The 54890-nt window shown below is 64.8% G+C and carries 60 protein-coding genes and 2 pseudogenes (1 of these 62 running past the window's edge); 38 read left to right on the top strand and 24 right to left on the bottom strand.

All coding sequences use genetic code 11. The features are described 5' to 3' along the window. From A9K71_RS17860 to A9K71_RS17850, 3 genes are all read left to right on the top strand, one after another. Positions 1-575, top strand: the 3' portion of a protein-coding gene (locus tag A9K71_RS17860; protein WP_066998531.1) for a glutathione S-transferase family protein. The gene continues 55 nt to the left of window position 1, outside the view; only the last 575 of its 630 coding nucleotides appear in the window; its start codon lies beyond the left edge, outside the window; the stop codon is at positions 573-575. 143 nt (positions 576-718) lie between these two features. After that, positions 719-1762, top strand: coding sequence for a hypothetical protein (locus tag A9K71_RS17855; RefSeq protein WP_156752703.1), 1044 nt, complete (start codon positions 719-721; stop codon positions 1760-1762). After that, entirely contained in the window at positions 1753-3309 is a 1557-nt protein-coding gene (locus tag A9K71_RS17850; RefSeq protein ID WP_066998527.1) for a hypothetical protein, read from the top strand. Before A9K71_RS17855 ends, A9K71_RS17850 begins: the two co-directional genes overlap by 10 nt. A gap of 130 nt (positions 3310-3439) precedes the next feature. Here A9K71_RS17850 and A9K71_RS17845 read toward each other — a convergent pair whose 3' ends face one another. Beyond that, positions 3440-4396: an arginine deiminase family protein gene (locus A9K71_RS17845; RefSeq protein WP_066998524.1), complete on the bottom strand. Its 957-nt coding sequence runs from the start codon at positions 4394-4396 to the stop codon at positions 3440-3442. A 219-nt stretch (positions 4397-4615) separates the two neighbouring features. On the opposite strand from A9K71_RS17845, the gene A9K71_RS17840 reads away from it, so the two are divergent. Continuing rightward, the gene (locus tag A9K71_RS17840) at positions 4616-4864 is read left to right on the top strand and encodes a hypothetical protein (protein ID WP_066998514.1); all 249 of its coding nucleotides are present in this window, start codon (positions 4616-4618) and stop codon (positions 4862-4864) included. Between the two features lie 140 nt (positions 4865-5004). Here the strand turns inward: A9K71_RS17840 and A9K71_RS17835 are convergent, their stop codons facing one another. Beyond that, positions 5005-6012 (bottom strand): aldo/keto reductase, encoded by a 1008-nt coding sequence (locus tag A9K71_RS17835; RefSeq protein WP_066998511.1) that lies wholly within the window; start codon positions 6010-6012, stop codon positions 5005-5007. A gap of 71 nt (positions 6013-6083) precedes the next feature. Further along, a complete protein-coding gene (locus A9K71_RS17830) occupies positions 6084-6581 on the bottom strand; it encodes an N-acetyltransferase (protein WP_066998508.1) in 498 nt (165 codons plus the stop codon). Between the two features lie 328 nt (positions 6582-6909). Here A9K71_RS17830 and A9K71_RS17825 point away from each other — a divergent pair, with 328 nt between their 5' ends. The 7 genes from A9K71_RS17825 to A9K71_RS17795 all read left to right on the top strand — a co-directional run bounded on the left by A9K71_RS17825 (position 6910) and on the right by A9K71_RS17795 (position 15184). Next, on the top strand, positions 6910-7134 hold the full coding sequence (locus A9K71_RS17825) for a hypothetical protein (RefSeq protein WP_066998505.1): 225 nt from the start codon (positions 6910-6912) through the stop codon (positions 7132-7134). A gap of 239 nt (positions 7135-7373) precedes the next feature. Further along, entirely contained in the window at positions 7374-9854 is a 2481-nt protein-coding gene (ligD, locus tag A9K71_RS17820; protein WP_066998502.1) for a DNA ligase D, read from the top strand. 290 nt (positions 9855-10144) lie between these two features. Then, positions 10145-11056, top strand: coding sequence for a Ku protein (locus A9K71_RS17815; protein ID WP_066998501.1), 912 nt, complete (start codon positions 10145-10147; stop codon positions 11054-11056). A gap of 11 nt (positions 11057-11067) precedes the next feature. After that, positions 11068-12180 (top strand): tetratricopeptide repeat protein, encoded by a 1113-nt coding sequence (locus A9K71_RS17810; RefSeq protein ID WP_156752702.1) that lies wholly within the window; start codon positions 11068-11070, stop codon positions 12178-12180. A gap of 33 nt (positions 12181-12213) precedes the next feature. Beyond that, entirely contained in the window at positions 12214-12864 is a 651-nt protein-coding gene (locus A9K71_RS17805; protein WP_066998499.1) for an alpha/beta family hydrolase, read from the top strand. 168 nt (positions 12865-13032) lie between these two features. After that, a complete protein-coding gene (gene xth, locus A9K71_RS17800; RefSeq protein WP_066998497.1) occupies positions 13033-13809 on the top strand; it encodes an exodeoxyribonuclease III in 777 nt (258 codons plus the stop codon). Between the two features lie 184 nt (positions 13810-13993). Further along, entirely contained in the window at positions 13994-15184 is a 1191-nt protein-coding gene (locus A9K71_RS17795) for a hypothetical protein (RefSeq protein WP_066998495.1), read from the top strand. 158 nt (positions 15185-15342) lie between these two features. On the opposite strand, the gene A9K71_RS31600 is transcribed toward A9K71_RS17795, so the two are convergent. Both A9K71_RS31600 and A9K71_RS32250 read right to left on the bottom strand, forming a co-directional pair. Continuing rightward, the gene (locus A9K71_RS31600) at positions 15343-15432 is read right to left on the bottom strand and encodes a lasso RiPP family leader peptide-containing protein (protein WP_143749041.1); all 90 of its coding nucleotides are present in this window, start codon (positions 15430-15432) and stop codon (positions 15343-15345) included. Between the two features lie 76 nt (positions 15433-15508). Further along, positions 15509-15613 carry a hypothetical protein gene (locus A9K71_RS32250; RefSeq protein WP_082980573.1) on the bottom strand — a complete coding sequence of 35 codons (105 nt, stop codon included), beginning with the start codon at positions 15611-15613 and terminating at the stop codon, positions 15509-15511. A gap of 552 nt (positions 15614-16165) precedes the next feature. Here A9K71_RS32250 and A9K71_RS17785 point away from each other — a divergent pair. From A9K71_RS17785 to A9K71_RS30545, 7 genes are all read left to right on the top strand, one after another. Continuing rightward, positions 16166-17656, top strand: a complete 1491-nt coding sequence (locus A9K71_RS17785) for a WD40 repeat domain-containing protein (RefSeq protein WP_066998543.1) — start codon at positions 16166-16168, stop codon at positions 17654-17656. A 58-nt stretch (positions 17657-17714) separates the two neighbouring features. Further along, positions 17715-18479 (top strand): hypothetical protein, encoded by a 765-nt coding sequence (locus A9K71_RS17780; protein WP_245299663.1) that lies wholly within the window; start codon positions 17715-17717, stop codon positions 18477-18479. Between the two features lie 248 nt (positions 18480-18727). Beyond that, on the top strand, positions 18728-20746 hold the full coding sequence (locus A9K71_RS17775) for an amidase (RefSeq protein ID WP_066998487.1): 2019 nt from the start codon (positions 18728-18730) through the stop codon (positions 20744-20746). A gap of 90 nt (positions 20747-20836) precedes the next feature. Continuing rightward, complete coding sequence (locus tag A9K71_RS17770; protein WP_066998484.1) at positions 20837-21388, top strand: isochorismatase family protein; 552 nt, start codon at positions 20837-20839, stop codon at positions 21386-21388. An 85-nt stretch (positions 21389-21473) separates the two neighbouring features. After that, on the top strand, positions 21474-21929 hold the full coding sequence (locus A9K71_RS17765; protein ID WP_066998481.1) for a GFA family protein: 456 nt from the start codon (positions 21474-21476) through the stop codon (positions 21927-21929). Positions 21930-22295: 366 nt separating this feature from the next. Then, a complete protein-coding gene (locus A9K71_RS17760) occupies positions 22296-23516 on the top strand; it encodes an amidohydrolase family protein (protein ID WP_245299662.1) in 1221 nt (406 codons plus the stop codon). Between the two features lie 397 nt (positions 23517-23913). Then, a complete protein-coding gene (locus A9K71_RS30545) occupies positions 23914-24069 on the top strand; it encodes a DUF1127 domain-containing protein (RefSeq protein ID WP_082980572.1) in 156 nt (51 codons plus the stop codon). A gap of 128 nt (positions 24070-24197) precedes the next feature. On the opposite strand, the gene A9K71_RS17755 is transcribed toward A9K71_RS30545, so the two are convergent. Beyond that, the gene (locus A9K71_RS17755) at positions 24198-24512 is read right to left on the bottom strand and encodes a GYD domain-containing protein (RefSeq protein WP_066998476.1); all 315 of its coding nucleotides are present in this window, start codon (positions 24510-24512) and stop codon (positions 24198-24200) included. A gap of 414 nt (positions 24513-24926) precedes the next feature. Here A9K71_RS17755 and A9K71_RS17750 point away from each other — a divergent pair, with 414 nt between their 5' ends. Beyond that, positions 24927-26093: a PLP-dependent aminotransferase family protein gene (locus A9K71_RS17750; RefSeq protein WP_197504246.1), complete on the top strand. Its 1167-nt coding sequence runs from the start codon at positions 24927-24929 to the stop codon at positions 26091-26093. Positions 26094-26318: 225 nt separating this feature from the next. On the opposite strand, the gene A9K71_RS17745 is transcribed toward A9K71_RS17750, so the two are convergent. Then, the gene (locus A9K71_RS17745) at positions 26319-26672 is read right to left on the bottom strand and encodes a hypothetical protein (protein ID WP_066998540.1); all 354 of its coding nucleotides are present in this window, start codon (positions 26670-26672) and stop codon (positions 26319-26321) included. 363 nt (positions 26673-27035) lie between these two features. Between A9K71_RS17745 and A9K71_RS17740 the strand changes: the two genes are divergently transcribed. Beyond that, complete coding sequence (locus A9K71_RS17740; protein ID WP_066998470.1) at positions 27036-27581, top strand: YbhB/YbcL family Raf kinase inhibitor-like protein; 546 nt, start codon at positions 27036-27038, stop codon at positions 27579-27581. 175 nt (positions 27582-27756) lie between these two features. On the opposite strand, the gene yghU is transcribed toward A9K71_RS17740, so the two are convergent. Next, positions 27757-28626: a glutathione-dependent disulfide-bond oxidoreductase gene (yghU, locus tag A9K71_RS17735; RefSeq protein WP_066998468.1), complete on the bottom strand. Its 870-nt coding sequence runs from the start codon at positions 28624-28626 to the stop codon at positions 27757-27759. A 210-nt stretch (positions 28627-28836) separates the two neighbouring features. Here yghU and A9K71_RS17730 point away from each other — a divergent pair, with 210 nt between their 5' ends. Together A9K71_RS17730 and A9K71_RS17725 are read left to right on the top strand one after the other, a co-directional pair. Further along, the gene (locus tag A9K71_RS17730; RefSeq protein ID WP_066998466.1) at positions 28837-29739 is read left to right on the top strand and encodes a S1C family serine protease; all 903 of its coding nucleotides are present in this window, start codon (positions 28837-28839) and stop codon (positions 29737-29739) included. A gap of 1 nt (position 29740) precedes the next feature. Next, positions 29741-30682, top strand: a complete 942-nt coding sequence (locus A9K71_RS17725) for a LysR family transcriptional regulator (RefSeq protein ID WP_066998464.1) — start codon at positions 29741-29743, stop codon at positions 30680-30682. Here the strand turns inward: A9K71_RS17725 and A9K71_RS30540 are convergent. After that, positions 30633-31362 (bottom strand): annotated as a pseudogene (locus A9K71_RS30540) (SDR family oxidoreductase). The gene A9K71_RS17725 and the pseudogene A9K71_RS30540 sit on opposite strands and share 50 nt — an antisense overlap. A 290-nt stretch (positions 31363-31652) precedes the next feature. Between A9K71_RS30540 and A9K71_RS17715 the strand changes: the two are divergent. After that, positions 31653-32249: a YdeI/OmpD-associated family protein gene (locus A9K71_RS17715; RefSeq protein ID WP_066998458.1), complete on the top strand. Its 597-nt coding sequence runs from the start codon at positions 31653-31655 to the stop codon at positions 32247-32249. Positions 32250-32559: 310 nt separating this feature from the next. Here the strand turns inward: A9K71_RS17715 and A9K71_RS17710 are convergent, their stop codons facing one another. Then, positions 32560-32742, bottom strand: coding sequence for a hypothetical protein (locus A9K71_RS17710; RefSeq protein WP_066998455.1), 183 nt, complete (start codon positions 32740-32742; stop codon positions 32560-32562). 554 nt (positions 32743-33296) lie between these two features. On the opposite strand from A9K71_RS17710, the gene A9K71_RS17705 reads away from it, so the two are divergent. Genes A9K71_RS17705 through A9K71_RS17685 form a run of 5 tightly spaced genes read left to right on the top strand, consistent with a single transcriptional unit; the run spans position 33297 to position 37873 of the window. Beyond that, positions 33297-34505 carry an ABC transporter substrate-binding protein gene (locus A9K71_RS17705; RefSeq protein WP_066998453.1) on the top strand — a complete coding sequence of 403 codons (1209 nt, stop codon included), beginning with the start codon at positions 33297-33299 and terminating at the stop codon, positions 34503-34505. Beyond that, positions 34502-35302, top strand: coding sequence for an ABC transporter ATP-binding protein (locus tag A9K71_RS17700; RefSeq protein ID WP_245299661.1), 801 nt, complete (start codon positions 34502-34504; stop codon positions 35300-35302). Before A9K71_RS17705 ends, A9K71_RS17700 begins: the two co-directional genes overlap by 4 nt. Continuing rightward, entirely contained in the window at positions 35295-35999 is a 705-nt protein-coding gene (locus tag A9K71_RS17695) for an ABC transporter ATP-binding protein (protein WP_066998451.1), read from the top strand. The genes A9K71_RS17700 and A9K71_RS17695 overlap by 8 nt, the downstream gene beginning before the upstream one ends. 7 nt (positions 36000-36006) lie before the next feature. Next, positions 36007-36894 carry a branched-chain amino acid ABC transporter permease gene (locus A9K71_RS17690; protein WP_066998448.1) on the top strand — a complete coding sequence of 296 codons (888 nt, stop codon included), beginning with the start codon at positions 36007-36009 and terminating at the stop codon, positions 36892-36894. A gap of 1 nt (position 36895) precedes the next feature. Continuing rightward, on the top strand, positions 36896-37873 hold the full coding sequence (locus A9K71_RS17685) for a branched-chain amino acid ABC transporter permease (protein ID WP_066998446.1): 978 nt from the start codon (positions 36896-36898) through the stop codon (positions 37871-37873). Here the strand turns inward: A9K71_RS17685 and A9K71_RS17680 are convergent. From A9K71_RS17680 to A9K71_RS17670, 3 genes and pseudogenes are all read right to left on the bottom strand, one after another. Then, positions 37870-38169 carry a HigA family addiction module antitoxin gene (locus A9K71_RS17680; RefSeq protein ID WP_066998444.1) on the bottom strand — a complete coding sequence of 100 codons (300 nt, stop codon included), beginning with the start codon at positions 38167-38169 and terminating at the stop codon, positions 37870-37872. The two genes, A9K71_RS17685 and A9K71_RS17680, sit on opposite strands and share 4 nt — an antisense overlap. 37 nt (positions 38170-38206) lie before the next feature. Beyond that, a pseudogene (locus A9K71_RS17675) lies at positions 38207-38487 on the bottom strand (type II toxin-antitoxin system RelE/ParE family toxin). 88 nt (positions 38488-38575) lie between these two features. Next, positions 38576-39064, bottom strand: coding sequence for an Lrp/AsnC family transcriptional regulator (locus A9K71_RS17670; RefSeq protein WP_066998440.1), 489 nt, complete (start codon positions 39062-39064; stop codon positions 38576-38578). A 106-nt stretch (positions 39065-39170) separates the two neighbouring features. Between A9K71_RS17670 and A9K71_RS17665 the strand changes: the two genes are divergently transcribed. The 6 genes from A9K71_RS17665 to A9K71_RS32635 all read left to right on the top strand — a co-directional run bounded on the left by A9K71_RS17665 (position 39171) and on the right by A9K71_RS32635 (position 46623). After that, on the top strand, positions 39171-40373 hold the full coding sequence (locus A9K71_RS17665; protein WP_066998438.1) for a diaminopropionate ammonia-lyase: 1203 nt from the start codon (positions 39171-39173) through the stop codon (positions 40371-40373). Then, complete coding sequence (locus tag A9K71_RS17660; protein ID WP_066998437.1) at positions 40370-41605, top strand: Zn-dependent hydrolase; 1236 nt, start codon at positions 40370-40372, stop codon at positions 41603-41605. The genes A9K71_RS17665 and A9K71_RS17660 overlap by 4 nt, the downstream gene beginning before the upstream one ends. A 202-nt stretch (positions 41606-41807) precedes the next feature. After that, positions 41808-43004, top strand: a complete 1197-nt coding sequence (locus A9K71_RS17655; protein ID WP_066998433.1) for a diaminopropionate ammonia-lyase — start codon at positions 41808-41810, stop codon at positions 43002-43004. Between the two features lie 95 nt (positions 43005-43099). Then, entirely contained in the window at positions 43100-44260 is a 1161-nt protein-coding gene (locus A9K71_RS17650) for a M20 aminoacylase family protein (protein ID WP_066998429.1), read from the top strand. 261 nt (positions 44261-44521) lie between these two features. Beyond that, positions 44522-45880 carry a diguanylate cyclase gene (locus tag A9K71_RS32640; RefSeq protein ID WP_245299660.1) on the top strand — a complete coding sequence of 453 codons (1359 nt, stop codon included), beginning with the start codon at positions 44522-44524 and terminating at the stop codon, positions 45878-45880. Continuing rightward, on the top strand, positions 45787-46623 hold the full coding sequence (locus tag A9K71_RS32635) for an EAL domain-containing protein (RefSeq protein ID WP_245299659.1): 837 nt from the start codon (positions 45787-45789) through the stop codon (positions 46621-46623). The genes A9K71_RS32640 and A9K71_RS32635 overlap by 94 nt, the downstream gene beginning before the upstream one ends. Positions 46624-46910: 287 nt before the next feature. Here the strand turns inward: A9K71_RS32635 and A9K71_RS17640 are convergent, their stop codons facing one another. Both A9K71_RS17640 and A9K71_RS17635 read right to left on the bottom strand, forming a co-directional pair. Continuing rightward, positions 46911-47210 carry an AzlD family protein gene (locus A9K71_RS17640; RefSeq protein ID WP_066998426.1) on the bottom strand — a complete coding sequence of 100 codons (300 nt, stop codon included), beginning with the start codon at positions 47208-47210 and terminating at the stop codon, positions 46911-46913. Then, the gene (locus A9K71_RS17635) at positions 47207-47947 is read right to left on the bottom strand and encodes an AzlC family ABC transporter permease (RefSeq protein ID WP_066998419.1); all 741 of its coding nucleotides are present in this window, start codon (positions 47945-47947) and stop codon (positions 47207-47209) included. Before A9K71_RS17635 ends, A9K71_RS17640 begins: the two co-directional genes overlap by 4 nt. Before the next feature lie 170 nt (positions 47948-48117). Between A9K71_RS17635 and A9K71_RS17630 the strand changes: the two genes are divergently transcribed. Then, a complete protein-coding gene (locus tag A9K71_RS17630) occupies positions 48118-48576 on the top strand; it encodes an Lrp/AsnC family transcriptional regulator (protein ID WP_066998416.1) in 459 nt (152 codons plus the stop codon). 172 nt (positions 48577-48748) lie between these two features. Here A9K71_RS17630 and A9K71_RS17625 read toward each other — a convergent pair whose 3' ends face one another. The 5 genes from A9K71_RS17625 to A9K71_RS33030 all read right to left on the bottom strand — a co-directional run bounded on the left by A9K71_RS17625 (position 48749) and on the right by A9K71_RS33030 (position 50495). After that, entirely contained in the window at positions 48749-49069 is a 321-nt protein-coding gene (locus tag A9K71_RS17625; protein WP_066998413.1) for a plasmid stabilization protein, read from the bottom strand. A 31-nt stretch (positions 49070-49100) separates the two neighbouring features. Next, positions 49101-49304, bottom strand: a complete 204-nt coding sequence (locus tag A9K71_RS17620) for a hypothetical protein (RefSeq protein ID WP_066998411.1) — start codon at positions 49302-49304, stop codon at positions 49101-49103. 22 nt (positions 49305-49326) lie between these two features. Continuing rightward, complete coding sequence (locus A9K71_RS17615) at positions 49327-49539, bottom strand: hypothetical protein (protein WP_066998409.1); 213 nt, start codon at positions 49537-49539, stop codon at positions 49327-49329. Positions 49540-49652: 113 nt separating this feature from the next. After that, positions 49653-50150 (bottom strand): hypothetical protein, encoded by a 498-nt coding sequence (locus A9K71_RS17610; protein ID WP_066998406.1) that lies wholly within the window; start codon positions 50148-50150, stop codon positions 49653-49655. Between the two features lie 135 nt (positions 50151-50285). Next, positions 50286-50495, bottom strand: a complete 210-nt coding sequence (locus A9K71_RS33030; protein ID WP_066998404.1) for a KGG domain-containing protein — start codon at positions 50493-50495, stop codon at positions 50286-50288. A 274-nt stretch (positions 50496-50769) separates the two neighbouring features. Here A9K71_RS33030 and A9K71_RS31595 point away from each other — a divergent pair, with 274 nt between their 5' ends. After that, positions 50770-51147 carry a hypothetical protein gene (locus A9K71_RS31595; protein ID WP_156752701.1) on the top strand — a complete coding sequence of 126 codons (378 nt, stop codon included), beginning with the start codon at positions 50770-50772 and terminating at the stop codon, positions 51145-51147. On the opposite strand, the gene A9K71_RS17595 is transcribed toward A9K71_RS31595, so the two are convergent. Next, positions 51135-52046: an alpha/beta hydrolase gene (locus A9K71_RS17595; RefSeq protein WP_066998398.1), complete on the bottom strand. Its 912-nt coding sequence runs from the start codon at positions 52044-52046 to the stop codon at positions 51135-51137. The genes A9K71_RS31595 and A9K71_RS17595 overlap by 13 nt on opposite strands. A gap of 81 nt (positions 52047-52127) precedes the next feature. After that, positions 52128-52361, bottom strand: a complete 234-nt coding sequence (locus tag A9K71_RS17590) for a hypothetical protein (protein WP_066998532.1) — start codon at positions 52359-52361, stop codon at positions 52128-52130. Positions 52362-52535: 174 nt separating this feature from the next. Between A9K71_RS17590 and A9K71_RS17585 the strand changes: the two genes are divergently transcribed. Next, positions 52536-53255: a Crp/Fnr family transcriptional regulator gene (locus A9K71_RS17585; RefSeq protein ID WP_066998395.1), complete on the top strand. Its 720-nt coding sequence runs from the start codon at positions 52536-52538 to the stop codon at positions 53253-53255. Positions 53256-53262: 7 nt separating this feature from the next. Here A9K71_RS17585 and A9K71_RS17580 read toward each other — a convergent pair whose 3' ends face one another. Then, entirely contained in the window at positions 53263-53565 is a 303-nt protein-coding gene (locus A9K71_RS17580; RefSeq protein ID WP_066998392.1) for a DUF982 domain-containing protein, read from the bottom strand. 6 nt (positions 53566-53571) lie between these two features. After that, positions 53572-53763, bottom strand: coding sequence for a hypothetical protein (locus tag A9K71_RS31590; RefSeq protein WP_095784242.1), 192 nt, complete (start codon positions 53761-53763; stop codon positions 53572-53574). A gap of 468 nt (positions 53764-54231) precedes the next feature. On the opposite strand from A9K71_RS31590, the gene A9K71_RS17575 reads away from it, so the two are divergent. Continuing rightward, positions 54232-54576: a hypothetical protein gene (locus A9K71_RS17575; RefSeq protein ID WP_066998389.1), complete on the top strand. Its 345-nt coding sequence runs from the start codon at positions 54232-54234 to the stop codon at positions 54574-54576. Positions 54577-54890 lie beyond the last annotated feature (314 nt).

Genomic DNA, 54890 nt, shown 5'->3' with positions numbered 1-54890 from the left:
TGCTCGGCCTGCTCGGCATCGCTTATGAAACCCGCATTGTCTCGATCTTCGAGGGCGAGAGCCGCACGGAAGCCTTCCTGAAACTCAATCCGGCCGGCGCCGTTCCCGTGCTCGCCGTGGAGAATGGTGCGGCGATCGCCGAATCCAACGCCATCCTCGCCTGCGTCGCGGAGGGGACGCCCTACCTGCCGGCGGACAGGCTCGCGCGCGCCAAGGCCATGCAGTGGCTGTTCTTCGAGCAGTACTATGTCGAGCCGGTCATCGGCTCGCTGCGCTTCTGGTCGCTGACCGGGCGGCTGGACCGCAATCAGCCGATGGTGGCCGGCAAGCGTGAGGCGGGCGCCCGCGCGCTTGGCGCTCTCGAGCGCAGCCTGCAGGACACGCCGTTCCTTGTCGGCGGCTCGCTCACCATCGCCGACATCGCCGTCTATGCCTACGGCCATCGCGCCGAGGATTGCGGCTTTTCGCTTGCCGACTATCCGGCGGTCAGCGCCTGGATCGATCGGGTGAGTGGGACGATCGGCTCAGGCTACCCCGTCCATCCCTACAGCATCGACCCGCATTCGGGCGGTTGATGGGCACGAAACGGGGTGCCGCTTGTCAGGCGCTGCCCCGGAATGATGTAGGGTGTTTCAAAAATATTCATTAGCCATTTGAACTTACCCTCTCGTATTGTTTGTTTGCTATTGCCTGGTCGAAATTGGCGGAGCGCAATAGCGTGCAGGAAGACGACGCGAAGTCATCGGAACAATGGCGGAAGATTGCCCGCTATGCGGTGAGCTGCCCCAGCCCGCACAACACGCAGCCTTTCCGGCTCCGTATCCTAAACGATCGCGAGGCGGAGATCGTGTTCCTGCCGCGGCGTGGACTTTATGTGGCCGACCCGGAGGGCCGCTTCACTTGGCTCACCGCTGGCATCTTTGCCGAGATATGTTCAATCGCAGCGCATGGCCTGGGCTTCGAGCTCGACTGCGCAACCGACTTCTCTCCGATGTACAAGGGTGGCGACACCCAGACGCCCCAGGTCATATCGAGGCTGACGCTGCGCCCGGCGATCGCGCCGATTGCGGATTTCGATCCCCGGCTGATCCTCGACCGCCACACCTCCCGGCTTCCCTATGACGGTCGCGCGATCCCGCAGACGCTGCTTGGCGAGATGCAGGCCGAAGCCCTTCGAACCGGCCATCGCTTCGAGGCGCGCAACGACGCCGAGGCGATCGGCTGGGTGATCGAGCTCAATCGCCAGGCGCTTTTCCACGACATGGAGAACGTGCCCATCCGCAAGGAGCTGGTGCGGTGGCTGCGTTTCGGCACGCGCGAGGAAGACATCACCGGCGACGGCCTCTCGGCGCGCTGCCTCGGCTTCTCGGCGTTTCTGCTCAAAAGCTTCTTCACCAGGCCTGGCTTCTGGACCCTGCCCGGCATCAAGAGCCTCGTGGGCCTCATCTACGGCCGCAGCATGAAGGGCGTCGGCACCATCGGCTGGCTGCGCGGTCCTTACGTCACCATGGAGGACTGGTTTCGTGCCGGCACGACCATGTTCCGGCTGTGGCTCATCGTTACTCGCCATGGCTATTACTGGCAGCCTTATGGCTCGGTCATCACCTCAGACGAGGCGCGCACCAACATGATCGGCTATTTCAAGATGCCGGACGAAAAAGGAGGCGCCGACATGGTCTGGCTGCTGCTCCGGCTGGGCAAGAGCCAGCCGCCGCCGCTGAGCTATCGGCTCCCCTACGAGGACATCATCCTATGCGGCTGATCAAGTGGGCGGTACGGCCCTTTTTCCTTGCGCTTGTCGCGCTGGTCAACGTCGTCGAGCGGGCATTCGCGTCTTCGCGGCATGCTTACAAGATATTGCTCGTTCCCGGCTTCGAGCGGCTGCGCTGGGGCATCGGCGCGTGGCGCGCCTGGGCGAATTTCTATCATGCCTACAGGCGGGTTCCGGCCTATCGCGACTATATCGACCGGCTCGGCGGCAAGCCCGAGATCATGCTCGATCATGTGACGAAGCCCGACCTCACTTCCATTCCGGAGATGGACAAGGAATCGTACGTCAAGAAGTATTCGCAGGAGGAACGTCTGCTGGATGGCAAGCTGCCGTCGATGGGCGTGATGGTCGACGAGTCCTCCGGTAGCAGTGGCATGCCGACCAGCTGGGTGCGCGGCAAGACCGAGCGGATGATCACCAAGCAGATGATGCAGATGACGTTCCTGCGCATCACCGGCGAGGACGAGACCCTGTTCATCCTCAATGCGTTCGCGCTCGGCGCGTGGGCGACAGGCATGAATGTGGCGATCTCGCTGACCGACACGACAATCCTGAAATCGACGGGGCCGAACCTCGATAAGATCGTCAACACCATAAACGAGTTCGGGCCGCGCTTCCGCTATGTTGTGATGGGCTATCCGCCGTTCCTGAAGACGCTGGTCGACGACCCGCGTTTGGACTGGTCGAAATATACCATCGATGCGGCCTTCGGCGGCGAAGGCGTCTCGGAGAGCCTCCGTGGCTATCTCTTGAAGAAATTCCGGCGTGTGATCGGCAGCTACGGCGCCTCCGATCTTGAGGTCAACCTGGCGCTCGAAAGCGAACTCACCATCAACCTGCGCCGCGCGCTGCTCGGCGACGAGAGGCTGCGCAAGGCCATCGTGCGGACGGAATACGGCGTCACGCCGATGATCTTCCAGTACAATCCGCTGGCCTACTACCTAGAGGAGAACGCCAAGGGCGAATTGGTGGCAACCATTTCTCGGCCTTACAACATCTCGCCCAAGATCCGCTATAACATCCACGATCGCGGCCACGTGCTGCGCTTCAGCGAGTTGAAGCGCATCCTGCGCGAAGCCGGGCATAGCAGCATTTTGAAGAACAGCGGCCGTATCCTCGACCTGCCGCTTTTGTTCATCTACGGCCGCTCCGATATGTCGATCGAGTATTACGGAGCCAAGGTCACGCCGGACAGCCTGCGAGAGATCCTGTTCGGCCTCGACGTGCTGGCGCCGGTACTGTCGACCTTTCGCCTCATTTCCTACGAAGACGCCGCGCACAACAAGCGCATGGAGGTGGCGGTCGAACTGGTGGAGGGCGCGACGCTGCCGTTTCCCGTCGAGATGTTGCAGGAGACGGTGTTCGAGAAGCTGGCCGTCATGAACGGCGATTTTCTCAACGCCTGGAAGCGGACGGCCACTGCCGACAACATGCCCGAGCTCAGGGTGTTCGCCTTCAACACCGGACCGTTCGAAGGCGGCCAACGCCGACTCAAGAACGAGTATGTCGCCTCGAACATCAAATACGACAAGCTTTGAGAGCCTGGCAGGCGTCGCCGGGCAGCGGTCTCGGATGCCGGGTTCGGCGAAGCCGCTCAACGGTTTGATCGGAAAAGGACAAACGACGTTGCGAGCGGCGCGATGATTCAAGGTCCGAGCCGCACCGGCGTCAGCAGTAAAGCGGCCTCGTCAGGCAGTGCACACCGCCGGTGGCCTTGGCGATCTCGATCCCCTTGACTCGCTCGATGGTCACGCCTGCCGCCTGCTCCAGCGTTGCCTTGAGTTCTGCCGGCATGTCGAACGCGAGGTAGCGGCGGTTGCCCAGCGGCAGGAGGTTGCAGCGTTCATGGGCGATGGCGTCCGCCTTGTCGCAGCGCACGATTGAGCAACCGAGCGCTTCGGCATAGGCGAGCGGATTGACGGGGTTGAGCCGCCGGTTCTCATCGATCAGGAAGCCGGCGCCGAACATGCCCGCGGCGGCCAGGATCACCTTGTTGGGCAGCACGGTGAAGCCGGTGTCGAGATGCAGCAACGCCGGATCGTGCGAGAGGCCGATGATGTAGTCGACATGGTCGGGGATGAGATCGAGCGCAAGTTTGATAGCTGCCGCCTTGGTCGTCCTGACGCCGAAGCCGACGAGCAGCACGCGGCGCCCATCGAACGTCACCGGAAGGACGTCGCCGCCTTCAAGATATTCGTCGTTCTCCAGATGCGTGAGCGGGGCCATGCCGAGCCGCTTCAGCGCATGGCTGACGATCCCGGCCTCGGCAGCCCGGCTGGGCAGAGCAGGGCGTGTGGGTATGAATTTCGTCGGCGCCCAAGGCAGGGTCACTGAACTGTCGCGCATGAAGATCAGGTTGGGGTTGACGGATGACTCGGATCGGTACGGCACGTGATCGCCGAGCACGTCCTCGAGGTAGAGGGTCTCGACATGGTTTCCGACCAGCGCGGCGAAGGCATCGTACTCGGCATAGAATTCCTCGACATGCGGCAGGTCAAGGAAGTTCAATTCGACCAGCCGCTCCTGCGACAGCATCTTCAGCGATGAACCATGCCGCGGATGGTGCATCAGGATGCGTCGCGGCGGGACATGGTACTCGGAAAAATCGTCGACGAGGGCGTGCACGTGAAACCTCTGGTTGCCTCGCGCGGAGGTTAGCGCCGATATCCTCACAAAAAGTTAGATTAGACGCCAGCATGCGGGCGTGTGACTCCCGCGATCACGGCCGACCGCCGGAACAGAAGGCCCGGGAGGGCGTTTGCCCAAGGCAGTGTGCTGTTCCGTCGACGAACGGCGCCGGCAGCTCCGGCCTGCTTTCCAGCAAACCGACAATGGAGGCCAGGAATGGTTCGCACCGTCGCTATCGCTATCATCGCTACCGGCATTGCCAGCCTGCCTGCTATCGCGGCCGAGGAATGGTGGGTCGCCAGGGACGCCGTTTCGAAACAATGCGAGATCGTGCCGAAGAAGCCCGACGGAACGCTTGTCGTCGATCTGGGCAAGAAGAGATACGCCAGCGAGGCCGAGGCCAAGAAGGCGATGGCGGCGCTTGCAATAAGCGGTAGGATCGACCGAGTTGATGTCCCCGGATGAGGGGGGATGGTCGGCAGACCAGAGGGGGCGATCCGGCTGGGCTCGGCCTATTGCGACAGATGGAGGTTGGCGCTCCATGCGAGACGACCCGTCTGTCGCCTTCGGCGACATCCCCCTCGAGGAGGGAGATTAGCTCACGCTTACCGATCCACCATCGACATCGTCCGCTCGTTATATCGCGGCCCCGATACCTTCTCAGGCGTCAGCGCCATGTCGAGCCCCAGCATCTCGGTGGCGTCGAGCTTGATGTCGGCGGCGGCGACATTCTCCTCCAGATAGGTCCGTCGCTTGGTGCCGGGGATCGGCACGATGTCGATGCCGAATTCCGGCCCCTTGGCCAGCAGCCAGGCGATCGCCACCTGGCCGGGCTTGACCCCCTTGGCGACGGCGATCTCGCGGACCGTGGCGGCCGCGGCGACATTGGCGTCGAAATTCTCACCCTGGTAGCGCGGGTCGCCGCGCCGGAAATCGCCTTCGGGATAGTCTTCCGCCCGCTTCACGTCGCCGGCGAGGAAACCGCGGCCGAGCGGTGCGAACGGCACCAGCCCGATGCCCAGTTCCGCAAGCGCCGGGATGATCTCGGGCTCGAGGTTGCGCTCCCACAGCGAATATTCGCTTTGTAGCGCCGAGACCGGGTGCACGGCATGGGCGCGGCGGATGTTGGAAATCCCCGCCTCCGACAGGCCGAAGAAGCGCACCTTGCCCTCCGCCACCAACTCGCCGACCGCGCCCGCGACATCCTCCATCGGCACATCAGGATCGACGCGGTGCTGGTAGAGCAGGTCGATGCGGTCGGTCGCGAGCCGCGTGAGCGAAGCCTCGACCACCTCGCGGATATGTTCCGGCCGGCTGTCGCGCCCGGTGCCATCCTGCTTGCCGTCGACGATGCGGAAGCCGAATTTCGTCGCGATCGTCACCTCGTCGCGCCGGCCCTTCAGCGCGCGTCCAAGCAGCTCCTCGTTGATGAAAGGCCCGTAGACCTCAGCCGTGTCGAGGAAGGTGCAGCCAAGCCCGATCGCCCGGCGGATCGTCGCGATCGACTCCGCTTCGTCGGCCGGGCCGTAGGATTGGCTCATGCCCATGCAGCCGAGGCCGATGGCCGACACGACGAGCCCCTGGCTGCCGAGTTTCTGCTTGCCGAGGCTCATTCATCTGTCTCCGGTAAGAAATTAGCACCCGCGAAATTATAATGCCGGGACGCGATGCGTCCAGCGCGGCCTCAAGCCATCGGCAGCATTCGGCGCATGATCAGCGAGGCATGGCCGCCGACGCCATGTGCGGCCGGCCGGCGCTCGACCACCTCGAAGCCGTGCTTGCGGTAGAAGGCGATCGCCCGCTCATTGCCCTCGATCACCTCCAGGGCGATGCTTGGAATGCCGGCATGGGCCGCAAGCACCGCGTGCAAGAGGTCGACGGCGAGGCCGCTGCCGAACTCTTCCGGCTCGATATGCAGCCGGTCGAGCATGACATCGCCCCTCTCGTCCATCGCTGCCATCGCATAGCCGGCGATCGAGCCGTCGGTCCGCTCGGCCACGAACGACATCTTGTTGTCGTCGGCGAGCTCTTCGGCGAGCTTGTCGGGCGCATGTTTTTCGTCGGAGAGCCGGGCCACGGTTTCCTCACCCATGATCGGCGAATAGGTCCGCCGCCAGGATCCTCCCAGCAGCCGCGAGACGGCTGGCAGATCGTTCTTCGTCATCGCCCGGATGTGGGACATGTTGCTTCCCTCGTTGCACTCCAAGATAGGGCGCGGCGCTCGCGACAGCCAATCTCCCCCTCGTTGTGGGGGAGATGCCGGCAGGGCAGAGGTTGGCGCTGTCCCGCCGGCGCATCGTAGTTTTTTGTTCGGAAATCCATAGCAGCAAAGCGGCGGCCCTTATTGGCTCAAACGCCTCGTTCCCTTGCGTGCCTCTCTGGTCTTAGCCTGCCGCCGTCTCCCCCGCTTGACGGGAGATTGGCGCTCCGGTCGCCCCGCCAAATTGACTCGCCCCCCGCTCTCATTCATCCTTAGAGACTGTTCAGCGCCAGCGTGTACAGAGTGAGCCATGGCCAGTCCCGTCGCCAGAGAAAATTCCCGCCGCGCCGCGGTGAAGAAGGCGCTCGACCGCCACAAGGTCTATGTCACCGCGCAGAGCTTTTCCGGCGGCACTTACAGCGCCCGCGTGCTGGTCGACGGCGAGGCCTATTGGGTCGACGAGTTCCGGCTCTCGCAGCTGCGGCAGGGTCTGACGCCGGCCGAGCTGGAATTGACGCCGGCGACCGACGATTGAGTGGAGTGCCTTCGTCATCCAAGGGCGGAGCAGGAGCGAAGCGACGTCGCGGAGACCCTGGGATCCATGCCGTGACCTGGACGCGTCACGACGGTCCAAGTTCTGCTCGGCTGCACTCGGCGGTAAAGGTCACGGCATGGATCCTCGGGTCAACCCCGAGGATGACGATCGCGCGGGCTCGGGGGCGCGAAGGATCGCGGCCCTTGCCACTGTCGGCTACGCGCTTCGGCACTTAACCCATGCCAGCTCCCCAACTCAAAACCTACCGCGCCAAGCGCGAATTCTCCCGCACCCCTGAACCCGCGGGCGGGCCGGAGGTCGGCGGCGGCAATCGCTTCGTCATCCACAAGCACCACGCCACCGCCGATCACTACGATCTGCGCCTCGAAGTCGGCGGCGTGCTGAAGAGCTGGGCGGTGCCGCGCGGGCCCTCGCTCAATCCGGCCGACAAGCGCCTCGCGGTCGAGACCGAGGATCATCCGATCGAATATATCGACTTCGAGGGCGTCATCCCCGAGGGCGAGTATGGCGGCGGGCCGATGATCGTCTGGGACACCGGCACCTGGGCGCCGATGGAGGACGTCGAAAAGAGCCTGCGCACCGGCGCCTTCAAGTTCCGCCTCGCCGGCCAGAAGCTCAATGGCGGCTGGATGCTGACCCGGCTGAAGCCCAAGCCCGGCGAGGACGAGAACAAGAAGAACTGGCTGCTTTTCAAGGAGCGCGATCTCGCCTCCGACTCCGAGCTCGACATTCTCGAAGCGCGGCCGGAAAGCGTCAAGTCGGGCCGGCGCATCGAGGAACTGGCGGCGCCGAGAAAGCCGCAGCGCCTGCCGCCGAAACCTGGCTCGCTGAAACCCGGCGCGCTGCCCGGCGCCGTCAAGGCAGACCCGCCAAGCCGCATCGAGCCTCAGCTCGCCGCGCAGGTGAGCGAGCCGCCCGGCGGCGAGGACACCGGCACGCTCTGGCTGCATGAGATCAAGTTCGACGGCTACCGCACCATGGCGCATGTCGTGGACGGGAATGTGCGGCTGATCACCCGCGGCGGCCTCGACTGGACCAAGCGCTATGGCGATCTCCCGCAAGCCTTTTCGCGCCTGCCGGTCAGCCGGGCGATCATCGACGGCGAGATCATGGTGCTGGACGACAAGGGCATCTCGCGCTTCGCGCTGCTGCAGGACGCGCTGGCCCAGGGCGCCGGCTCGAAGCTGCATTTCTACGCCTTTGATCTCCTGCATCTCGATGGCTGGGACCTGCGCAGGGCGCCGCTGCAGAAGCGTAAGGCGCTGCTTGCCGAACTGCTCGCCGGCCAGGCGGCCAACTCCGCCATCCAGTACAGCGACCACGTCGAGGGCGATGGCCGCGGGCTTTACGACCAGGCCTCGGACCTTGGGCTGGAAGGCGTCGTCTCCAAGCGCGCCGATGCCATCTACATGAGCGGCCGCACCAAGAGCTGGACCAAGGTCAAGGCGCAAAAGACGGATGATTTCGTCATCGCCGGCTACACCGTCTCCGACCGGGCGGAAGGGCTTGCGGCGCTCGGCATGGCCGAGTTCGTCGACGGCGAATTGCACTATCGCGGCAAGGTCGGCACCGGCTTCGACCGCGACATGGCGACCGACCTGCTGACCCGGCTGGAGCGGCTGACCGCCGGCGCCACGCCGCCCGAAGGCGTGCCGCGCGAGATCATGCGCGAGATGCATTGGGTGAAGCCGCTGCTGTCGGCACGCGTCCGCTATTCGAACCGCACCGCCGACAATGCGATCCGCCACGGCGTCTTCCGCGGCCTGCGCGATGTCGGCGGCCTGACGACGCCGGTTGCGGTCAAGCGCAAGCGGCTGATCGCCGAGTCCGACCTCGCCACCATCTGGGTCACCAATCCGGAGCGGCGGCTGTTCGGTAAGACCGGGCCGACCAAGCTCGACATTGCCGTCTATTACGCGCTGGTCGGCGATTTCATGCTGCCGCACATCATCGGCCGCCCGGTGTCGCTGGTGCGCTGCCCGACGGGACGGCCGCAGGACTGCTTCTTCCAGCGCCACGCCTTCACCGGCATGCCGCCCTCGGTGGCGGTGTTCGAGAGCATCAGTTCGGAAGGCGAGACCAAGACCTACCTCTCGGTCGAGGACGCCAAGGGCTATCTGGCGCTGGCGCAGTTCGGCGTCGTCGAGTTCCACACCTGGGGCACGCACCGCACCAAGCTCGACAGGCCCGACCAGATCGTCTTCGACCTCGACCCGGGCGAGGGGATTTCCTGGCGCGAGGTGGTCGAGGCGGCCGTCCACATCAAGGGCGGGCTGGAGAGCCTCGGCCTGGTGCCGTTTGCAAAGACGTCCGGCGGCAAGGGCATCCACATCACAGTGCCGGTGACGCGCAAGCAGAACTGGAAGAAACTGCACCAGGCCTCGAGCACCATTTCCACTTTGCTCGCGGCAAGCGCGCCCGACACCTTCGTCACCGTCATGGGCAAGGAAAACCGCAAGAAGCGCATTTTCATCGACTTCCACCGCAACGCCCGCGGCCACACCTCCGCCGCTCCCTATTCGCTGCGCGCCCGCACCAACCTGCCGGCATCGACCCCGATGAGTTGGACCGATCTGGAGGCGATCGACGCGCCCGAGGATCTGAACTACGCCTCGCTGCCGGGACTGTTGGAGACCTCGGGCGACCCGTGGGCGGAGATCGACGAGGCCGCCAGGGATTTGCCGTCCCATTTTTCGTGATCCTAGGGTGCGTCGCTTCGCTCCTTGCTAGACTTTCGCCCAGTCGCAAGCCCCAATCCATCTCCATCGACGCTTCCTACAATTTGAATTATCCTCCGCGCCAGCCGGTCCAAGAACACTTCGTCAGCAATTTGCATGTACCATCAAGGGTCGGTGTAGGATTTCCGGAGCGCCAACCGTCCTTCGGACGAAGCGCCGGAGCATGATCCCGAAAAGTGGGAACCGGTTTTCGGCTAAAATCATGCTTCCAAAAAAGTAACTGTCAGTGCATGGCCGCGTAGGAGTTCATCATGGCGCCCAGGGCAAGTTGGAAAGGTTACCTCAAGCTCAGCCTCGTCAGCTGTCCGGTCCGGCTTTATCCGGCCACCAGCGCGAGCGAGCGCATCTCGTTCAACCAGTTGCACAAGAAGACCCACAACCGCATCAACATGAAGCCGGTCGACCCCGAACTCGGCCTGGTCGAACGCTCGGACCTGGTCCGGGGCTACGAATATGAGGATAAGCAGTACATCATCATCGATGATGCCGATCTCGACGCGGTCCGGATCGAATCCAACCACACGATGAACATCGAGGCCTTCGTCGACGAGAATGAGGTCGACGTCATCTACCAGGACTCGCCCTATTACCTTGCCCCGGACGGCGCCATGGCCGAGGAGACCTTCGCGGTGCTGCGCGAAGCGATGCGCAAATCCGGCAAGCTGGCGATCGCCCGCCTGGTCCTTTCCAGCCGCGAGCGCGTGGTGACGATCGGCCCGCGCGAGAACGGCATGTTCGTCTGCACCTTGAGGAACCCCAACGAAGTGCGCGGCACGGCTGAATATTTCGGCAACATCCCGCCCGGCAAGCCGGATCCGGAAATGCTCGATCTCGCCCAGGCGCTGATCAAGCAGAAGGAAACTCATTTCGATCCGAAGAATTACGAGGATCGCTACGAAGTGGCGCTGATGGGGATGATCCGCGAGAAGCTCAAAGGCCACAAGCCGATCATCGCGGCGGCGCCCGAACGCGGCAATGTCATCAACCTGATGGATGCGCTGAAAGCGAGCCTGTCGCAGTCGGCCAAGCCGCCGGCCAAGTCGAAGAGCAAGGCCGAGGAGGCGCCGGCCAAGCCCGCCAAGAAGGCGGCCGCCGGCGGCGGCGCGCCTGAGAACCCGCTGAAAGCGAACCTGTTGAAAGCCGTCGGCAAGAGCAAGAAGTGACGGGAGGGACGGTGATCCTCCCCGGCGCCGTGTTCGGCGCCGTCGGCCCGCTGGCCGCGTTTCCGCTCAGGCTCGCCGCGCGCGAGGTCGAGCGCCGCCATGCCGAGTTGAGGCGCGGCGTCACCCGTCGCACCACCCATGTCGTGTTCGGCCGCACGCTGCTGGCCAAGGCGGCCACGGCAAGAACGGGCGATGGCGACATCGAGCGCCGCGTGCAGGCCGAGCGCGAAGCCGGGCGCGAATTGGTCAGCGAAAACGGCTTCCTGCGCTTGCTCGGCTTGTTGAAGGCGCCTCAGGCGTCGTCGCTGTCCCGGCAGTCGCTGATCGACCAGTCGCGGCTTGCCGCCAGCGATCTCGACATGCTGTCGCTGTTCGACGCCTTCGAACATGACGGCGAACCCTATTCCTTCCGCGACCTGATCCTGGCCAGAAAATATGCCGGGTTGATCGCCAGCGGCGCGACATGGGGCGCGATCGCGCGCTCGGTGCATCGCTCCGGTCCGGTCGCCTCGCTCACCGCCAAGTCGCTCAATCTCGGTTCGCAGCATGGCCGGCCGGACGCGATCTATCTCGACGAGGGCCGCAGCGAGCTCGACGGCCAGCTTCTCTTCGACCTCGGCTCACCGGAAGACGACACGCTCGAGGAGCTGTTCGCCGAGGCGGAAGCCGCGGAAGAGGAGGGGCGGCACGACGAGGCCGCAGCGCTCTACCAGCGCTGCATGGCGATCGATCCGAAAGATGCCATCGCCGCCTTCAATCGCGCCAATTGCCTGCGCGGCGCCGGCCGCGCAGCGGAAGCCGCGCATGATTATGCCCGCGCGATAAAGCTCGATCCCGGCTTCGTCGAAGCCTGGTTCAACCTCGCCGGCTTGGTGGGCGACGAAGGCAAGGTCGCCTCGGCGCGGCGGCACCTGCAGAAGGCGATCGCGCTCGACAAGGCCTATGCCGACCCGGTTTTCAATCTGGCCCGGCTGGAGTTCGACGCCGGCAATCTGGCCGAAGCCCGCCGGCTGTGGGCGCGCTATCTGGAGCTCGACGCGGAGTCCGAATGGGCAAGACTGGCGCAGAAGGGGATCCAGTTCGTGGATTTGCACATGGCCGGTGAGCGAGATGTTCGCGCCTGAGACGGAGTGCGGCCTTGCCAGGAAGCCCGCCCGATGACCTACTTCCTCTTCGACGGCCCCGACTCTGCCCCTGTCACCGTCCTGCTCGCGCATGGCGCCGGTGCGCCGATGGACTCGGCCTCAATGGCCGTGACAGCGAAGGCTCTCGCCACCGCCGGTTTCCGCGTCGCGCGCTTCGAGTTCCACTACATGGCTGCGCGCCGTTTTGGCCATCGCAAGCCGCCGCCGCGCGCCGAGACGGTGAACCCGGAATATGTCAAGGCGATCGCCGATCTGCGCGCCAAAGGCTTGACCGGCAAGCTCATCATCGGCGGCAAGTCGATGGGCGGGCGCGTTGCCTCGATGGTCGCCGACGAGATGTTTGCCAATGGCGACATCGCTGGCTTGGTTTGTCTGGGCTACCCCTTCCATCCGCCCGGAAAGCCGGAGCAACTGCGGACAAAACATCTCGCCGACCTGAAGACGCCGACGCTGATCTTCCAGGGCACGCGCGACGAGTTCGGCACCAAGGACGAGGTCGCGACTTACGGCCTTTCCGCGGCAATAGAGATGATCTGGCTGGAGGACGGCGACCACGATCTCAAGCCCCGCAAGGCGGTGTCGGGTTTTTCCGTGGCGGATCACCTGAAGACGGTGGCGGAGACGATAAAAGCTCGGATGGCGCCTCTCGCTTCGTCATCTTAGGGCGAAGCAAGGAGCGAAGCGACGCGGCGCAGGCCCTAGGATCCATGCCGTGACGCTAGAGCATTGGAACGGCTCAGAATTTTGCCCCGCAAGGTTCCACGGCGATGGTCACGGCATGGATCCTAGGGTCAAGCCCGAGGATGACGAATGAAGAGGCGTCTTCGGCAAATGAAACTCGCCACCTTCAACATCAACAACATCAACAGCCGGCTGGAAAACTTTTTGGCTTGGCTCGTCAAAGCCAAGCCCGACGTCGTCTGCCTGCAGGAACTGAAATCCCGCGACACGCAGTTTCCGCTGACCCGGCTGGCGAAGGCCGGCTATGGCGCGGTGTGGAAGGGCGAGCCGACCTGGAACGGCGTCGCGATCCTGGCTCGCGGCGCCGAGCCGGTGCTGACACGCGACGCGCTGCCCGGCGACGATGCCGACCGCCAGGCGCGCTACATCGAGGCGGCGGTCAATGGCATCGTGATTGCCTGCCTCTACGCGCCGAACGGCAACCCGCAGCCCGGGCCTAAGTTCACCTACAAGCTCGCCTGGCACCAGCGCTTCGCGGCGCATGCAAGCGAATTGTTCGACACCGGCCTGCCGGTGGTGCTTGCCGGCGACTTCAACGTTGTGCCCGAGCCGCGCGACATCTACGCCACCCGCTCCTATGACGACAACGCGCTGGTGCAGCCTGAAAGTCGCGCCGCCTTTGCGGCGCTGATCGATCAGGGCTGGACGGATGCGCTGCGCAAGGTCTTCCCGAAGGAGGAGAAGCTCTACACGTTCTGGGACTACCGCCGGAACCGCTGGCCGCGCGACGCCGGCCTACGGCTCGACCACATTCTGTTGTCGAAGAAGCTGGCGCGGAAGCTGAAAGGAGCGGGCATCGATCGGGAGGTGCGGGGCGAGGAAAACGCCAGCGACCACGCGCCGGTGTGGGTGGAACTGGCGACCTGACCTTCTCCACGGAAAAAAGGAAAGGCGGCGCTGTCCGCCGGCGTCTCTACGTTTGATGCCAGTCTCTCGCAAATAATGTCTGTGCAGCAACGACGGCTCGCGTTAGCTTTTGCAGGACTACGAGGGGGTGCGGACCTTATGCTTTTCAGCTTGAGTATTTTTCTCCAGCCAACGCTTCCCCGCCGTGGCTGACAACGCCCTCGTCCTCTTTATCTCCGTCCTTGTCATCGCCGGCGCCATTGCCCTCATCGCGCTCGCTTTGCGCTGGCGGCGCAAGCGCCGCAGGGCGCGCGGCAGTGCCAATCCGGCCGGCGACTATGCACCCCGCACCGCCTGGGGTCCGACATCCGGCAAGCTGAACTTTTCATCCTTCGTCTTCATGGATGTCGACGGCGACGGAACCTATGGTCAGGCCGACCGCCCGATGGCCGGCATCGTGGTGCGGCTGTTCGACCAGTCCGGCCGCTTCATCGTCGCGGCGCGAAGCAACGCTGCCGGTTTTGCCAATTTCCCGATGTCGTCGACGCGGCGCAGCGCCGTGATCCGCTCGCCTGGAACGTTTCGCTTTTCGGTCTCCGTGCCGCCCGGCTGGCGCGCCAGCGGCGCCAACGAGAACCAGTCTGTGCGCGTGACGGATGCGCCCGGCTCGCTTGTCGGTTTGGCTGGGGAGGGTCTGCCAAGGCCCGTCGGCCTTAGCCCTGCGCGCATAGTGAGCGGCAGGACGCCGGCCGCGGCCACGGCAACCCTATCCGTGATGGGCAACGGCCAGCTGCTCGAAAGCTACCCGCTCTGCGCGGCCACCACCTTCGGCTTCCCGCTCGCCGCCGAGGCCGATCAGGTCGTGATCGCCGGCGGCGGGCTCGACCGGCGCCTCGCGCTGTCGGCCTATCCGGTCGATCTCGGCTTGCTAGCGCCCGGGGCGCTTCAGCCCGATGCGGCGCTCAGCACCATCGGCTTCGACGACCTCACCACGCGCGGCCTGAGCAAGATCCCTTCCGGGTACGCCGGGCTCGACTGGCACAATCTCAACGCCATGTCGCGTGACCACACCAGGAACAGCGAAGGCTACGTAAACGGCAACGTCTCGGGCGCCTATATTGCCTATACCAGCAGCGGCCATCCGGCAGAGTTCGGCCGTGCGGCGCCTTTCGGCTTCCATTCGGTGATGCTGAGCGCCGCATGGCTGCGCTCGGAAGGGGAGAGCGCGTGGGTCGAAAGCTGGCTGGGGGACGAGTTGATCGCGCGCGACGAGGTCGCGCTATCGGCGCTGGCACCGGTTCAATACGCGCCGATGCTGAAGGCGGTGACGCGCGTGCGTCTGTCGACCAAGCATCACTGGCAGATGGTGCTGGACGATCTGGTGCTGGCGCTCTGATCCCTGTCGGCCAAAGGGCGACGGCTTATGGGCGAGATATGTGTCAAGCAAAGACGAACTATGTCGCCCAAAGGATGCCGCAGCTTCGGCAGAAAGACCTGCATCAAACGAAGAATTAGAGCGCGTTGCCTGAATTTCGGTGCAACGCGCTGTAATGCTTAGAACGTGAACGAAGTGGCGCCGTTGGCGGTGACTGCCGAAAGCCTGCCCTTCTTGACCAGCCTTGGTCTCTCATATGCTTTCTTCATGGCCGGTTCCCCGAATTTCCTGGATCGCAAGAAGGAGCCAGGATCGGCAGGCATCAACAGCAGATTGTCCGGCAGATCAGCTCGGCGCGCCGCCATTGGCAACAGTGGAAGGACCGCCGGCGACAATTGTCGAAAGCTTGCCTTTGCGGACCAACACAGGCTTCTCGTAAGTCTTCTTCATGATTGAACCCCCGTTAACCATTCGAATTGACAAGACGTTAATCAGCCGCCTTGTCACGCAACAAGCCAGGATGACCGCTGGTCTCAAACATCAATGAAGCTGATCGGGCTGTTCCCGAATCAACCCGGGACCGGTGTCGAACCCGCGACGACCATCGAAAGCTTGCCTTTGCGGACCAACACAGGCTTCTCGTAAATCTTCTTCATGCTGTGGCTCTCCTGAAAATCCCGGGCGGATAATGTCATAAGAGCGTTTGCTGTCAACCAGCGCGGGTAGTCGAGCTCGTTATTCTTGGGGAGTGTGGATTTCTGCTCACGCGCCGCTTGTTTATGGAGCGAAAGACATCACGCTTCGGTTCGGAGCATCCAGATATTGGCCGGCCGGCTGAGTAAAGCCGAAATTCGGCCGGCGCGGGATTGAAGAAGTCACGCCGCGCCAAAGCACGTTTTTCTTTCTTCGTGTGATGTCTTGCACTTAGCCCCGGCGAAAAGCTCGGCTAGAATGGCCGATGCGCCTTCCGCCAGTTGGAGTGAAGGCGCCTGGGGGATGCCGATGAAAAGATCGACCGACAGGCTGTTGGCGCTGGCGATGCTCGTCGTCGGCTTCGCCTGCTTCGCCAAGCTTTATCTGGCGCTGGGGGGCAAGCCCCCGGCCGCGGCGAGCGCCGGGATCTTCGGCGCGGCGGGCATGCTTTCGATTCTCGCCGGGCTTTCGCTCCTTGCCGGCCTGCTGCCGGGCGCGCCAAGGCATCAGCCTTCGGCGCCGCTGTTCGGCCGCGACGCTGCGACCGTGCCGGCCGGGCGCCCGCGGCTGCGCCGCATCGCGCTTGCCGTGCCGCTCATTGCCCTTGTCGTCATCCTTGCCGACCAGTTCGGCCGGTGGCGGGAAACAGAGGGCGATGCGGCCGCGCCGGCCAGGGAAGTCGCCGTCGCTCCGGCGGAGCCTGAGACCGAGCCGGCCTCCGCGCCTGTCGCGCCGGCGCCCACGGCCGCACCGTCCGAGCCGGCGGTCGCTCCGCCGCAGCCCGCCGCACCGGCGCAGCCTGCAACAACGCCGGCCCAGCAGACCGCGCTGGCGCCGGCCACGCCGCCGCAGACGCTGGCGCCGCCTCGGCCACCGCCCCCAGCCCAGCCGACCGCGCCGGAAGGCCACCGCGATGCCGTCGTCTGGCTGGCGGTGTCGGCCGACGGCCACCAGATCATGAGCGCCAGCACCGATCGCATGATCAAGCTCTGGGATATCGACGGCAAGCGGCTGATCCGCGACCTCGGCGTCCACAAGGACATGGCGCGCAGCGCGCTCTTCATGCCCGACGGCAGAAGTGCGCTCACCGCCGGCGACGACGGCGAGATCGTGCTGCGCCAGCTTTCCGATGGCGCAGTGCTGCACGTCTTCTCGTCCGGAGCGAACGGCGGCGTCCGGCAACTGAAGATCAGCCCCGACGGCAAGCTCGCCGTCAGCGGCCACGACACCGGTTCCGTCGTCGTCTGGGATTTGCAGAAAGGCACGGTGCTGCATGTCCTGCCGGGCCACGATTGGTCGGTGAGTTCCGTCGCCATCTCGCCAGATGGCACCAGGGCGCTCACCGGCAGCATCGACGGCGAACTGAAGCTCTGGGACATCCTTGCGGGCAAGCAACTGCGCAGCTGGCACGGCCACGATCGCGGCGCCTATGGCGCGCTCTTCCTGGCCGACGGCCACCATGCGGTGACCGGCAGCGGCGACTACACGATAAAACTCTGGGACCTCGACTCTTTCAAGGAAGTCCGCCGCTTCGACGGCCACTCCGGCACCGTCTATGCGCTCGCCTTATCGGCCGACGGCAAACGGCTCGGCTCCGCCTCGCTCGACGGCACGGCGCGGATCTGGAATATGGATACGGGCGCCGAGATCGCCGAGTTCGACCCCGGCACCGGGCCGATCTACTCGGTCGCCTTCGCCGCCCACGGTACGCTTTTGACCGGCGGCATGGATCGCACCATCCGCGATTGGCCGGCGGCAGGCGGGGATGGCACGGTGCTGTTCGCCGGCGCGCCGCAGTAGCAAAGTAGGAGATTGGCGACAGCTTGCGCGACATCCAATCTCCCCCCTTGCGGGGGAGATGCCCAACAGGGCAGAGGGGCAAGCGAAGGAATGTGGGCTGTCTGAAGAAAGCCTGTACAAGTATTGTCCAAGCAGCCATCGTCACCATGTGAGCAACACTGCCGAATCCATCTATTTTGTCCTGCAGGAGATCGATCCTGCGACCGGTTCGGCGGTCGCCGAAGCCCGAATTCGCGTCTCAGACCTGGAAGAGCTTCGCGCGGTTCTGGCGTGCGACAGTCCACAGCTATCCGGTTCATGGCATTTGGACCCGGACGACCTCGAGCGACTTGGCGCGATATGCATTCCACCTCGCGAGCTTGATCGAAGGCTCAACCGCATCGAGTCCTGGCATCCAATCCGTGAGGTCCCGTATCTCGTTCATACGAATTTCGAGCTGCCGCTGATGCTGGAAGGTCGCAAGCCGCTGGCAGTCTTCCATGACGCTTATCCGGCGGAATGGCTGTCGGAAACGTTGGCTCGCTTCGACCCGTTTGTGCGCTCGGGCCGGTTGGTGCGTCATGTCATCGATACTCCCTTTACCGAAGCCGAGCACGCCCGTTTCCCCGACTTCCAAGGGTGGCGGCGCGCCTTCTTCTCACTCCCCGGGGAGGAGTGGCGGATAGACGCGTTTCTGCTGTTATCGAAAGTGTTCGCCAAAACCGGCTGGAACGAAGCTCTCGAGCGGATGGAGGGCTCGCTTCTCGGCTATGAAGATTGGCAGAACGACTGGTGGATCGAACGCAAGTCAAAACACCGAACCAGCACCTGTTCGATCGTCTGAATTGTCGGCAGGACAGCGCCGCCTCTGGCTTGCCGGCCATCTCCCCGACCTTTGGGGAGATCAGCAGATCGGCTACGGGGCCCTCCCTGCAACGTCGGCGGTTTGGCAAAAGCTTGCGCGACATCCAATCTCCCTCCTTGCGGGCGAGATGCCCGGCAGGGCAGAGGGGGGTGTGACGGATCGCGGCTTACGAATTTCGAGCCAACCTTCGCCGGACGCGTGATTGCTGACAAGAGGTTCGCCAAGCCATGGATATAGTCGAAGCCTCGATCGCCGACCTGCGCCGCGCGCTTGAAGACGGCACAATTACGAGCGTCGAGCTCACCGGCGCGTACCTGCGGCGCATCGCCCATTACGACCGCCACGGCATAGCGCTGAACGCCGTGCCCATCCTCAATCCAAAGGTGTTCGAGGAGGCGGCAGCTTCCGACCGCCGACGCCGCACGGGCAAAACGCTTGGGCCGCTCGACGGCATCCCCTACACCGCCAAGGACAGCTACAAGGTGAAAGGCCTGACGGTCGCGGCCGGCTCGCCGGCCTTCGAGCATCTGATCGCCAGCGAGGACGCCTTCACGATCTCCCGGCTGCGCGCCGCGGGCGCGGTGCTCATCGGCCTCACCAACATGCCGCCAATGGCCAATGGCGGCATGCAGCGCGGCGTCTATGGCCGCGCCGAGAGCCCCTACAACAAGGATTATCTCACCGCCGCCTTCGCCTCCGGCTCGTCGAACGGCTCGGGCACGGCGACGACCGCGTCCTTCGCCGCCTTCGGGCTCGGCGAAGAAACCTGGTCGTCCGGCCGCGCGCCCGCCTCCAACAACGCGCTGGTCGCCTACACGCCGTCGCGTGGCGTGATCTCGGTGCGCGGCAACTGGCCGCTGGTGCCGACCATGGATGTGGTGGTGCCGCATACGCGCAGCGTGCCGGACATGCTGGAGCTGCTCGACGTCATCGTCGCCGACGACGAGGAAACGCGCGGCGACTTCTGGCGTGTGCAGCCCTGGGTTTCGATCCCGAAGGCATCAGCGCTGAGGCCGGCGAGCTATACCGGGCTTCCCCTGCAAGGCGCGCTCGAGGGCAAGCGGCTCGGCGTGCCGAAAATGTATATCGGCAAGGATCTCGGCGCCGACCGGCCGATCGAGACGCGCGCCTCGGTGCTGGAGCTCTGGCGGCAGGCTGCGCATGACCTGCAGGCGCTCGGCGCCGAGGTGGTCGAGGTCGATTTCCCCGTCGTATCGAACTATGAGCGCGACCGTCCGGGCGCGCGCTCCATGGTTGATCGCGGCCTGGTGCCGGAGGAATTTGCAAACCGCGAGATCTGGGACCTGTCGATCTGGTCGTGGGACGATTTCCTGCGCGCCAATGCTGATCCGGCGATTCCCGATCTTGCCTCGGTCGACGGCCTCAAAATCTTTCCACAGCCGCCGGGCACGCTGCCCGACCGCTATGGCGACGACGGCTTCGACCTGGCGGACTATGTCGAGCGGGCGAAGAACGGGGTGAGCCCGCTCGAGGCCATCCCCACCATCGAGGACGGGCTCAAGGGGCTGGAAGAGACGCGCCGCATCGACTTCGAGAACTGGCTCGACGCCAATCGCCTCGACGCCGTGGTGTTGCCGGCCGTCGCCGATGTCGGCCCGGCCGATGCGGATGTCAACGAGGCCTCCGCCGATCTTGCCTGGCGCAACGGCACCTGGGTCGCCAACGGCAATCTGGTCTGGCGCCATCTCGGCATCCCGACGGTGACGGTGCCGATGGGCACCATGGCCGATATCGACATGCCGGTCGGCCTCACCTTCGCCGGCAAGGCCTATGACGACGTGGCGCTGCTGCGGCTTGCCGGCGGCTACGAGCGCGCCACCAACCGCCGCACCGTCCCGCCACGCACGCCGCCGCTGGCGGATGAGGTGTTTGAAGAGAGCGGAGGCACATTGGGCCGCCTCAGCGAAGCGCCGCTTATGCTGGCCCTCACCGCCGAGACAATCCACGCCGGCGACGACACTGACGAGATCGCGATCGCGCTGGAGATCGACGCGGGCGAGGCCGGGCAGGATGCAGCCATGCTCAAGGTCCACGTCAACGGCGAACCGGTCACCATGCGGGGAAGCGGCAACCGCCACACCGGCCGGGCCGTCGTGCCGGCTGCAACGCATCAGGGCTTCCACAGCGTCTGGCGCGGCGCTTACGGCTCGATCGTCACGGCGATCGTGAGGCTGGCGGATGGGCGGAGCGCCGGCGCGTATGTGGTCACGGGCGGGATAGGTTGAGGCGGCGAAATCGCAGATCTCCCCGACAACAGGGGGACCACGCTCGTCCCCGTCCTTGACCCACCCCCCACCTCCGCTATCTTCGCGCCCATGCCAGACACCGCTCCCTCGGCCGCCGCTCCGCTGATCGTCATCGACCTGCAGACCGGCATGTTCGACGGCCGTTTCGATCCGCCGATCCATGATGCCGACGTCATTGCCGAGCGCGCGCGAAAATTGATCGATTGGGCGCGCAAAACCGGCCGCAAGGTGGCTTTCGTGCGTCATGACGGGCCGGCGGGGGATCCGCTGGCACCGGGCGCTTCCGGCTGGCCGGTATGGCCGCAGCTCGGCCAGGCGGCCGGCGAACCGACCTTCGGCAAGAGCGTCGGCAATGCCTTCTCCAACGCCGATCTCGGGCAGTGGGTCGCGGGGCAGGGCGTTCGCGACGTGGTGCTCATCGGCGCCCAGAGCGATTTCTGCGTTGCCGCCACGGTGAAAGGCGCTCTTGCCCAGGGCCTCGGCGTCACCGTCGTTTCGGATGCGCATTCGACGCTCGATTCCGAGGAGGAGAAAGCGCCCGACATCATCATCCGGCACAACAAAGCCTTCGCCGAGCAGGGCGCGCGGCTGACGACGACCGCGGCGCTGATTGGGGGCTGAGGGCTTGGCTCCTCCTTCTTCCTTGTGGGAAGAACGTGTCGCCGAAGGCGACGGATGAGAAGGGAAAACCAACCAAGGAGCGCTCATGCCAATCCCCTCCCTGCCTGCCGAAGGTGGCTGCCGCTGCGGCCGCGTGCGCCTCAGGATCTCCGCCAAGCCGCTGCTCACCATGGCCTGCCATTGCACCGGCTGCCAGAAGATGTCGTCGAGCGCCTATTCGCTGAGCGCCGCCATTCCCGCGGATGGGTTCGAGATCACCAAGGGCGAACCGGTGATCGGCGGCCTGCACGGCGCTTCGAAACACTATTTCTGCGGCTACTGCATGAGCTGGATGTTCACCCGGCCGGAGGGGCTCGACTGGTTCGTCAACCTGCGCCCGACAATGCTGTACGACCCCGCCTGGTTCACGCCTTTCGTCGAGACCTGGACCAGCGAGAAGCTGCCCTGGGCCGAGACGCCCGCCCTGCACAGCTACGCGGCCTTGCCGGCCTTCGAGGAATATGACGGGCTGGTCGCGGAATACGCCAAGTCCCAGGCCTGATGGCCAAAAACAAAACGGCGACCCGGGTCAGATCGCCGTTCAGTACAAGGTCGACGCGGCCGTTGGGGGCGACATTGTTGGGGATGTGCTTGGGCGTCCGCGTCGACCAAGGCGGCCTCGTACCGCAGCCTGGACTATGGCATGTTTTTCTCGTGCCGAAACTTCCGCGATAGCGGAATAGGCAGGCGACAGGGACTTCCCCACCGCCGCTTGGAATTAAGGTTAACGGCGGCGCAGCCGGCCGGGCGCGCGATCTGCCAACCGCGGGTGACAGAGAACTTGGGCGAAACACTTTCTATCCCGATCCGCATTGACCTCTGGCGGCCGAGGGACGACGACTGATGCATCATTGCTGATGGATTGCACTTGCCCCGCTTTCTCAACGCGAAACTCGCCGACGGCTCCCTGGCCGACCTCACCGTCGCCGACGGCCGCTTCAGCGCCATCACGCCCGCCGCCAATGCCGCCGGCGCGCCGCCAGGCGCCGTCGACCTCGCCGGCCAGCTCGTGCTGCCGGCCTTCATCGAGGGCCACATCCATCTCGACACCTCCTTCTATGGCGATGTCTGGCGCCCGCACATTCCCTGCACCAACGGCTTCGACGTGCGCGAGCGGGTCGCCTTCCAGATGCGGAACCTCGAGCAGGCCGCGCCGATGGACGAGCGCGCGAAAAACCAGCTCGAGCTTTGCGTTGGCAATGGCAGCCTCGCGATGCGCAGCCATATCATGGTCGACGCCGCGGTCGGGCTGAAACATGTCGAGACGATCCTTGCCGTGCGCGAAAAATATTGCGAGCTGATCGACATCCAGCTCGTCGCCTTCCCGCAAAGCGGCATCCAGTCGTCGCCCGGCACCGCCGAGCTTCTGGACGAGGCTTTGAAGCTCGGCTGTGATCTGATCGGCGGGCTCGACCCGGCAAGCTTTGACCGCGATGTGAAGGGTCATCTCGACGTCGTCTTCGGCCTTGCCGAAAAACACGGCGCCGGAATCGATATCCACCTGCATGACGGCGGCACCCTCGGCCTGTTCGAGATCGAGGAGATCGCCGCGCGGAGCACGGCACTGGGCATGCAAGGCAAAGTCGCCGTCAGCCACGCCTATGCGCTGGGCGACATTTCCGCCGACGCGCTGGCCAAAGCCGGCGAGCTGCTCGCCGCCTCCGGCGTCGCCATCATGACCAACGCGCCCGGCAACCATCCTTTCCCGCCGGTGGCGGCATTGCGCAAGGCGGGCGTCACGGTCTTTGCCGGCTCCGACAACATCCGCGATTCCTGGTGGCCCTACGGCGATGGCGACATGCTGAACCGCGCCAACATGATCGGCTACCGCTCCGGCTTCTACGAGGATCGCGAGCTGGAAGCAGCCTACGACGTGGTGAGCCATGCCGGCGCCAGGGCGCTGGGGCTCGAAGGCTATGGCATCGCCGTCGGCGCCAAGGCCGATTTCGTTGCGCTCAGGGCCGAGCATGTGCCGGAAGCGGTGGTGGCGGTGCCGAAGGAGCGGACCGTGTATCGCGCAGGCAGGGAAGTGGCGCGGGAGGGGAAGGTTGTCGATCGGGCCGGCCTCACCGGGCTGCCATCTGCTTGACAGTCCGATAGCCGTACCGCATTTTCCGGCGAGGCAGGGGAGATTTCGCCATGAAGAAAGAATATTCGAAGCCGACGTTTGTCCGCAAAGGCCGGCTCTCGGCGCAGACCGCGCAGCAACTTCCTTCCGGCAGTACGGACTAACGCCTGACGTCTATCTTGGCGAGCAAGGCAGTCAGCAATTGTGCGCCCGTCATAGCCGGCAGCGCCGTCTGTTGGCGCTCGCCTCTAGTGCCGCGGCGTCGAAACCCAGTTTAATTCGCACACAAATGTTTCAGGCCGCTCCGGCTTCGTGAAGCATTTCACCGTCTGCGCGCAATCGCCTGGTTACAGACGCACCTCAAAAGCGGCGCCCGGAGGGCGGCCGCCAATTCTGCCGCTGCTTTGTGGAGGTTGCGATGTTTAAGAGCCTTAACCGAATCCGCGCCGCGTTCGCGCGGGCGAGCAGGCGCCGCAGGACGACGCGCGAGCTGAACGAACTGCCGCCGGAGATCCGCAAGGACATCGGATGGCCCGATACGGCCCGGGACGACGAAATTCGATTGCCGTTCTAGTGCATGTTGCCCAAGAGTGCGGAACGGTTTTGGGATATGGGCATGCGTCAGCAAAGCTCGGCCTGCGGTGACGTGATGCCGGCAGCACGGGACGACCAACACGCCGTCCGCGCTGCCTGGCCAGGCCGTCAGCCGGCGGGCTTGTAGGCGCCGGCAGCCTTGTTGGCGGCAGCGAGCACCGCCTTCATGTCGAGTTCTTCGAGGACGACCAGCTCGCTCAACGAGCCGCTCGCGCGCACGGCAAGAGCCATGCCCATCCCGGCGACCTGATCCGGCACCTCGCCATTGACGACGACGTCGTAAATGCCGCGCGTGAACATGACGCTGCTCATCCTGCCGCCGACGCTTTCAAAGAGCGCCTGGATTGCAGCTTCGCGGTTCGATCCCTGCATCAGCCCTTTGGCGGCATGGGGTTCGTAACTTGCCAGTATGGTGACCTTCATGGCTATCTCCTCCAAATATCATTGCCTCAGGCTGCTCAATGGTTTGAGCAGCCGAGGTGATTGTTGTTTCACTGACATTTGACCTGGTCACGGACCGCCCGGGCACCATGGCCAACAGGCGGTTCAGCCGGAGCACGGCTTCGGCTTCAGACAATATGCGCCTATTCTAATATTACGACAATCCCGCGATGAGCGGACCGCCGTCGTGTCAGATATCTCCGTCAGGATATGTGGGCCAAATGTCGTCAGAGCGATGCGCCATGGCCGTTTTGTGTATTCACGCGACGGACGTGGCCTGATAAGTGGCCTGATAATAGGTCAACGAAGCTGACCCAAATGCTAAGCCCCTGAACGAAGCACTGCGGGAGGTGCGTCTTGACCCTGTTGAACCTTCTGGCCTCGCGCTCCTCGCGCATGAAGGCCTCGGAAATCCGCGAGCTCCTGAAGCTGCTCGACCAGCCCGACATCATCTCGTTCGCCGGCGGTATTCCCGATGCCTCGCTGTTTCCGGCCGAGGCCATCGGCGATGCCTATCAGGCCGTGCTCGGCGGCACGGAAGCGGGAGCCGCGCTGCAATACCAGGTCAGCGAAGGTTTTCTGCCGCTGCGCAAATGGTTGGCCGCCTATATGGGCAGGCTCGGCATTCGATGCGACGAGGGCAACATCTTGATCACCTCCGGCTCGCAGCAGGCGCTCGACTATCTCGGCAAGCTGTTTCTGTCGCCCGGCGACACCGCGCTGGTCACCTGGCCGACCTATCTCGGCGCGCTGCAAGCCTTCAACGCCTACGAGCCGCGTTACGACCGGCTGAACACCGCCGGCGGCAACATGACGCCGGACGCCTATCGCGCGGCCGCCGCGGCTAACGGCGGCAAAGTGAAATTCGCCTATCTGGTGCCGGATTTCGCCAACCCGACCGGCAACACGCTGGATAGCAAGCAGCGCGAGGCGGTGCTCGACCTCGCCGGCGAGCTCGACATCGCCGTCATCGAGGACGCCGCCTATCGGGCACTGCGCTATGACGGCGAGGCGGTGCCCCCGATCCTGGCGCTGGATTGCGCCCGCTCGGGCGGCATCGACAATGCCCGCACGCTCTATTGCGGCTCCTTCTCCAAGATCCTGTCCCCAGGCATGCGCGTCGGCTGGGTCTGCGCCCCGCGCCATGTGGTGGAAAAGCTGGTGCTGATGAAACAGGCCTCCGATCTGCACAGCCCCTCGATCAACCAGATGGTCATGCATCGCGTTGCCGAGACCATCTTCGACGCCCAGGTGGAGAAGCTGATCGGTGCCTATCGCCGTCGCCGCGACGCGTTGCTCGGCGCGCTCGAGGAAAACATGCCGGACGGCATTTCCTGGAGCCGGCCGGAAGGCGGCATGTTCGTCTGGCTGACGCTGCCCGAAGGCACTGACGCCACCGGGTTGCTGGCGCGTTCGGTGAAGGAGGCGCGCGTCGCCTTCGTGCCGGGCAACGCCTTTTATGCCGACGGCACCGGCCGCAACACGCTGCGCATGTCCTTCACGCTGGCCGACGACCGCGCGGTGGGCGAGGGCGTGCCGCGATTGGCGAAGCTGCTGAGGTAGCCAATTCCCTCAAAGAGAGATCGAAGCCGGCTATCACCTCCTTCTCGCGCAGGCGTGATTGGTAGTGCGCAGCCGTGATTATAGCCACGCCGATTCTTCGGCTAGGGTCGCGGCCGATCCAACACCCCCTGGATCGGCAGGCAGCGAAGTCCCACCTTCAAGGCCTCAACGAAAGAGCCCCGACGGCTTCCACCGGCGGGGCTTTTTTGTGTCGGCGATCCGGCGCTACTTGTTGCAGTTCTGCATGTTCGAGGTCGTATTGCCGCTGGCCGTGTTGTTGTCGGTATCGTTGGCGCCCGTATCCTTGCAGCGATCCTGCATGCCAGCCGGCTGGTTCGTCGAATTCGTGGAATTCATGGAATTCGTGGAATTCGTGGTGGTCGTATCCGTGCCAGGGGTTGCCGGCGTGGTAACCGTGGCACCGCCCGTCGCACCGCCCGAGGCGCCGCCAGTCGTGCCCGAGACGCCGCCCGAAACGCTGCCGCTGGCGTCGCCGCTTGCACCGGCTGTCTGAGCCATGGCGCCCGAGGTCGCGAGCGCCAGGGTAAGAACGGAAGCTGCGAGAATCTTCTTCATCATCAGGAAATCTCCATTGGTTTGCATCGTTGACTAAGTTTCCAACGGAGCTTTCCAGGGGATGTTCCGGCTGAAAAAATTCGTGAAGAACCGCATAGCTCTGTTTTTCTGAGCCAACAGCCAGATCGCGTGGCGGCACTTTCAGGAAGGGCCGGCAAGGGCAAATCGTGTCGCCGGATTGGCGAGAGGGGGGGATAGTATACACGCATCGCCGCGCGTGACACTGGTCATCCGCAGTGCTCCGGATCCTCTCCTTGTGGGGGAGATCGGCAGCTCCGGCGCCTGCCGGCCCGTCATGCAAAGTTGCTCGGCTCCGGCGCGCCTTTCGGATAGACTTTCGGCAATCCAACTAGAAGGAGTGAAGCCATGACTTCGCGCCTCGGCCTGATTGGACTTGCCTTCGCTGCCTTCGCCACCCAGGCATCCGCCTTCGAGATCTCCAGCCCGTCGGTTTCCAACGACAAGTGGGACGCAAAATATCTCGGCGACAAGCCCGGATGCGGCGGCAAGAGCGTCTCGATCGCGCTTGCCTGGAAGGAACCGCCGGCGGGCACCAGGAGCTACGCGCTCACCATGTTCGATCCCGATGCCAATGGCGGCAAGGGGTTCTGGCATTGGCTTGCCTGGAACATCCCGGCAAGCGCCAAGGGCCTCGCCGAAGGCGCCGGCTCCAAAGGCGGCAAGCGCCTGCCGAAGGGCACGGTGTCCGGCACGGGCGGCGTCGGTCGCGCCGGCTATTTCGGCCCATGTCCGCCGCCCGGCAGCGGCACGCACCACTATGTCTTCACGCTCTATGCGCTGAGTGAGGCGAAGCTGCGCACGCCGGAAAATCCGTCGCCCGAAATGGTGTCGGTCGCGGCGAAGAGCCAGGCGCTGGCGGAGGCCAGTGTGACCTACACCTACGGGAGGTAGCTGATCTTCCCCCCTTGAGGGCCCTTGAGGGGGAGGTGTCGCCGAAGGCGACAGAGGGGGCGGCGCGCACGATGCGCCAACTTGCCCTCTTATTGTTCGTCGGGCGTCGGCGCTCCAGGCGCAGCGACCCGCTCTGGCCTGCCGGCCATCTCCCACGCAAGGGGAAATCAGCAGCTCACTCCGCCGCTTGCAACCTGTCCTGCGTCTTCGTCTCGAAATCGCTGGCGTCGTGGCGCTCGTGCAGCTGGGAGGCCGGATCGCCGGAGATGCGGTTGACCATGCGGCCGCGCCTTACCGCCGGCCTGGCGTCGATCGCGTCGGCCCAGCGCTGCACGTGCTTATATTCATGCACGGCGAGGAACTGCGCGGCATCGTTGTAGCTGCGGCCTTTGGCGAGCCCGCCATACCAGGGCCAGACCGCCATGTCGGCGATGGTGTAATCCGGCCCGGCGAGATACTCGCTTTCGGCCAGCCGCCGGTCCAGCACGTCCATCTGCCGCTTGGTTTCCATGGCGAAGCGGTCGATGGCGTATTCGATCTTCTCCGGCGCATAGGCGTAAAAATGCCCGAAGCCGCCGCCGAGATAGGGCGCCGAGCCCATCTGCCAGAACAGCCACGAGAAGGTTTCGGCCCGCGCTGCACGCTCCGTCGGCAGAAACTCGCCGAATTTTTCCGCCAGATAGGTGAGGATCGAGCCCGACTCGAACACGCGCACCGGCTTCGGCTCGCTGCGGTCCATCAGCGCCGGGATCTTGGAGTTCGGGTTGACCTCGACGAAGCCCGAGCCGAACTGGTCGCCGTCATTGATGCGGATCAGCCAGGCGTCGTATTCGGCGCCCTTGTGGCCGCGCGCCAGCAACTCCTCCAGCATGATCGTCACCTTCTGGCCGTTGGGCGTGGCCAGCGAATAGAGCTGAAGCGGATGCTTGCCGACAGGCAATTCCTTCTCGTGCGTCGGCCCGGCGACTGGCCGGTTGATGGAGGCGAAGGTGCCGCCATTCGGCTTGTTCCAGGTCCAGACTTTCGGCGGGTTGTACTGGTTCATCTCGGGAGGCCTTGTTGCTGTGGGCGGATGCGGGGTTCGTTGGCGCAAGATTTAGGTGCGGTTGCGCGGGCGTCAAAGAAAAAAGTTCAAATTTCGTTGAACTAACGCTTGGGCCAGCAGCGCCCCGCCTTCTCCGTCAGGGACAGATGCCCTTGCACCGCGTCCCTTTGGCCATACTTATAGAAAAAGACCCGCAATTCAGGATCGACGATGACCATCGAAAAAATCTCGCGCTCCGTCGTGGCCGTGCGCGCCACGGTTCCGGACGACGCCTTCACCGCCAATGCGCTGGGCACGCGCCGCGAGGGCAGCGGCGTGGTGATCCGCGACAGCGGGCTGGTTCTCACCATCGGCTATCTCATCACCGAGGCCGAGGAGGTCTGGCTGACCGACCAGGACGGCCGCGTGGTTGCGGCGCATGCGCTGGCCTATGACCAGGAGACCGGCTTCGGCCTGGTGCAGGCGCTGGCGCCGCTCGGGCTGCCGGCAGTCAAGTTCGGCAATGCCAGGAAGGCCAATATCGGCGACGCCGTGACGCTTGCCGACGGCATCGGCCAGCAGGTCGACGCCCACATCGTCACCAAGCAGGAATTCGCCGGCTATTGGGAATATCTCATCGACGAGGCGATCTTCACTGCGCCGGCGCATCCGTCGTGGGGTGGTGCTGCGCTGTTCGACCGTGACGGCGAGCTGCTCGGCGTCGGCTCGCTGCGCCTGCAGATGAGCCGCGCCGGCGAAGTTGCCGACATCAACATGATCGTGCCGATCGACCTTCTGACGCCGATCCTCGACGATCTGGTCAAGCGCGGCCAGGTCGCCAAGCCGCCGCGCCCGTGGCTCGGCGCCTTCTCGGCGGAGTCGAACGGTATGGTGGTGGTGATGAGCGTCGCCGAAGGTGGTCCCGCGGCAAAGGCTGGCCTTCGCCAAGGCGACATCATCTCCGACGTGCGCGACGGCGAGGTTGACGGTCTCGCCGACTTCTATCGAAAACTCTGGCAGAACCCGGCCGGCGCGGAAATTCCGTTGCGCGTCGTGCGCGACGGCCGTGAGACCTGGCTTCGCGTAAAATCGGCCGACCGCAACTCCTTCCTCAAGAAGCCGCAGCTGCAGTAACGTGCATCCAAGGCTGCTGAAGACCTTTCTCGCGGTCGCGCGCACACGCAACGTCACGCGCGCGGCGGGCGAGCTCAATCTCGCGCAGTCGAGCGTCAGCGACCAGATCCAGTCGCTCGAGGCCGAGCTGGGCGCGACGCTGTTCACACGGTCGCGGCAAGGGCTGGACCTGACGCCGGCCGGCGAGGCGCTGCAAGCTTACGCCGAGGAATTGCTGGCGCTCGCCGACGACGCCCGGGCCGCCATCGATGCCACCAGGGCCGAGACGGCCGGCAGCCTGTCGATCGGCGCGCTCGAGACGATCGCTTCGGCAAAACTTCCCGGCTGGCTCGCCGATTTCCAGCCCGTTCATCCCGACATCGACATCAGGCTGAAAATCGCAGGCAGCGGCGAGTTGCGCCGCAGGCTGGGAGAGGGCGGGATCGACGTCGCCTTCTGCTTCGACAGACCGGGCGCCAGCGAGCCCGACGAGCGCTTCGCCAGGCGCCCCGTCGCGGCCGAGCCGCTGGTGCTGATCGCGCCGCCGGGCGAGAACCGGGCGGATGTCGATCTGGCGGAACTTGCCGAAAAGCGTTTCGTCGCCACCGAAACCGGATGCGTCTACCGCGTCATGGTCGACACGGCCTTCACCGAGGCGGGCCTCGGCGGACCGAAGCTCGCGGCCGAGGCTGGCAGCATTGACACCATCGCCGGCTTGGTGGCGGCCGGCGCCGGCTTCGGCCTTGTGCCGCGGCTGGCGGTCGCCGCGGCGCTCGATCGCGGCGAGGTGGCCGAGATCGCATGGCCGGGCCCGATCCGCTCGGCGGAGCTGGTCATGGTCTGGCGGCGCCGGCGCGTCCAGCCGCCGGCGCTGAAGCTCTTGCTCGCGGCGATGGGCGAAAACTTCGCGCTCGTCAGACCAGCCGCTGCCCGCCCTCGACATGCAGCGTCGTTCCCGTCGTAAAGCCGTTGCCCATCAGGAAGCGGATCGCGTCCGCAATGTCTTTCCGGCCGTCCGACCCGTCCCGCCGGCAGGCGCTTCGCCATCGCGGCAAGCGTCTCGTCCTTCGCATCGCCGGCAACGAATTGCCAGATCGGCGTGTCGACCCAGCCGGGCGAGACGGCATTGACTCGGATCGGCGCCAGCTCGATGGCCAAGGCCCGCACCAGCCCTTCGAGCCCGGCGTTGACGGCCGCGACCACCGAGCCGCGCGCGGCCGGGCGGTAGGCGGCAATGCCGGAGACGAAGGTGAGCGAACCATTGGCCGAAAGTTTCGGCGCGCCATGCTTGGCCAACAGCAGCGGCCCGTAGAACTTGCTGTCGACAACCTTTTGCGCCGCCGAAAGCTCGATCTCGGGCAAAAGCCGGTAGGCGCCTTCGATATCGGCCGCCGTGCTGACGATATGCTCGAGCCGGCCGATGCGCGCGAACAGCGCCGCGACCTCGGCCTCGCGGCTGATGTCTACCATCGCCGTTGCCAGCGCGGCCGGGCGATCGAGCTCATCGCGCGCAGCGTTCAGCCTCGCTGCATTACGCCCGGCGATGATGACGCCGGCGCCTTCGTCGAGGCAGCGCCTGGCAAGCGCCAGCCCCATGCCCGAACCGCCGCCGACGATCAGGATTTTTGTCTCATCCATGTCCATGCCTTTCCTTTGCATGGACGGTGATGTGGCAGGCCGGCACCCGCAAGGGAAACGGAAGAAACTGATAGTGTTATCGGAGAGTCCGATGGTTGGCTGGCGCGGCTCTGATAATTCAGCCAGCAGGGCAGACGGCGCGCGAAGGAACGCGGCCTTAAACTCCCACGACTATAAGCCAAAGCGGCGACGACGACTCGACAGGATTGGCGGGACAGCGCGCCCTCTGGCCTGCCGGCCGTCTCCCAACAAAGGGGAAGATCGGAGCCTCGGCTCACGCAAAAGAAGGAACACCGATGGCCCCCATCAAGGTCGACCCGAGCAAGGTCCACGAGTTCTCGGACGCTGAAAGCTTCTACTTCTGGCTCAGCCAAAACCACGCCGGCGAAAGCGAGGTCTGGATCAAGATCCACAAGGTTGGCTCTGGCCTTCCTTCGATCACGCCGAAGGAAGCGATCGACGTCGTGCTCTGCTTCGGCTGGATCGATGCGGTGCGCAAGTCGCTCGACGAGAAGAGCTTTCTGCAGCGCTACACGCCGCGCGGCAGGAAGAGCATCTGGAGCAGGATCAACGTCGACAACGTCGCGCGCTTGATCGAAGAGGGCCGCATGACGGAGCATGGCCTGCGCGAAGTCGAGGCGGCCAAAGCCGATGGCCGCTGGGACCGCGCCTATGGCGGCTCGAAAGAGATGACATTTCCGCCCGACCTGCAGGCCGCGATCGATGCCGAACCGAAGGCCAAAGCGATGCTGGCAAAGCTTTCGGCGCAGAACCGTTTCGCGCTCGCCTTCCGCGTCCACAACATGAAGACCGAGGCGGGGCGCAAGAAGAAGATCGAGACGTTCGTCGAAATGCTGAAGCGCGGCGAGACGATCTATCCGCAGAAGAAGTAAGGCACGATCCGGACCGGACGACCGCGCCAGCGACCTGGTAAGCAAAAACGCCGCCTTTGAGGGACGGCGTTTCCGGGAAGCGATGATCCCGAACCCTGTTGAAGCGGTCCGGGATCATCCGGTCATGAAGTTTTTGGCCAATTGCTGAAAAGCCAAAAGCCGGCGACGCGCCTTATGCGGCGAGCTTCTTGCCGTGCTTCTTGTGGGTACGCTTCTTGGTGTGGTGCTTCACATGATGCTTCTTGGCGTGATGCTTCGAGTGCTTCTTCACGTGATGCTTGCGGGCGTGACGGCGATGGTGCTTGACATGCTACTTGTGCGGGCCGTTGGCGTCCGGCTTGGCCGTCTCGGTGGCCGCAGCCGGAGCCGCGGTGGTCGTCGTGGTCGCAGCCATCGTGGTCGCGGCGGCGTTGGCTTCGGTAGTGCCGAGCGCCGGCACCGCGAAAGCAAGCGCGACCGCCAGGCCGAGAACGGAGAGAAGGGTCTTTTTCATAAGTCGGCATTCCTTTTTCGAAGATCGATATCAGGTTGTCGCTGGCCGTAGTTCGGCTGCTCCGGTGCCGCTTATGACAGCCGGTCTTTTCGCGAGTTTTTCCGGGCTGTTGAATCTTGTTTCCGGATTGTGTCTGGCGGGGAGGGGGCGCTTGCTGGTCAATTCGACCTGCCCCGGCTGGGTCGCGACATGGGCGGTGCCGGCGGCCGCCCCGTCGCGCAAGGCGCGGCCGGCATCGTCTGCGCCGCAACCTTGCCCGACGGTCCGACCGGCGGCTTTTTAGCGATGGCAAGCGGCTGCCCTGGTGAAGGGACACCATGCTGCCCCCAACCCATCCGCATGCTACGAAAATAGCATTCCCGGCCAGCGAAATGTGATGCTAGGCTCGGGCCCGTGCACCCAAGGCGCGCGGCGGCCCAGCCGCAAACGAGCAGGCCCGCAAGAATAGGAGTGGCAGGCGGGATCGAGGCGTCAATCCACAATCCGACGGAACTGTTGAACCATTGCGAGGTCCGCCGCGTTTCCCGTGGTTGGCCACAAGGGAGGAACTACCAGTGAAAGCATCCTATCTCGTCTCCGCCGCGCTCATTGCGGCATCCGCAATGCCGGCGGCGGCTGGCGAAATCTCGGACGGCAAGGTCAAGATCGGCATCTTGAACGACCAGTCCGGCGTCTATGCCGATTTCGGCGGCAAGTGGTCGGTCGAGGCCGCCAAGATGGCGGTCGAGGATTTCGGCGGCAAGGTGCAGGGCGCGCCGATCGAGATCGTCAGCGCCGACCACCAGAACAAGCCGGACATCGCCTCCAACATCGCGCGCCAGTGGTACGACACCGAGCAGGTCGATGCGATCATGGAGCTCACCACGTCTTCCGTCGCGCTCGCCGTCCAGGGGCTTTCCAAGGAAAAGAAGAAGATCGACATCGTCACCGGCGCCGCCTCCACCGACCTCACCGGCAAGCAGTGCTCGCCCTATGGTTTCCACTGGGCCTACGACACCCACTCCCAAGCGGTCGGCACCGGCGGCGCACTGGTGCAGCAGGGCGGCGACAGCTGGTATTTCATCACCGTCGACTATGCATTCGGCTATTCGCTGAAGGACCAGACCGCCAAGCTCGTGGAATCCAGTGGCGGCAAGGTGCTGGGCGAGGTGCGCTATCCGCTTGGCTCCACCGACTATTCCTCCTTCCTGCTGCAGGCGCAGTCCTCCGGCGCCAAGATCATCGGCCTAGCCAATGCCGGCCTCGACACCTCGAACTCGATCAAGCAGGCGGCCGAGTTCGGCATCGTCGCCGGCGGCCAGCGGCTGGCGGCGCTGCTCTTCACGCTGGCCGAAGTGCATGGCCTTGGCCTGCAGGCGGCACAGGGCGTGGTGCTGACGGAAGGCTATTACTGGGACCGCGACGATGTGAGCCGCGATTTCGCGCAGCGCTTCTTCAAGCGCACCAACCGCATGCCCAACATGGTCCAGGCCGGCACCTATTCGGCGGTGACGCAGTATCTGAAGGCCATCGACAAGGCCGGCACCGACGAGACCGAAGCGGTGGCCAAGCAATTGCATGAGATGCCGGTCAACGACGTGTTCACTGTGAACGGCAAAGTGCAGGCCGACGGCTCGATGGTGCACGACATGTATCTCTACCAGGTCAAGAAGCCGGAGGAGAGCAAGAAGGACTGGGACTACTACACCTACCTGGCGACCATTCCCGGCGACAAGGCCTTCATGAAAGCCGAGGACAGCGGCTGCCCGCTCGTCAGCAAGTGACGCTCGACACCGTCACCGCCGTCCGCCGGGATGGCATCGACCAGACGCCGCGGGTGGTGCTTTCCGCCCGCGGCTTGCGGCGCGACTTCGCCGGATTCGTCGCCGTGAAGGATGTCGACCTCGACGTCCACCACGGCAGGATCCATGCCTTGATCGGCCCGAACGGCGCCGGCAAGACCACCATCTTCAACCTGTTGACCAAATTCCTGCAGCCGACCAGCGGCACCATCCAGCTGCTCGGCACCGACATCACCCGCACGCCGCCGGCCAGGGTGGCGCGCATGGGGCTTGTACGCTCCTTCCAGATATCGGCGATCTTTCCGCATCTCAGCGTGCTCGACAATGTGCGCGTCGCGCTGCAGCGTCCGGGCGGGCTGGGCTATCAGTTCTGGCGCCCGGTCTCGGCGCTGGACCAGCTCACGCCCCGGGCGCGCGAGCTGCTCGCCATCGTCGGGCTCGACGACGCCGCGCATCGGCTGGCGGGCGATCTCTCCTATGGCAGGAAGCGTGTGCTGGAAATCGCCACCACGCTGGCGCTCGATCCAAAAGTTCTGCTGCTCGACGAGCCGATGGCCGGCATGGGGCATGAGGATGTCGGCACGATCTCAGGCATCATCCGCTCGCTGGCGAAAGACCGCGCCGTGCTGATGGTCGAGCACAACCTCACCGTCGTTGCCGATCTCTGCGACTGGATCACCGTCATGGAGCGCGGCCAGGTGCTTGCCGCCGGCGACTACGCTACTGTGAGCCAGGACGAGCGCGTGCGCGTCGCCTATATGGGGACCGAGCATGAGTGAGCCGCTGCTTGCCGTGCGCGACCTTCATGCCTGGTACGGCGAGGGCCATGCGCTGCACGGTGTCAACCTCGAAGTCCTGCGCGGCGAGACGGTTACGCTGCTTGGCCGCAACGGCGTCGGCAAGACGACGACGCTGCGCGCCATCATGGGGCTGATCCGCAAACGGACGGGCAGCGTCACTTTCAACGGCAAGGACCTGATCCGCCTGCCGCTGCATCGTGTCGCCCATCAGGGCATCGGCTTCGTGCCGGAGGAGCGCGGCATCTTCGCCACGCTCACCGTCGACGAGAATCTGATCCTCCCGCCGGTGGTGGCCAAGGGCGGCATGAGCGTGGAGGAGATCTTCGACCTCTTCCCCAACCTCAAGGAACGTCGCAACAGCCAGGGCACGAAGCTTTCCGGCGGCGAGCAGCAGATGCTGGCGATCGCCCGCATCCTGAGGACCGGCGTCGAAATGCTTTTGCTCGACGAGCCGACCGAAGGCCTTGCGCCGGTCATCGTCCAGCGCATCGGCGAATTGCTGGCGACGCTGAAGAAGCGTGGCATGACCATCCTTTTGGTCGAGCAGAATTTCCGCTTCGCCGCCCGTATCGCCGATCGCTTCTACCTGATGGATCACGGCAAGGTGGTGGAAGGTTTCCCGGTCGGCCAGCTTTCGGCGCACACCGACAAACTGCACGAGGTGCTGGGGGTATGATGGCCAAATGACCATGATCTTCGGCATCCCCATCCAAGCCTTGCTCGGCCAACTGCTTGTCGGCCTGATCAACGGCTCTTTTTACGCCATGCTCAGCCTCGGGCTGGCCGTCATCTTCGGGCTCTTGCGCATCATCAATTTCGCCCATGGCGCGCTCTATATGTTCGGCGCCTTCATCGGCTATCTGCTGCTCGTCCATCTCGGCATCGGCTACTGGCCGGCGCTGATCATCGTGCCTTTGGCCGTGGGCCTGTTCGGCATCGTGGTGGAGCGTGTAGCGCTGTCGCGGCTCTACCGGCTCGACCCGCTCTATGGCCTGCTTTTCACCTTCGGCCTTGCGCTGGTCATCGAAGGCGTGTTCCGCTTCTATTATGGCGTCTCCGGCAATCCTTACGCGGTGCCGACCCTGCTTGCCGGGGGCACCAATCTCGGCTTCATGTTCCTGCCCAATTACCGCGGCTGGGTGGTGGTGGCCTCGCTCATCGTCTGCATCGGCACCTGGCTGCTGATCGAAAAGACCAGGCTCGGCTCCTATCTGCGCGCCGCCACGGAGAACCCCGAGCTGGTGCAGGCTTTCGGCGTCAACGTGCCGCTGCTGCTGACGCTCACTTATGGGCTGGGCGCAGCACTTGCCGGGCTGGCCGGCATCCTTGCGGCGCCCGTCTACCAGGTCAGCCCGCTGATGGGATCGGACCTCATCATCGTCGTCTTTGCCGTCGTCGTGGTCGGCGGCATGGGCTCGATCCTCGGCGCCATCGTCACCGGCTACATGCTCGGCCTCGCCGAGGGCCTGACCAAAGTTTTCTATCCGGAGGCCTCGAACCTGGTGGTCTTCGTCATCATGGCGATCGTGCTTTTGCTCCGCCCCGCGGGCCTGTTCGGAAGGGACGCGTAAGATGAGCGAGGCGACCCTTCACGCAGAGCGCGCCGCTGCCTCCGTCCGGCTGGAACGGGCGCTTGTGGCGCTGGGGATCATGGCGCTCGTCGCCGCCCCGTTCGTCATCTATCCGATCTTCGTCATGAAGATGCTGTGCTTCGCGCTGTTCGCCTGCGCCTTCAACCTGCTCCTCGGCTACACCGGGCTGCTTTCCTTCGGCCACGCCGCCTTCTTTGGCGGCGCCGCCTATTTCTGCGCCTATGCCGTGAAAGCCTGGGGCTGGCCGCCCGAGGCCGGCATCCTGCTCGGCGCTGCGGGCGCGGCAGGCATGGGCCTCGTCGTCGGCTTCCTCGCCATCCGCCGGCAAGGCATCTATTTCGCCATGATCACGCTGGCGATGGCGCAGATGTTCTATTTCTTCTGCGTGCAGGCGCCCTTCACCGAAGGCGAGGACGGCATCCAGGGCATGCCGCGGGGCCATCTCTTCGGCATGCTCGACCTCAACGTGCCGATGAACATGTATTTCTTCGTGCTCGCCATCTTCCTGATAGGCCTTTTCGCCATCTGGCGCATCGTCAACTCGCCCTTCGGCATGATCCTGCGCTCAATCCGCGAGAACGAGAACCGTGCCATTTCGCTCGGCTATTCCGTCGGCCGCTACAAGCTCGCCGCCTTCGTCATGTCGGCGGCCCTTGCCGGCCTCGCCGGCGCGGTGAAGGCGATCGTCTTCCAGTTCGCGACCCTCACCGACGTCACCTGGCAGATGTCGGGCGAGGTCATCCTGATGACGCTTCTTGGCGGCATCGGCACCATGGTCGGCCCGGTGGTCGGCGCCGGTCTAGTCGTCGGCCTCGAGAACACGCTTGCCACCTCCGGCTTCCCGGTGACGATAGCGACCGGCGTGATCTTCATGGTCTGCGTGCTGATCTTCCGGCGCGGGATCGTGGGGGAGATCTATGCGCGGTTGCTGGGAAGGGAGGGCGGCAAGAGCTCTTAAGCAGCCGCCTCGAACCGTTTAATTTCCTTGAGCTCTTCCTGCAGCGACGCGCCCTCCACGGCCAGGTCGTAACTGGCTTGCATGTTCATCCAGAACTGTGGCGTGGTGCCAAAGAATTTGGCGAGACGCAGAGCGGTGTCCGGCGTAACGGGCGTGGTCTCGTTGGCGAGGCGCTCGATACGGGTACGTGGGACGTGAAGCTTTTTCGCCAGGGTGTAGGGCTTCAGGTCGAGTGGCTCAAGGAACTCGACCCGCAATATCTCGCCGGGATGAATAGGCTTATCGAGGTTGATCATTGGTTCCGCTCCTGTCGGACAGAGCTGGTTGGTTTAGCTAATGGTAGTCGGTGATCTCCACATTGTCCGCTCCTCCATCGGTCCACCGAAAGCAAACACGAAATTGGTCGTTGATACGGATTGAGTACTGACCGGCGCGATCGCCCTTCAGCGCTTCAAGCCGATTTCCCGGTGGGACTTTGAGGTCGGCCAGTTCGGCTGCGTTGTCCAGCATGAACAGTTTCCGCTGAGCGACACGAATGAGATCTGCCGGAAATCCTTTCGGAGCTTTGCCTGTCGAATCGCTTCAGTGGTCTTGTCTCTGAACGAACGTATCATCCACTGCCCCTCGCAACGTATCTTTGCATGATACGTCTCCGAGATCAAGCGCAGAGTATCATGCCGCGATACGAAATGCCCCGAGGGATCATGTTGAGTGAGGTGCGCCCACCGGCACCTCCAGCCCGACCTTCACCCGATCCATCGCAACGAACGTGCGAAACCGCCTGACGTTGTTGTTCTCAAAAAACAATCGCCGGGTCAGCGCCTCGTAGTCGGCCATCGTCGCCACGGTGACGACCAGGATGAAGTCGGCCTCGCCGGTCACGTAATAGCACTGCTGCACTTCCGGCACCGCGGCGAAGCCGCGCTTGGCGGCGTCGATCAACTCGGCCCGCTCGCTCTCCACCTCGACCTCGACGAAGATGGTGATCGGATGGCCGACCTTGGCCGGATCGACCAGCGCGACATTGGCGCGGATGACGCCCATTTCCTCCATGCGCTTGATGCGCCGCTGCACGGCCGGCGCCGAGAGGTTCACCGTCTCGCCGATAATGCGCTGGGGCGTGCTGTTGTCCTTCTGCAGGATGGCGAGGATGGCGCGGTCGAATGCGTCGAGGTCGGGCAAAATGGACATGACAGCATCTAAACGAAACAAACTTGCATTTCAGGTGCCGAAACAGAGCGCCTTTCTCACTGGACTTGCAATAAATTTCAGCCAACAAGACAGAGAAAGCCGATCCATGTTCCTGCTCAACCACCACCCGAGCCATCGCCAGCCGCTGACCGATGAAGACGCCGCGACGCTTGGGCTAGCCGGAGCCGCCGAGGCCGAGCGCTTCCTGGCCGCACGCGACAACCATGCCGAGACGCCGCTGCATGCCTTGCCCGCGCTGGCCGGCGAACTCGGCATCGCCGCGCTCCACGTCAAGGATGAGGGCAAGCGCCTCGGCCTCGGCAGCTTCAAGGCGCTGGGCGGCGCCTACGCCGTCATCCGACTGGTGCTGGAAGAGGCCGAGGAACGGCTCGGCCGCGCCATCGAGGTCGCGGAACTGCATGGGCCCGACGTGAAGGCGATTGCCTCGGGCATGACCTTCGCCTGCGCGACCGACGGCAACCATGGACGCTCGGTAGCGCAGGGCGCCGGCCTGCTCGGTGCGCGCTCCGTCATCTTCGTCCATTCGGGCGTCAGCAACGAACGCGTGGCGGCGATCGCCCGCTTCGGCGCCGAGATCGTGCGCATCGCCGGCGACTACGACCAGTCGGTCAGGGAAGCCGCCCGCGTCGCCGCCGAGCGCGGCTGGACCGTCGTCTCCGACACATCCTGGCCGGGTTATGAGCGCATCCCGGGGCTGGTGATGCAGGGCTACACGGTTATCGTGCGCGAAGCGCTGAGGCGCTTGCCGAAGTCGCCCACCCACGTCTTCCTGCAGGCCGGCGTCGGCGGCCTCGCCGCGGCAGTGGCCGGCCATTTCGCCATCGTGCTAGGCGAGGATCGCCCTGCGGCAATCGTGGTCGAGCCCGCGCGGGCGGCGTGCGTCTACGCCACCGCGAAGGCGGGGCGTCCAGCCGCGATCGCGCACAGCAAGCCCACGGTGATGGCGATGCTCGAATGCTATGAGCCGTCGCTCGTAGCCTGGCGCGTGCTGTCGCGGCTCGGCGATGCTTTCATGACCGTGGACGAGGACGACGCGGTTTCGGTGATGAACCGCCTGGCGCGACCTTCAGGCACTGATCCGGCGATCGTTTCCGGCGAGAGCGGCGGGGCGGGGCTCGCCGGGCTGATCCGCGCTGCCGGCGACAAGAAGATGCGCGGGGCTCTCGGCCTCGATGCCCAGTCGCGCGTGGTCATCATCAACTCCGAAGGCGCGACCGACCCCGGCCGCTATGCCGAGCTGGTCGGGATGGCGCCGGACGAGGTTGCGCTGGCGAGGCAGCCGGCATGAGCAATCTGACGATCAATGCCGACCGCCTGCTTGGCCGTATCGAGGAGCTCGGCAGCCTCGGTCGCGATACGCAGGGCCGGCTCGTCCGCGTCGCCGCCTCCGACATGGACAAGCTTGGCCGCGACCGCCTTGTCGGTTGGCTGGAAGAGGCAGGGCTCGACGTCGCCATCGATCGCATCGGCAACATCTTCGGCATCTGGCAGGGCGACGCGGATGCCGGCCAGGAACCGGTGATGCTTGGCTCGCACATCGACACGGTGATCGACGCCGGCATCTATGACGGCTGCTACGGCGTGCTTGCCGGCCTCGAAGCGATCGAGAGCCTAAAGGAGGCAGGATTTGCGCCGGCGCGCCCGTTTGTGGTCGCCGCCTTCACCAATGAGGAGGGCGTGCGCTATTCGCCTGATATGATGGGCTCGCTGGTCTTTGCCGGCGGCCGGGATATCGAAGAGGCGCTGGCCTCGATCGGCACCGACGGCTCGGTGCTGGGCAAGGAGTTGGAGCGCATAGGTTATGCCGGCCGACATCAGCCCGGCTTCCTCAAGCCGCATGTCTATGTCGAGCTGCATGTCGAACAGGGGCCGGTGCTGGAGCGCGAGGGCATCGCCATCGGCGCGGTCGAGAACCTGCAGGGCATTTCCTGGCAGCGCATAACCATCGACGGCGTGGCCAACCATGCCGGCACCACGCCGATGTCGATGCGCCAGGATGCCGGCGTCGCCGCCGCGCGGGTGATCAGCTTCCTCGCGGACCGGGCCAGCGCCTCGCCGACACCCACGGTCGCCACCGTCGGCACCATCGCTTTCGAGCCAAACGCGATCAACGTCATCCCGTCGCCGGCGATCTTCACCATCGACCTTCGCGATCCGAACGAAATGCATCTTCGCGAAGCCGAAGCGGCGCTCGCCGCCTTCCTCGACGACCTTGCCGCAAGCGCCGGCGTCACCATCCATGCCGAAAGCCTGGCCCGCTTCGAGCCGGTGACGTTCGATGCCGGCATCGTCTCGCTGATCGAGGATGGCGCCAGAGCCGCCGGCCTCTCCTGCCGGCGCATGACGTCGGGCGCGGGGCACGACGCGCAGATGATTGCCCGTATTGCGCCGTCCGCGATGATCTTCGTGCCGAGCCGGGGCGGCATCAGCCACAATCCGGCCGAGTCCACCGCCGCCGACGAGCTGGTTGCCGGCGCCAATGTCCTGCTTGGCGTCGCCGCCCGGCTGGCAGCCGACTGATCGCGGAACCAAACGTTATGGTTGTCGACGGCAGGTGCTACCAGGCGAAGCACCACCAAAAATAGTCATCTCGAAACGTTGCGTGCCACCAAGGCGGGAATCCGGCGACATCTGATCGAAACAAACTTCAATCACTAGCCAGATCAGGGAGCGCGATTCTCGCGCGCGTCAAAAAAGTTCAGTGTATCGAAGAAAGAATAGCATGCTGCTCATCAACCAGCGCCCCGAACACAACCAGCCGCTGGTGCCGGCCGACGCCGAGGCCCTCGGCCTGGCGGGCGCCGACCGGGCCGAGCATTATCTCAGGGCGCGCGACGACCATGCCGAAACGCCTCTCTATGCCTTGCCGGCGCTCGCCAATGGCCTCGGCATCGCAGCACTGCATGTCAAGGACGAGGGCCAGCGTCTTGGCCTTGGCAGCTTCAAGGCGCTGGGCGGCGCCTATGCCGTCATGCGGCTGGTGCTGGAAGAGGCCGGCAAGCGCTTCGGTCGCGAAGTCGATATCTGCGAAATCAACGATCCGAGGCTGCGCGCTATCGCCGCCCAGATGACCTTCTGCTGCGCCACCGATGGCAACCACGGCCGATCGGTCGCGCAGGGGGCGGGCCTCGTTGGCGCGCGTTCGGTCATCTACGTCCATGCCGGCGTCAGCGCCGAGCGCGTGGCGGCCATTGCCCGCTTCGGCGCCGAGATCGTGCAGGTCGAGGGCGGTTATGATCATGCGGTCCGCGAGGTCGCCCGGGTCGGCGCCGAGCGCGGCTGGAAGATCGTCTCCAACACCTCCTGGCGCGGCTACGAGCGCATTCCGGGGCTTGTCATGCAGGGCTACACGGTGATCGTGCGCGAGGCGCTGCGTCATATGGCCGAACCGCCGACGCACGTCTTCCTGCAGGCAGGCGTCGGCGGCTTTGCGGCGGCGTTTGCCGGCTATATGGCGATTCTGCTCGGCGAGCGGCGGCCGAAGGCCGTGGTGGTCGAGCCGAGGCGCTCGGCTTGCGTCTACGCCTCGGTGGAGGCCGGCCGTCCCGTAACGATCGCACCTCAGCGGTCGACGGTGATGGCGATGCTGGAATGCGCCGAGCCGTCCCTGATCGCCTGGCGGGTGCTGTCCCGCGTCGGCGATGCCTTCATGACCGTTGACGAAGACGACGCGGTCGCGGTGATGAACCGGCTGGCCCGGCCCCTGGGCAACGATCCGGCCATCGTTTCCGGCGAGAGCGGCGGCGCGGGGCTTGCCGGGCTGATCCGCGCAGCCGGAGACAAGTGCACGCGCGCGGCTCTCGGGCTCGATGCGACGTCGCGCGTCGTCGTCATCAATTCGGAAGGCGCGACCGACGCCGGCCGTTACACCGAGCTGGTCGGGGCGGTGCCGCGGGAGCTGGAGCTGCAGATCGCCTGAAGGATTTTCAGGAAAGCGGGCTTCCCTCCGGAATCGATGGAAACGAAGCGCAACTTCGGGAACACTCGCCTGGAACGAGGGCTGGGGAAGAGAAGATGGCTGAACTCGACCAGCAGCAGCTGCATCGCGAGATGACAGCCTGGCGGCGCGACCTCCACGCCCACCCGGAATTCGGCTTCGAGGAAAAGCGCACCGCCGCCTTCGTGACGGAGAAGCTTCGCGCCTTCGGGCTCGAAGTCGCGGAAGGCATAGGCGGCACCGGCGTTGTCGGCACGCTGGCCAGGGGCAGCGGCAATCGCGCGATTGCGCTGCGCGCCGACATGGATGCGCTGCGCATCGCCGAGCAAGGGACCCAAGCCTGGCGCTCGCAGACGCCGGGCACCATGCATGCCTGCGGCCATGACGGTCACACCGCCATGCTGCTCGGCGCGGCGAAGCTGCTTGCGCAGGAAGGCGGCTTCGACGGCACGGTGCGGTTCATCTTCCAGCCGGCCGAGGAGTGGGGCAGGGGCGCGCTTGCGATGATCGAAGACGGGCTCATCGAACGCTTTCCCTTCGAGGAAATCTTCGGGCTGCACAACATGCCGGGCCTGCCCATCGGCCACTTCGAAACCCGGAGCGGTCCGATCATGTCGGCCGAGGACAATTTCGAGATCGTGCTGAAAGGCTTGGGCGGCCACGCCGCCAGGCCGCACGACGCTCGCGAGACGCTGGTTGCCGCCTGCGCGCTGGTCGTCAACCTGCAGACCATTGTCTCGCGACGCCTGAGCCCCGTCGATATCGGCGTCGTCTCGGTCACCGAGCTCATCACCGACGGCACCCGCAACGCGCTGCCCGGCCTCGCCCGCATCCTTGGCGACTGCCGCAGTTTCCGGCCCGAGGTGAGCGCGGCGATCGAGAAGGAGATGCGCCGCATCGCCGAAGGCACGGCGCAGGCCTATAACGTAGCATCTGACGTTACTTACACGCGCGAGTTCGTGCCCTTGATCAACGACGCGGCGCTGGTGGATGATGTGCTTGCTGCGGCCCGAACGGTGCTGGCGGGCGATGCCGTCGGCATCGCCGCCGAGCCGATGACCGCCTCGGAGGATTTCGCCCGCTTCCTCACCGAGGTGCCCGGCTGTTTCGTCTTTCTCGGCAACGGCAATTCCGCCCCGCTGCACAACCCGACCTACGACTTCAACGATGAAGGCCTGCTGCATGGCGCGCGTTTCCACGCGGCGGTGGTGAGGCGAAGGCTGGCGGCGGGCGGCTAGCATCGCCCATTGTTTTTGGGGAGATGCCCGGCAGGGCAGAGGGGAGCGCTGTCCCCCGACTTTTTCAGCGAAGAGCGATGCCTGCCGATCGGTCACCGGCTTGATCGAGCTAATCAATGCCGCGATCCTTCGCGCTCTCTGCCCTGCCGGACATCTCCCCCCAAGGGCACCCAGAAGGGGAGATTGGCAGCTTCACCCCAGTAACCCTTTCTTGTCAGCTTTCATGCACTATGCCCGAACGGGGACGGCAAGAACGAGGGCATGGCGGACGACAACAAACGCAACGGCGAATTCTGGGCGCTGGCGCTCGATCGCGCCCAGCTCGGCCTATGGGACTGGAATCTCGCGACGGGCGATTGCTACTATTCGCCGACCTGGTGGAGGATGCTGGGTTATGCCGAGGGCGAGCTCGATACCTCCGATCTGTGGCTGAAGCTCACTCATCCCGACGACTGCGAGCGAGCACTGGCGAGCGGCGACCGCCATATCGCTGGTGACACCGAGTCGATCGAGACGGAACTACGGCTGAAGCACAAGGACGGCCGCTGGGTCTGGGTGCTTGACCGCGGCGGCATCGTCGAGCGCGATGCCGAGGGCAAGCCGCTGCGCCTGATGGGCGTGCAGACCGATATCACCAGGCAGAAGGAGGCCGAGGCCGCGCTTGAGCAGGTCAATGTCCGCTTGCGGCTCGCGCTCGCCGCCAGCGGCACCGGCATCTGGCACTACGATATCGGCACCAACAAGAGCTATTGGGACCCGCGCACCAGGGAGATCTTCGGCCTGGTCAGCGATACCGACGAGGTGACGGCCGATCTCTGGCACACCTATCTCCACCCGGACGACAAGGAGGCCACCGAGCGCGCGCATCTGCCGCCGCCGGGCTCGAAAAGCGTGACCGCCACGCAATACCGTATCGTCCGGCGCGACGGCTCGGTCCGCCATGTCGAGTCGCTGGTGCGTTTGATCGCCGGCGCCGGCTCGGCCGGCCAGATCCTCGGCACGGTACGCGACATCACCGACGAGACGAAGCGCGCCGAGGAGCTCGCTTACGCCGCCCATCACGATGCGCTGACCGGGCTGTGGAACCGCTCGGCCTTCGACCGGCTGCTCGCCGAAAACATCGGCGCGGCGGACCGGCTGCCGCTTGCCGTCTTCTATGTCGACCTCGACTACTTCAAGGCGCTGAACGACTATGCCGGCCATGCCGCGGGCGATATCGCGCTGAAGAGCGTCGCCGGCGGCATCCGCGCCAGCCTGCCGCCCTCGGCGCACGCCGCGCGCCTCGGCGGCGACGAATTTGCGCTGCTGGTTCCGAACTGCGACGACGCTTGCGCCGAGCGGCTGGCGCGTGCCGTGCTCGCGGCGGTGCGCGACGCCGATCTCGGCCCCACCGTGTCGTCCCGCAGGCTAGCCGCCAGCATCGGCATCGCCTTCGTGCGCGATCGCCGGACGACCGTAACCGATGCGCTCGCCTGCGCCGACGATGCCTGCTACGCCGCCAAAGCCGGCGGCGCGACCGCTTCGCCGTGTTCTCGGCCGAAACAGCTTCCGGAGCCGGCGGCCTCAACGCCGCGCGGCTTGCCGCCGATCTGGTCGATGCCATGGAGGACAGCCGGTTGAAGCTGTTCGGCCAGGAGATCCATCGCCTCGGCAGGCCTTGGCAAGACAGCCGCCATGTCGAGGTGCTGGCGCGGCTCGAGGCGCGCAACGGCAAGCTGATCTTGCCGGGCGAGTTCATGCCGGTGGCCGAACGCTTCGGCCTTGCCGCCCGGCTCGACCGCTGGATCATCCGCACGGCGCTGTCGCGCCATGGCAGGGCGATGCTCTCCGGCGCCGTCTCGCTCGGCTTCAACCTGTCGGCGCAGACGCTCTCCGATCCGCAGCTTTGGGATTTCGTCGACGCGGCGATCGCCGAGAACGGCGCGCCGCCGTCTGCAATCGGCTTCGAGATCACCGAGACCGCGGCTGTCACCAATTTCGACGCAGCGGAGGAATTCGTGCGCCGGGCAAGGCTGCGCCATTGCCGTGTCAGCCTCGACGATTTCGGCGCCGGCATGAGCTCGTTCGAATATCTGCGGCGCTTTCCTATCGATGCGATCAAGATTGACGGCTCCTTCGTCCAGCACATCGCCGACAGCCGCTTCGACCGCGAGATCGTCTCGGCAATCGCCGGCATCGCCCGCTCGATGGGCTGCGCCGTCGTGGCCGAGAAGGTCGAGGAGAAAAGCGCGCTGGAGATCCTCGTCGGCATGGGCGTCGCCTATGGCCAAGGCTATTTCCTGCACCGGCCAGAGCCGCTGGAAGCGATCGTGGCGCGGGCCGCGGTTGAGGAGCCACAAGTCCGGGTGGGTGCCGCAAGATAAGCGACGGCCAAAATTGCGAGCACCCTCCGCGATTGCCGAGATCGAACAGCAGCTCGGCCTGGATCAGCTCGGCATTCCGCTCGATACACTGGTCGCCGCATCGACCCGCAAGGCGCCGACAGCGACCGGCTGAACGGGGTGCTGGAAAAGCATCTGGGCAGGATCGACAAGGCCGCCGCGATAGAGTCTGACGGAATTGGGCTCTACGGCGGTTGATGCGAAGGAGAGCCAATCTCCTCCCTTCTATTGGGGGACATGCCCGGCAGGGCAGAGGACGGCCGCCGGCGTTAGCCCATCACCCACCGCAATACCGCGGCCGAAGCCACGCCGATGACCACCGTCGGCAGCATCGACAGTCTTGTCGCCGCGAGCAATGTGATGGCGAGCGCCGCCAGGTCGGCCGGGTTCTTCGACACGAAGTCGGGCGCGATCACCGAGATCAGCACGCAGCCGGGCGCGGCTTCCATCACGGCGGTAGCGCGTGGACTGAGCGTGCGGTTCCTGAGCACGACATAGCCGCCGATCCGCGTCAAATAGGTGACGCCGGCCATGGCAAGGATGGCGAGAACGGTCCAGGGCTCGATCATTTCTCACCTGCCAGAAGCCAGGCGGACACCAACCCGGACAGCGCGCCTGCCGCCACGTACCAGGCGCCCGGAACGACGAGATAAGTTGCCGCCGCCACCGCGAGGCTGACAAGCCAGGGGCGCGCCGCGGCAAAACCCTTCCACATGCCGCGCAGCAGCACCAGGAACACTGCCGGAAAGGCCATGGCGAAGCCGTAGCGCTCGACGTTGCCAAGCACCGGCCCGAGCGCCGCTCCGCAGGTCGTGAAAATCACCCAGGCAAGATAGAAAGGAAGGGCAGTTCCCGCATAATAGGCGAGGCTGAATGCTGGCCGCAGCCCGCCTGCCGCGCGGCGCTTCGCGTCGGCGAGCCCGAGCGCCCAGCTCTCGTCGCACATCAAGAACAGCGCGGGGAACGCCTTGCGCTTGGGCAGGTGGCGCAGGAACGGCGCAAGTGCCGCGCCCATCAGGAAATGCCGGCTGTTGACCAGCAATGTGATGGCGGCGATCAACAGCACATGCGGCGGCGAGGTCCAGAGCTGGATGGCGGCAAATTCGGAGCCGCCGGCGAAGTTGAGGCCCGTCATCAACGGCACCTCGACGACGCTCAAGCCCTTCTGCGCCGCCTGCGCGCCCAGCACGAGTGCGTAGGGGACAATGCCAAGCAGCACCGGCGTCGAGGCGGCGGCGCCCCGCCGGAATTCGGCGCCGCGTGCTTCGGCGGGAGGGTGGCCCAGGGTTATCTCGGAAACGCTCATGGCTCTTCTTCGGCCAGCCTTGCGGGGCGGCCTTCTCCGGTTGCTCGATGGTCGGTTATCGCTGGCCACCATAGCCGAAATGCTCCGCAATCGGGTTGCGAAGATGCGCCGTTTCTGCCAAGGTTTGGCATTGGATAGCGAGAATTAAGCCAATATTGGAATCAGACGCCATGAAGCTGGATGAGATCGACAAGCGGATCCTGCGCGCCCTGCAGCGCGACGGGCGCATGGCCAACAACGATCTTGCGAGAGAGGTCGGCCTGTCGCCGTCACCCTGTCTCAGGCGCGTAAAATTGCTGGAGGAGGCTGGCGTCATCGACCGCTATGTCGCGGTGCTCAACCCGGCCAAGATCGGTCGCGGTCATACCTTCTTCACTCGCATCTGGCTGAAGCAGCAGGACGAGGACACGATCGAGCATTTCGCCAGGGAAGTGGCCAAGCTGCCCGAGGTGCTGGAATGCTATCTGATGCTGGGCGACTGCGACGCTCTGGTGCGGGTCGTGGCGGCGGGCATCGAGGACTATCGCCGCTTCCAGTCCGAGCACTTAAGTCGCATCAAGGGGGTGCAGAACGTCAAGACCGACGTTCCCAGCCAGACGGTCAAGCAAACTTCGGAGATGCCGCTTTAGATCTTCCCTTTTCCGTTGAGGGAGAAGGTGGCCGCGAAGCGTCCGGATGCTGCTGGAAGGACCGCCGCGCGGCAATGAGGCGCCAGTTTCCCAGCGCCTCGTTTCGTCTCTATCGTCTCGGCGCTGCGCGCCTATCCGCCGGTCTCCGGGAAGGGAGAAGGTGAACCCACGCCTAATGATGCGCGTGGTGCTCCGCGTTGCGTTTGCGCGTCGCCGCCGCCTTCTTGGCGGAAGCAGAACGCTCGGCCGCCGAGCGCGAGCTTGACGCTTTGCCGCCGGCCTTGCCGCCCTTGTGCGCCGCCGGATGGCCGGTGTGCTTGCCGCGGCCCGAGCCGCCCGCCTTCTTGCCGCCGCCATCGTCCTTGTTGACGGTCGCCCAGGCTCGCCGCTCGGCTTCCTTCTCCGAGACGCCGCGCTTTTCGTAGCCCTCGGCGATATGGTCGGCCTTGCGCTCCTGCTTGTCGGTGTATTTCGATTTGTCTCCGCGTGGCATTTTTCTTCTCCTGTTGCGCCGAGAGGAGCCGCTACGGCTCCTTCTTCGTTTTGACCGCGTCGCCGAGATCGGACCGCTCGGGGTCCTTGTTGTTCTCGCCGGCCGCGTCGCGATCCTCGTCGGGATCGTCCTTGGCTGGCAGATAGCCTCTCGGCCGATTGGCTTTCGGACCTTCCCAACGTGGCCATTGATCGGATGTGCCTGGACGTCCGGTACGGGGTGAATTGCTCATCATTGCCTCGCTTTCAGAGAGCCGGTCAGCCCTCGGCCTTCATGGTTCGTGCGATTTCAAGCAGCTTGTCGCGGTCGTGCCCGTGCTCGCGGATCAGCTCGCGCGCCTGCTTCGGTGAAAGGTCGGTGTTCTCGGCCAGGAACCGCACGTCCGGATCGTCGCCGCCCTTGGTCGGCAGCCTTGCGTCTTGTGCCGTTCGGCCAGCGCCCGGGCGATGTGGAAGTTTGCTTTTATCCATCGTTTTCTCCTTCCGATAACCAACCCTTGGCGAAAGGACTGGTTCCTTCGCCGAGCTGGCGACCGCGATGAGGCAGGGCGCCTGAAAGGGGCTGCGGTCGTGCGGGGCCGGGGCTACGCCTTCTCGTTTTCGTGCCCGCGCTCGGCAGCTTCCTTCTGGCGGCGTAGCACTTCGTCGGTGCCGACGATGTCCTTCGCGCCACCGCTGATGGCGGTGGAGACGACCGCGGGCGGATCGCTCGCCGGGAAACTATCTTCGAGACCGGACTGCAATTGTTCTTCCAGCGTGTCCGGGTTCTCCGAGCGTCCTTGCGTGCGGCGGCCGTCGATCTGTTCCACATCCTGTTTGGCGTCGGGATGCTCGCGCACATTGCGCAGCGTGGACACGACGAGTTCGATCGCGAACTCCTTCATTGCCTCGACGTCTCCCGTGACGACGTCCGCTTCTTCGATGACGCGGATGAGGGACGCCTCGACCTTGTCCATCTCGCTCTTGCCTTGGCAGCGCGCCAGCTTCTGGCTCAGGGCGGTGATGAGCAGCGGAGCGAAGGTCGAATAGGCCTGCATACGTGTCTCATCGACACGTTCGGGGTGAAGTGTGCGCACGGACATTGTTGCCTCCGTTCAAACGTCCTGCCGACGGCCGAGCCGCCGGGGTTTCGGAGGAACCAAGGGGAGGGGAAGAAGTTCCAAATTGGATGTTCTGGGCGGCGTCCCGCGAAGGGATCGCGGGACGCCTGCTTAAGCTCAGCGCTGGCCGCCCTTGCGGCCGGCTTCGGATGCACGTTCGCGGTCTTCGGCGAAGTTGCCGCTGCCGCCCCGGTGCTGACCTGAATCCTGCTGACGCATGTTGCGGTCCTCGGCCTGCTGCTGGCCGCGACGCTGATCGTCGCGGTTCTTGTGGCTCTGCTGGCCTGCTTTGACGTGCTGTTGGTGAGTTCCGCCTTGATTAGGCATATCTGCAGCTCCGTTGTTGGGGATTGGTCTTCGGGGTTTGATTCAAGGAGGTTCGACCGCCTTGAGCAATGAGAACCGCTGCCCGCGATCGATGTTCCCCCACGAAATATTTCGTGAATCCTTTTAGCCCGACCATGCCGCGACAGCCTTGTCGTGCGTCGCCGGTCCGCGCGGGCCCCAGGGCCCGGGGCCACGGTCGGTCTCTTTCCTACGACTGAAGTCGGAGTGGCTCGCGCATTGGGCCCTCGACGGCAACCAAAGCGAAGGCTTCGAGTTGGTAGCGGTCGTCGACGAAGTCCCCTTCATCGGCGCCGTTTTGGGTGCCCGCCGTTTCCGCGCAAATGGCGGGCATCCAATACCATCCACAATCATTGGAACCAGGAAGTCGCGCGGCCGGCTTCGAAAGCGAGACGACGTTTTGACCTTTATTTCTGTAAAGCCCAATCTGCGAGAGCCTGAAAGCCTGCCCGCGAACGACAATCGCCTCTCTGTCCTCGCCGACACCTCGATTCTCCAATTCCTCAACGACGACGACGATGTCACCGACATCGCCAGGCGCGCCGAGCGCCTGGGCAATGCCGTGGTGATTGTGATGGCGCTTTGCCTTATCGTTGCGCCGGCGATCTACCTCACCCTGGCTTACGGCCTGTAGCCGGCAAAAAACTCGCCGAGCCTTGCGGCTGTCTCGGCCGGCGCCTCCTCGGGAAAGAAATGCCCGCCGGGCATCGGGCCGCCGCTGACCCCGCCGCTGACGTTGTCGGCCCACTCCCGCCACAGTGCCAGCGGTCCGCCCTCTCGCGCGTACCATTCGGCGAGCGCGCCATGTCCGCTCCATAGCGCCAGCATCGGGCAGCCGATGCGCCGGCCGGCTTTGCGGTCCGCCTGGTCGTGCTCACGGTCGAGCGTCGCTGCCGCACGGTATTCCTCGCAGATGGCGTGCGCGTGGGCTGGATCGCGCAAGGCCTCGGCATAAGCCTGCCGGACCTCGGCGGGAAAGGCGGCAGGCGAGGAACCCCAGCCAGCCAGCGCGTTGTCGACGATCGCATCCGCGGCCGCCGTCATGATCGTCTCCGGCAGCGGCTCGGCTTGCGCCAAGAGCGACCAGGGCCAATAGCCCAGCGCCAGCCGGGCGTCGGCCCTGTCCCAGACATCGGCGGTGGGTACGATGTCGAGCACGGCAAGCTTCTCGACGCGGTCTGGGTGGTCCAGCGCCAGGCGATACGCAACGCGCCCACCGCGATCGTGGCCGGCAACCATGAAGCGGGCAAAGCCGAGCTTCGTCATCAGCGCCGCGAGGTCGGCAGCCATGGCGCGCTTGGCGTAGGGCGCATGATCCGGATCGGATGGCGGACAGGAGCTTTTGCCGTAGCCGCGCAAGTCGGCGCAGACGACGCTAAAGCGGTCGATCAGCTTCGGCGCCACGTCGCGCCACATCAGATGCGTTTCGGGGAAGCCGTGCAGCAGGAGCAGCGCCGGGCCGCTGCCGGCAGTCCGGATGAATGTCCGTGCCGCGCCCGTATCGACTTCCGCGCTTTCGAAACCGCCGAACATGCTTTGCTCTCCACAGGCGGAATGGCCGCGGGCGGGATGGTTGCTCGGGCCGCGGCTTCTCTCGGCTGGCGCCTTCCGCGGTCAACTCCAGGCGGATTTGACTGTAAGGGACGCCTCGAATATCTGGCCTCTCTTGTCGGTGCGCATTTTGATGGTGATCTTGAGGTTCTCACTGTTCGGCATCTCGTCGCGCGCGACATCCTGCAAGATCCTGAGCGCCTCCTTTCGCGCGTTTTCTGGTGAGGAGAAGAGCTGCCCCTCGCTGTCCATTTGCGTGTGCACGGTGTTGTACAAATCGAAGTAGAAGCGTTCCATCCGCGAAAGCATCCGCCGCAACCTGGACGTTCAATCCCTGCGCGCGATCATGGTTCCAACGGACCGTCTTGGCCGGGGACTGCTTGCCGGTGGCTGGCGGTGTGGTGGTCCGCTGCAACCCGGCCCGGCTCTGCAACGTTAGGCCCTTGCAAAATCCACAACGGGCGGGCGCGCATGCTGGAACCCCTTTATCTGAACCTGGGTCAGCACGATGCTCTCTCCGAAAGCGAGAAAGCGTTGCTGGCCAGCGCCACATCAGTGGAGAAGTATTTCGTCGCTGGCGAGGATCTCGTCGCCGAAGGATCAAGGCCAACTTTCAGCACCCTCATCGTCGACGGGATTGCCGCGCGCTACAAGGTGCTGGAGGACGGCGGCCGGCAGTTCACTGCGCTCCATGTTGCCGGCGATTTCGTCGATCTGCACGCTTTTCTCCTGAAGACCATGGACCATGGCATCGTCGCGCTGTCGCCCTGCCATATCATCGCGGCGGAGCACAGCAAGTTGCGGGAAATCACCGAAAAGGCCCCGCATTTGACGCGGCTGCTCTGGTTGGACACGCTGGTGGACGGCGCCATCCACCGGGAATGGATCGTGGCCATGGGACGCCGCTCCAAGACCGCGCATCTGGCGCATCTGATATGCGAACTCTTCGTCAGGCTGCAGGCCGTGAAGAAGACGCGGGTCATGAGCTTCAATCTGCCGCTTTCGCAGGCCGAACTCGCCGATGTGCTCGGTCTGTCCGTCGTCCATATGAATCGGGTCATCGGCACGTTGCGGCGCATGAACGTCATCAACTGGACCAACCACCTGATCGACATCCTCGACTGGAACCGTCTGGTCGCCATTGCGGAATTCGACCCGACCTATCTCAGCATGAGGAACGAGCCAAGGTGAGGACGCGTCAGCGCGGCGGCCCTTGGTCGTCGCCAGACCACAGCGCGTCGAGCATCGAGAGTGCCGCGCTCGGGTCGGCCGTCCTCAGCAGGCCCTGCCGGGCGGCGGCCTGCTTGAAAGCGTCGAAGGCGACCGCCGGACGGCAAATGCCCGCCATGGCGTCGTTCACCAGCCGTGCCGCCGCGACATAGTCGGGCGCTTCCTTGTTCTTCCAGGCTCCGTCCAACGCCTTCCTTGCGTCGGCGATGGACGAAACCACCATTGAGCCGCCAGTGACGAAGCGGATGGTGAGCGGCAGGAATCTACTCATCCCCGGTCACCATCCAAGCCATTGTTGCGCGCGCCAGGCGAGGCCGGCGAAGGGCGCCGCGGTCACCGCCGCTGCCGCCAGAATGAAAAGATAATTGTTGGTCCGAAAGGGTCTCATCGTTGCCACCACATGTTTTTGGATCGTCATAACGAGGATGCCGCCGACCGGTTGCACGGGCAGGCGCTGAAGAAGCGGCAAGCTAGTTATTCGCCGGCCGGCTGGGCGGCTGCGGGCGGTACGGCGGGCGCGGCCTGAGCGGCACGTCGGCGCGCGAGGACTGGATCGGCCAGGGAGGCCGGGGCACCCTGGCGCAGAAATGATCTGAACAGTGTGCCGATCAGATTTCGAATCTCCATGGGACTCTCCTCGTAGAGTCCCCCCAAGCTGCGAGCGACTAGCACTCCGGCAGCATCCGCGCATTTAACTTTGATGTACCTGCGCCACGCCCTGCCGAGACCGCAGCCTCGACCGAAAGCCAACCTTTTCGGCCGGCATGCGTTGTCTCTTCGATAGCGTTGTCTCTCGAGAAGGGGATGACGAATGCCCCGGTGCCCCACCGCCACCCGGTGGCAAACACGACGAACGGGGCCAGAGTCGACGTCGGTCTGCCAAGGCGAACGGCTCTCCCCGATCGTCGGCGGTTGCCGAATCCATAAGGAGGCTCCAATGAAGAAAGCACTTCTTGGCTTCGCCATTGTCCTGATGTCGGGCCAAATGCCGGGAATGACTGCCGCGGCCCAAACACAGCTGGAGAATCCGCAGATCGAGGATTGCCAGGTCAAACCGGATGCCAACGCGACCCCTAGTCAGACCGGCGAGCAGCCGAAAGCGCAGGCCCCGCAAGCGCAGGCCAATGATCAGTCCAACAACCTGACCGCCAGCCTGGCGCCTTGCGACGGTGTGCTGAAGCCTCCGCCCACCGGAGACAAGAACGCTACCGCTCCGCCGGCCGACACCAGCCAGATGCCGGTGATCAAGCCGGGCGAGGTCCCGCCGCAGACGTCGAAGTAGAACGCCTCATCGGTCTGGCAGGAAACTTTTCCCGCGCGGACGAGTTACTGCCTGTGCAGTTCCCGGATACCCGAACTGCTTCCCACAATTGCCGCCCCGGCTCTCCCATCCGGGGCGGTTTTTTGTCGGCGGCGGGCCCGGCACGCCCTGCCTCGGTGCCTTATCTTCTCGGCTCCGAAGCACGGAACCATCGGGCCCGCGCCGAATTGTCCTCAGCGGGCCGCGTCAGCCGGACCTGGTGGTAAAGAGAACAGGGTTTGGTTTCTCCGGCTTCACACCCTGGCCAACGAAAAGGCAGTCGAGCTCTTGTCCCA

Source organism: Mesorhizobium sp. WSM3873 (genome assembly GCF_001672445.1).
Classification (GTDB): Bacteria; Pseudomonadota; Alphaproteobacteria; order Rhizobiales; family Rhizobiaceae; genus Mesorhizobium.
Note: the sequence above shows the minus strand (reverse complement) of the source record. Positions and strands in the feature narration are given on the sequence as shown.

Excerpts from the sequence above, each read along its gene's own strand:
- A9K71_RS17850 (WP_066998527.1), top strand. The coding sequence starts at position 1,753 with ATGCGGCTGATCAAGTGGGCGGTACGGCCCTTTTTCCTTGCGCTTGTC.
- A9K71_RS17840 (WP_066998514.1), top strand. The coding sequence starts at position 4,616 with ATGGTTCGCACCGTCGCTATCGCTATCATCGCTACCGGCATTGCCAGC.
- A9K71_RS17835 (WP_066998511.1), bottom strand. The coding sequence starts at position 6,012 with ATGAGCCTCGGCAAGCAGAAACTCGGCAGCCAGGGGCTCGTCGTGTCG.
- A9K71_RS17830 (WP_066998508.1), bottom strand. The coding sequence starts at position 6,581 with ATGTCCCACATCCGGGCGATGACGAAGAACGATCTGCCAGCCGTCTCG.
- A9K71_RS17825 (WP_066998505.1), top strand. The coding sequence starts at position 6,910 with ATGGCCAGTCCCGTCGCCAGAGAAAATTCCCGCCGCGCCGCGGTGAAG.
- ligD (WP_066998502.1), top strand. The coding sequence starts at position 7,374 with ATGCCAGCTCCCCAACTCAAAACCTACCGCGCCAAGCGCGAATTCTCC.
- A9K71_RS17815 (WP_066998501.1), top strand. The coding sequence starts at position 10,145 with ATGGCGCCCAGGGCAAGTTGGAAAGGTTACCTCAAGCTCAGCCTCGTC.
- A9K71_RS17805 (WP_066998499.1), top strand. The coding sequence starts at position 12,214 with ATGACCTACTTCCTCTTCGACGGCCCCGACTCTGCCCCTGTCACCGTC.
- xth (WP_066998497.1), top strand. The coding sequence starts at position 13,033 with ATGAAACTCGCCACCTTCAACATCAACAACATCAACAGCCGGCTGGAA.
- A9K71_RS31600 (WP_143749041.1), bottom strand. The coding sequence starts at position 15,432 with ATGAAGAAAGCATATGAGAGACCAAGGCTGGTCAAGAAGGGCAGGCTT.
- A9K71_RS32250 (WP_082980573.1), bottom strand. The coding sequence starts at position 15,613 with ATGAAGAAGACTTACGAGAAGCCTGTGTTGGTCCGCAAAGGCAAGCTT.
- A9K71_RS17785 (WP_066998543.1), top strand. The coding sequence starts at position 16,166 with ATGAAAAGATCGACCGACAGGCTGTTGGCGCTGGCGATGCTCGTCGTC.
- A9K71_RS17780 (WP_245299663.1), top strand. The coding sequence starts at position 17,715 with ATGCCCAACAGGGCAGAGGGGCAAGCGAAGGAATGTGGGCTGTCTGAA.
- A9K71_RS17775 (WP_066998487.1), top strand. The coding sequence starts at position 18,728 with ATGGATATAGTCGAAGCCTCGATCGCCGACCTGCGCCGCGCGCTTGAA.
- A9K71_RS17770 (WP_066998484.1), top strand. The coding sequence starts at position 20,837 with ATGCCAGACACCGCTCCCTCGGCCGCCGCTCCGCTGATCGTCATCGAC.
- A9K71_RS17765 (WP_066998481.1), top strand. The coding sequence starts at position 21,474 with ATGCCAATCCCCTCCCTGCCTGCCGAAGGTGGCTGCCGCTGCGGCCGC.
- A9K71_RS30545 (WP_082980572.1), top strand. The coding sequence starts at position 23,914 with ATGTTTAAGAGCCTTAACCGAATCCGCGCCGCGTTCGCGCGGGCGAGC.
- A9K71_RS17755 (WP_066998476.1), bottom strand. The coding sequence starts at position 24,512 with ATGAAGGTCACCATACTGGCAAGTTACGAACCCCATGCCGCCAAAGGG.
- A9K71_RS17750 (WP_197504246.1), top strand. The coding sequence starts at position 24,927 with ATGAAGGCCTCGGAAATCCGCGAGCTCCTGAAGCTGCTCGACCAGCCC.
- A9K71_RS17745 (WP_066998540.1), bottom strand. The coding sequence starts at position 26,672 with ATGATGAAGAAGATTCTCGCAGCTTCCGTTCTTACCCTGGCGCTCGCG.
- A9K71_RS17740 (WP_066998470.1), top strand. The coding sequence starts at position 27,036 with ATGACTTCGCGCCTCGGCCTGATTGGACTTGCCTTCGCTGCCTTCGCC.
- yghU (WP_066998468.1), bottom strand. The coding sequence starts at position 28,626 with ATGAACCAGTACAACCCGCCGAAAGTCTGGACCTGGAACAAGCCGAAT.
- A9K71_RS17730 (WP_066998466.1), top strand. The coding sequence starts at position 28,837 with ATGACCATCGAAAAAATCTCGCGCTCCGTCGTGGCCGTGCGCGCCACG.
- A9K71_RS17715 (WP_066998458.1), top strand. The coding sequence starts at position 31,653 with ATGGCCCCCATCAAGGTCGACCCGAGCAAGGTCCACGAGTTCTCGGAC.
- A9K71_RS17710 (WP_066998455.1), bottom strand. The coding sequence starts at position 32,742 with ATGAAAAAGACCCTTCTCTCCGTTCTCGGCCTGGCGGTCGCGCTTGCT.
- A9K71_RS17695 (WP_066998451.1), top strand. The coding sequence starts at position 35,295 with ATGAGTGAGCCGCTGCTTGCCGTGCGCGACCTTCATGCCTGGTACGGC.
- A9K71_RS17690 (WP_066998448.1), top strand. The coding sequence starts at position 36,007 with ATGACCATGATCTTCGGCATCCCCATCCAAGCCTTGCTCGGCCAACTG.
- A9K71_RS17685 (WP_066998446.1), top strand. The coding sequence starts at position 36,896 with ATGAGCGAGGCGACCCTTCACGCAGAGCGCGCCGCTGCCTCCGTCCGG.
- A9K71_RS17680 (WP_066998444.1), bottom strand. The coding sequence starts at position 38,169 with ATGATCAACCTCGATAAGCCTATTCATCCCGGCGAGATATTGCGGGTC.
- A9K71_RS17670 (WP_066998440.1), bottom strand. The coding sequence starts at position 39,064 with ATGTCCATTTTGCCCGACCTCGACGCATTCGACCGCGCCATCCTCGCC.
- A9K71_RS17665 (WP_066998438.1), top strand. The coding sequence starts at position 39,171 with ATGTTCCTGCTCAACCACCACCCGAGCCATCGCCAGCCGCTGACCGAT.
- A9K71_RS17660 (WP_066998437.1), top strand. The coding sequence starts at position 40,370 with ATGAGCAATCTGACGATCAATGCCGACCGCCTGCTTGGCCGTATCGAG.
- A9K71_RS17655 (WP_066998433.1), top strand. The coding sequence starts at position 41,808 with ATGCTGCTCATCAACCAGCGCCCCGAACACAACCAGCCGCTGGTGCCG.
- A9K71_RS17650 (WP_066998429.1), top strand. The coding sequence starts at position 43,100 with ATGGCTGAACTCGACCAGCAGCAGCTGCATCGCGAGATGACAGCCTGG.
- A9K71_RS32640 (WP_245299660.1), top strand. The coding sequence starts at position 44,522 with ATGGCGGACGACAACAAACGCAACGGCGAATTCTGGGCGCTGGCGCTC.
- A9K71_RS17640 (WP_066998426.1), bottom strand. The coding sequence starts at position 47,210 with ATGATCGAGCCCTGGACCGTTCTCGCCATCCTTGCCATGGCCGGCGTC.
- A9K71_RS17635 (WP_066998419.1), bottom strand. The coding sequence starts at position 47,947 with ATGAGCGTTTCCGAGATAACCCTGGGCCACCCTCCCGCCGAAGCACGC.
- A9K71_RS17630 (WP_066998416.1), top strand. The coding sequence starts at position 48,118 with ATGAAGCTGGATGAGATCGACAAGCGGATCCTGCGCGCCCTGCAGCGC.
- A9K71_RS17625 (WP_066998413.1), bottom strand. The coding sequence starts at position 49,069 with ATGCCACGCGGAGACAAATCGAAATACACCGACAAGCAGGAGCGCAAG.
- A9K71_RS17620 (WP_066998411.1), bottom strand. The coding sequence starts at position 49,304 with ATGATGAGCAATTCACCCCGTACCGGACGTCCAGGCACATCCGATCAA.
- A9K71_RS17615 (WP_066998409.1), bottom strand. The coding sequence starts at position 49,539 with ATGGATAAAAGCAAACTTCCACATCGCCCGGGCGCTGGCCGAACGGCA.
- A9K71_RS17610 (WP_066998406.1), bottom strand. The coding sequence starts at position 50,150 with ATGTCCGTGCGCACACTTCACCCCGAACGTGTCGATGAGACACGTATG.
- A9K71_RS33030 (WP_066998404.1), bottom strand. The coding sequence starts at position 50,495 with ATGCCTAATCAAGGCGGAACTCACCAACAGCACGTCAAAGCAGGCCAG.
- A9K71_RS17595 (WP_066998398.1), bottom strand. The coding sequence starts at position 52,046 with ATGTTCGGCGGTTTCGAAAGCGCGGAAGTCGATACGGGCGCGGCACGG.
- A9K71_RS17590 (WP_066998532.1), bottom strand. The coding sequence starts at position 52,361 with ATGGAACGCTTCTACTTCGATTTGTACAACACCGTGCACACGCAAATG.
- A9K71_RS17585 (WP_066998395.1), top strand. The coding sequence starts at position 52,536 with ATGCTGGAACCCCTTTATCTGAACCTGGGTCAGCACGATGCTCTCTCC.
- A9K71_RS17580 (WP_066998392.1), bottom strand. The coding sequence starts at position 53,565 with ATGAGTAGATTCCTGCCGCTCACCATCCGCTTCGTCACTGGCGGCTCA.
- A9K71_RS17575 (WP_066998389.1), top strand. The coding sequence starts at position 54,232 with ATGAAGAAAGCACTTCTTGGCTTCGCCATTGTCCTGATGTCGGGCCAA.